General features: G+C 43.5%; 37 protein-coding genes. 17 read left to right on the top strand and 20 right to left on the bottom strand.

The features are described 5' to 3' along the window. Window positions 1-111 precede the first annotated feature (111 nt). Both AZI85_RS05185 and cysK read right to left on the bottom strand, forming a co-directional pair. Window positions 112-903 (bottom strand): endonuclease/exonuclease/phosphatase family protein, encoded by a 792-nt coding sequence (locus AZI85_RS05185; protein WP_063209684.1) that lies wholly within the window; start codon window positions 901-903, stop codon window positions 112-114. 3 nt (window positions 904-906) lie between these two features. Continuing rightward, window positions 907-1896, bottom strand: a complete 990-nt coding sequence (gene cysK, locus AZI85_RS05190) for a cysteine synthase A (RefSeq protein ID WP_063243096.1) — start codon at window positions 1894-1896, stop codon at window positions 907-909. 224 nt (window positions 1897-2120) lie between these two features. Here cysK and nrfH point away from each other — a divergent pair, with 224 nt between their 5' ends. The 8 genes from nrfH to AZI85_RS05230 all read left to right on the top strand — a co-directional run bounded on the left by nrfH (window position 2121) and on the right by AZI85_RS05230 (window position 13606). Continuing rightward, complete coding sequence (gene nrfH, locus AZI85_RS05195) at window positions 2121-2567, top strand: cytochrome c nitrite reductase small subunit (RefSeq protein WP_063243097.1); 447 nt, start codon at window positions 2121-2123, stop codon at window positions 2565-2567. Window positions 2568-2576: 9 nt separating this feature from the next. After that, a complete protein-coding gene (locus AZI85_RS05200; protein ID WP_063243098.1) occupies window positions 2577-3965 on the top strand; it encodes an ammonia-forming cytochrome c nitrite reductase subunit c552 in 1389 nt (462 codons plus the stop codon). Window positions 3966-4003: 38 nt separating this feature from the next. Further along, window positions 4004-5335: a cytochrome c biogenesis protein ResB gene (locus tag AZI85_RS05205; protein WP_253720851.1), complete on the top strand. Its 1332-nt coding sequence runs from the start codon at window positions 4004-4006 to the stop codon at window positions 5333-5335. A gap of 73 nt (window positions 5336-5408) precedes the next feature. After that, on the top strand, window positions 5409-10202 hold the full coding sequence (locus AZI85_RS05210) for a hypothetical protein (protein WP_172795301.1): 4794 nt from the start codon (window positions 5409-5411) through the stop codon (window positions 10200-10202). 149 nt (window positions 10203-10351) lie between these two features. Next, window positions 10352-10816, top strand: a complete 465-nt coding sequence (locus tag AZI85_RS05215) for a hypothetical protein (RefSeq protein ID WP_253720852.1) — start codon at window positions 10352-10354, stop codon at window positions 10814-10816. A 17-nt stretch (window positions 10817-10833) separates the two neighbouring features. After that, complete coding sequence (locus AZI85_RS05220; protein ID WP_216635848.1) at window positions 10834-11886, top strand: glycosyltransferase family 2 protein; 1053 nt, start codon at window positions 10834-10836, stop codon at window positions 11884-11886. Continuing rightward, a complete protein-coding gene (locus AZI85_RS05225; RefSeq protein ID WP_063243101.1) occupies window positions 11879-12781 on the top strand; it encodes a methionyl-tRNA formyltransferase in 903 nt (300 codons plus the stop codon). The genes AZI85_RS05220 and AZI85_RS05225 overlap by 8 nt, the downstream gene beginning before the upstream one ends. Window positions 12782-12796: 15 nt before the next feature. Beyond that, window positions 12797-13606, top strand: coding sequence for a class I SAM-dependent methyltransferase (locus AZI85_RS05230; RefSeq protein ID WP_063243102.1), 810 nt, complete (start codon window positions 12797-12799; stop codon window positions 13604-13606). Here the strand turns inward: AZI85_RS05230 and AZI85_RS05235 are convergent. From AZI85_RS05235 to AZI85_RS05245, 3 genes are read right to left on the bottom strand one after another with little or no spacing between them, the layout of a single operon-like run. Next, entirely contained in the window at window positions 13603-15378 is a 1776-nt protein-coding gene (locus tag AZI85_RS05235; RefSeq protein ID WP_063243103.1) for a hypothetical protein, read from the bottom strand. The two genes, AZI85_RS05230 and AZI85_RS05235, sit on opposite strands and share 4 nt — an antisense overlap. Window positions 15379-15422: 44 nt before the next feature. Then, window positions 15423-17285: a polysaccharide biosynthesis protein gene (locus tag AZI85_RS05240; RefSeq protein ID WP_063243104.1), complete on the bottom strand. Its 1863-nt coding sequence runs from the start codon at window positions 17283-17285 to the stop codon at window positions 15423-15425. Further along, on the bottom strand, window positions 17285-18496 hold the full coding sequence (locus AZI85_RS05245) for a DegT/DnrJ/EryC1/StrS family aminotransferase (protein WP_063243105.1): 1212 nt from the start codon (window positions 18494-18496) through the stop codon (window positions 17285-17287). The genes AZI85_RS05240 and AZI85_RS05245 overlap by 1 nt, the downstream gene beginning before the upstream one ends. Window positions 18497-18652: 156 nt before the next feature. Here AZI85_RS05245 and AZI85_RS05250 point away from each other — a divergent pair, with 156 nt between their 5' ends. The 4 genes from AZI85_RS05250 to AZI85_RS05265 are packed head-to-tail and all read left to right on the top strand — an operon-like array spanning window position 18653 to window position 25283. After that, complete coding sequence (locus tag AZI85_RS05250; protein ID WP_063243106.1) at window positions 18653-19276, top strand: acetyltransferase; 624 nt, start codon at window positions 18653-18655, stop codon at window positions 19274-19276. 49 nt (window positions 19277-19325) lie between these two features. After that, complete coding sequence (locus AZI85_RS05255; protein ID WP_155723934.1) at window positions 19326-20549, top strand: lipopolysaccharide biosynthesis protein; 1224 nt, start codon at window positions 19326-19328, stop codon at window positions 20547-20549. A 59-nt stretch (window positions 20550-20608) separates the two neighbouring features. Next, a complete protein-coding gene (locus tag AZI85_RS05260) occupies window positions 20609-22927 on the top strand; it encodes an ArnT family glycosyltransferase (RefSeq protein WP_155723935.1) in 2319 nt (772 codons plus the stop codon). Then, a complete protein-coding gene (locus AZI85_RS05265) occupies window positions 22920-25283 on the top strand; it encodes an ArnT family glycosyltransferase (protein ID WP_063243109.1) in 2364 nt (787 codons plus the stop codon). Before AZI85_RS05260 ends, AZI85_RS05265 begins: the two co-directional genes overlap by 8 nt. Here AZI85_RS05265 and AZI85_RS05270 read toward each other — a convergent pair. From AZI85_RS05270 to AZI85_RS05280, 3 genes are all read right to left on the bottom strand, one after another. Then, entirely contained in the window at window positions 25258-26511 is a 1254-nt protein-coding gene (locus AZI85_RS05270) for an O-antigen ligase family protein (protein ID WP_063243110.1), read from the bottom strand. The genes AZI85_RS05265 and AZI85_RS05270 overlap by 26 nt on opposite strands. Before the next feature lie 66 nt (window positions 26512-26577). Further along, window positions 26578-28518, bottom strand: coding sequence for an acyltransferase family protein (locus AZI85_RS05275; protein WP_063243111.1), 1941 nt, complete (start codon window positions 28516-28518; stop codon window positions 26578-26580). Then, complete coding sequence (locus AZI85_RS05280) at window positions 28508-30031, bottom strand: hypothetical protein (RefSeq protein ID WP_172795302.1); 1524 nt, start codon at window positions 30029-30031, stop codon at window positions 28508-28510. The genes AZI85_RS05275 and AZI85_RS05280 overlap by 11 nt, the downstream gene beginning before the upstream one ends. Before the next feature lie 229 nt (window positions 30032-30260). On the opposite strand from AZI85_RS05280, the gene AZI85_RS05285 reads away from it, so the two are divergent. Continuing rightward, window positions 30261-31466 carry a hypothetical protein gene (locus AZI85_RS05285; protein ID WP_155723937.1) on the top strand — a complete coding sequence of 402 codons (1206 nt, stop codon included), beginning with the start codon at window positions 30261-30263 and terminating at the stop codon, window positions 31464-31466. A gap of 4 nt (window positions 31467-31470) precedes the next feature. Here AZI85_RS05285 and AZI85_RS05290 read toward each other — a convergent pair whose 3' ends face one another. The 6 genes from AZI85_RS05290 to AZI85_RS05315 form a co-directional block, all read right to left on the bottom strand. Beyond that, window positions 31471-33351 (bottom strand): hypothetical protein, encoded by a 1881-nt coding sequence (locus AZI85_RS05290; protein WP_172795303.1) that lies wholly within the window; start codon window positions 33349-33351, stop codon window positions 31471-31473. Window positions 33352-33420: 69 nt separating this feature from the next. Beyond that, on the bottom strand, window positions 33421-34377 hold the full coding sequence (locus AZI85_RS05295) for a glycosyltransferase family 2 protein (protein ID WP_063243115.1): 957 nt from the start codon (window positions 34375-34377) through the stop codon (window positions 33421-33423). Between the two features lie 18 nt (window positions 34378-34395). Continuing rightward, on the bottom strand, window positions 34396-35697 hold the full coding sequence (locus AZI85_RS05300; protein WP_063243116.1) for a nucleotide sugar dehydrogenase: 1302 nt from the start codon (window positions 35695-35697) through the stop codon (window positions 34396-34398). Window positions 35698-35827: 130 nt separating this feature from the next. Beyond that, complete coding sequence (locus AZI85_RS05305) at window positions 35828-36424, bottom strand: sugar transferase (protein ID WP_063243117.1); 597 nt, start codon at window positions 36422-36424, stop codon at window positions 35828-35830. Further along, window positions 36421-37158: a hypothetical protein gene (locus AZI85_RS05310; protein ID WP_063243118.1), complete on the bottom strand. Its 738-nt coding sequence runs from the start codon at window positions 37156-37158 to the stop codon at window positions 36421-36423. The genes AZI85_RS05305 and AZI85_RS05310 overlap by 4 nt, the downstream gene beginning before the upstream one ends. Before the next feature lie 20 nt (window positions 37159-37178). Beyond that, entirely contained in the window at window positions 37179-37958 is a 780-nt protein-coding gene (locus tag AZI85_RS05315; RefSeq protein WP_063243119.1) for a TauD/TfdA family dioxygenase, read from the bottom strand. Between the two features lie 236 nt (window positions 37959-38194). Between AZI85_RS05315 and AZI85_RS05320 the strand changes: the two genes are divergently transcribed. Continuing rightward, window positions 38195-39400: an O-antigen ligase family protein gene (locus AZI85_RS05320; RefSeq protein WP_063243120.1), complete on the top strand. Its 1206-nt coding sequence runs from the start codon at window positions 38195-38197 to the stop codon at window positions 39398-39400. Here AZI85_RS05320 and AZI85_RS05325 read toward each other — a convergent pair. Continuing rightward, window positions 39397-40914, bottom strand: coding sequence for a hypothetical protein (locus tag AZI85_RS05325; protein ID WP_063243121.1), 1518 nt, complete (start codon window positions 40912-40914; stop codon window positions 39397-39399). The genes AZI85_RS05320 and AZI85_RS05325 overlap by 4 nt on opposite strands. A gap of 122 nt (window positions 40915-41036) precedes the next feature. Between AZI85_RS05325 and AZI85_RS05330 the strand changes: the two genes are divergently transcribed. Genes AZI85_RS05330 through AZI85_RS05340 form a run of 3 tightly spaced genes read left to right on the top strand, consistent with a single transcriptional unit; the run spans window position 41037 to window position 44490 of the window. Next, window positions 41037-42452, top strand: a complete 1416-nt coding sequence (locus AZI85_RS05330; RefSeq protein WP_063243122.1) for a UbiA family prenyltransferase — start codon at window positions 41037-41039, stop codon at window positions 42450-42452. After that, a complete protein-coding gene (locus tag AZI85_RS05335) occupies window positions 42452-43756 on the top strand; it encodes an FAD-binding oxidoreductase (protein WP_063243123.1) in 1305 nt (434 codons plus the stop codon). The genes AZI85_RS05330 and AZI85_RS05335 overlap by 1 nt, the downstream gene beginning before the upstream one ends. Then, complete coding sequence (locus AZI85_RS05340; protein WP_063243124.1) at window positions 43753-44490, top strand: SDR family oxidoreductase; 738 nt, start codon at window positions 43753-43755, stop codon at window positions 44488-44490. The genes AZI85_RS05335 and AZI85_RS05340 overlap by 4 nt, the downstream gene beginning before the upstream one ends. On the opposite strand, the gene AZI85_RS05345 is transcribed toward AZI85_RS05340, so the two are convergent. The 5 genes from AZI85_RS05345 to AZI85_RS05365 all read right to left on the bottom strand — a co-directional run bounded on the left by AZI85_RS05345 (window position 44487) and on the right by AZI85_RS05365 (window position 51487). Then, on the bottom strand, window positions 44487-46028 hold the full coding sequence (locus AZI85_RS05345) for an ArnT family glycosyltransferase (protein WP_063243125.1): 1542 nt from the start codon (window positions 46026-46028) through the stop codon (window positions 44487-44489). The genes AZI85_RS05340 and AZI85_RS05345 overlap by 4 nt on opposite strands. A gap of 2 nt (window positions 46029-46030) precedes the next feature. Beyond that, window positions 46031-47200 (bottom strand): hypothetical protein, encoded by a 1170-nt coding sequence (locus tag AZI85_RS05350; RefSeq protein WP_155723938.1) that lies wholly within the window; start codon window positions 47198-47200, stop codon window positions 46031-46033. Between the two features lie 79 nt (window positions 47201-47279). Continuing rightward, the gene (locus AZI85_RS05355) at window positions 47280-48281 is read right to left on the bottom strand and encodes a hypothetical protein (protein WP_063243127.1); all 1002 of its coding nucleotides are present in this window, start codon (window positions 48279-48281) and stop codon (window positions 47280-47282) included. An 8-nt stretch (window positions 48282-48289) separates the two neighbouring features. After that, the gene (locus AZI85_RS05360) at window positions 48290-49615 is read right to left on the bottom strand and encodes an MBOAT family O-acyltransferase (protein ID WP_253720853.1); all 1326 of its coding nucleotides are present in this window, start codon (window positions 49613-49615) and stop codon (window positions 48290-48292) included. A 204-nt stretch (window positions 49616-49819) separates the two neighbouring features. Continuing rightward, window positions 49820-51487, bottom strand: coding sequence for an LTA synthase family protein (locus AZI85_RS05365; RefSeq protein WP_063243129.1), 1668 nt, complete (start codon window positions 51485-51487; stop codon window positions 49820-49822). Window positions 51488-51667 lie beyond the last annotated feature (180 nt).

Raw genomic sequence — 51667 nt, forward strand, 5'->3', positions numbered from 1 at the left:
ATTTATTAATAGTAAACTTTAGTTATAATTAGTAATTTCAATAATTTACGAGTTTCGTGTTCAAAATATCAAGAATATTTTGAAAAATTGAACACGAAGAAGGCGGTCCATTTAAGGCTGTAAGATAAGATTCGGATCGGTGGGCTTATTGGGATCACCGACCTTCAAACGAATCTCTAATGGAAAATGATCTGAACTAATAATCGTGTGATGCACTTGAGCTTTGATAACATCAAAGCCTCTGACGAAAACGTGATCAAGCTTTAAAAGACGTCCGTCGTTTTCTAGATCCAAATGCTCTAAGTTTAAATCTCTGAAAATACTTTTCATGATGAGATAGCGTTTCACGTTCCATGTGTTGAAGTCGCCGGCAAGCACAATGGGACCTTTGAATTCACTCATCTTCGCAGCAATTTCATACAGTGACGCCGTAAAGGCTTTTAGCGTGACGAAGTTAAGAACGTGCGTGCAGACGAAAAGAGCTTTGGTGCCGCCGAAATCGTATTCATTAAAAAGGGTCAGCTTTGGAGTGAGCCAGAAGAGCTCTCTGGTTTTTGCGCGGATAAAATCGACAGATGCGGGTGGAAGTTTTGCTCCGATAGCAACACCCGTACTTCTTAAGTCTTTTTTGTAGTGAAAGCTTTGAGCCAGGTGCCATTCGTAAGTTGCAAAATCCTGCTGCCAGATTTTGGGCATTTTATCGTCGACCAAAGCTTCTTGAAGAAGGATAAAGTCTTTTCCCTCACCTAGCTTTCGAAAGTCTTTTTCAAAGATATGGGCTTTTTGTCCCTTATACACATTCCATACGAAAATATCGAACTCTGAAGTCGGAGCTGGCAGATTTTGCGCTTCTCCGATTTTCAGAAGGACTTTTTCTTTCGTAGGTATGATGTATGGAACCATTCTTTATTTCACCCGACTTAAATAGCTTTCATCCACCGTCGTAACTTGAAGCGACTGCGCTTCTTGTCTTTCTTGTTCAGCTAGCATCGTTGAAAGATATCTTTCCGTGTAGCTTGGAACAATCACGACGATGTTCTTTCCACGATTTTCTTCTTTCTGCGCCAGACGAAGTCCTGCAGCGATCGCGGCCCCTGATGATATTCCAACCGGAATACCTTCTTTTTTGATCACTTCTCGAGCAACTTTCATGGATTCTTCAGACGACACTTGCTCAACTCCATCAACGACAGAGCGATCCATTACACTAGGAACAAATCCTGCGCCCAACCCTTGGATTTTATGTGGACCCGGCTTCCCACCAGAAAGCACGGCGCTTTCAACGGGTTCTACCGCGATCATTTTTACTGAAGGTTTTTTAGCTTTAAGTACTTGGCCAACACCTGTGATCGTGCCAGACGTTCCGACACCGCTGACTACGATATCAACTCCCCCGTCTGTGTCGTTCCAGATTTCATTCGCTGTTGTTTGCTTATGAATTTCTGGATTTGCCGGGTTATCAAACTGGCGAGGTGTCCAGGTGTTTGGATTTTTTTCCGCAAGCTCCATGGATTTTGCGATTGCCCCTTTCATACCCAGGGGGCCTGGAGTTAATACGATTTTTGCACCAAGCAATAGCAAGAGAGTTCGTCTTTCTTGCGACATTGTTTCAGGCATCACCAGCGTGATGGAATAACCTTTCGCCGCAGCTACAAAGGCCAAGGCGATCCCCGTGTTACCGGAGGTGGGCTCTAAGATCTCCATCCCGGGCTTAAGCTTTCCCGTGCGTTCAGCATCTTCAATCATCGCAAGACCGATACGATCTTTCACCGAACCCAGTGGATTGAAAAATTCAAGTTTAAGAAGAAGTCGCCCCGGAAGCCCCTTCCCGATTCTTTGCATTTCGATCAGTGGGGTTTGTCCGATGGTCTTTGTGATGTCTGAGTATATTTTCATGAGAGCCTCTGCTAAGGATGTTCTAAAGGGCCTTAATAAAGAATACTCCCAAGGTAGAGGATGTTAAAGATTTACTTCTGCCGGTCGAGGAAAATAAACTCAGTGTATAGATTTGAGAATCAACTCCTAACAAACATCTGTCATATTGCAGGCAGTCCACGAGCATTTTCATATTGATAACGTATTAATAATAATGTGAATTTGTTTATAGGAGCTTTTGACCCATGAGTAAACTGAACATCATCTTTCTGATTCTCTTTGGAGTTGTCCTAGGACTGGGCTGCTACTCGTTCATTTACGCCAAGGGCTACTCCTATATGTCGGATGATCCCAAGGCCTGCGTGAATTGCCATATTATGAATGAAAATATGGACTCATGGATTAAGGGCACGCACCATCACGTCGCAAAATGCAATGATTGCCATCTTCCGCACAACATCGTCGGTAAATATGCAGTGAAGGCTTTGAATGGCTTTAATCACTCTGCGGCTTTTACTCTGCAAAACTTCCCCGATCCCATTCGTATTCGTGAGCACAGCCTGAAAGTCGTTAAAAGCTCATGCTTAAGCTGTCATCAGCCCATGGTTCAAGCGATGAATCATGGTGGCAAAAATATCAATGAAGAGACCAATTGCCTGCATTGTCACCGCAACGTTGGACACGTGAAATAGGAGTTCATTATGACAAAATCAAAAGGGATTTTTCTAGCTGTCGGAGGAGCTGCCATAGCCACAGTCTTGTTGACGGCTCTTCTAGTGAATATCTTTGAGCGCAAAACGGAAGCGAAGAATGTTTTCTATCGCGTAGTGGAACTTACGGATGACATGGATGATCCAGCGATTTGGGGGAAGAACTTTCCTCATCAGTATGATTCTTATCTGCGCACGGCAGATATGCGCCGAACGAAGTACGGTGGTTCTGAGGCTTTTCCTCATGTGCCGACAGAAAAAGATCCTCGTGATGTCGTATCTCAACAAAAGCTGGATGAGGACCCTCGCTTGAAAATCATGTGGGCGGGCTATGCGTTTTCTAAAGACTTCCGCGAAGAACGTGGACACGCTTATATGCTTTCGGATCAGATCTTTACGGAAAGACAGAATGTCACGAAACAACCGGGGACTTGTTTGAACTGTCATGCTTCGACTTACGTGCTTTATAAAAAATTAGGTGATGGCGACATCACTAAAGGTTTTGAAGAGATGAACAAGATTCCATATAAAGAAATCGTTCACTCTGTGAATCACCCCGTCTCTTGTATTGACTGTCATGACCCTTCGACGATGTCTTTGCGTGTGACTCGCCCGGCATTTATTGAAGGCATTCGTGCTTTCAAAGCGACTCAAGGAATTAAAGAATACGACGTGAACAAGATGGCGACTCGTCAAGAGATGCGCACCTTCGTGTGCGGTCAGTGTCACGTCGAGTACTACTTCAAAGGTGCTGATAAACGTCTGACTTATCCTTGGGCCGATGGTCTTAAAGCCGATCAAATTTTGGAATACTATAAAAAAGACAGTCATAAAGACTGGGTGCATGCTGAAACTGGGGCGGCTGTTTTAAAAGCACAACATCCCGAGTTTGAAATGTTCAATCAGGGAACACATGCGCGCGCGGGTGTGGCTTGCGTTGATTGTCACATGCCTTATGAACGTATGGGTGCCATGAAAATCACGAACCATCATGTGCAAAGCCCTCTGCTCAATATCAACAAGGCCTGCCAAACTTGCCATAACGTTCCCGAAGCAGAGCTGAAAGCGCGAGCTGAAACCATCCAAGATCGTCATATGGAGCTTCGTAATATCGCGTTTGATGCGCTGGTTGATTATATCAAGGATCTTAAAGAGTTTAAGGACGTTGATTTGACGAAGACTCCGAATAAAAAGTTGGCGGAGGCTCGCGATTTACAAAAGCAGGCTCAATTCTTATTTGATTTTGTCGAAGCTGAAAACTCTTCAGGCTTCCATGCTCCTCAGGAATCTGCTCGCGTATTAGGTCTCTCAATTGAAAAAGTCCGCGAAGGTCAAAAAATAGTCGCTGAACTTCGAAGAGAAATGAAAACCACGAAATAATGCCTTGGTATCGTAAAGTAATTAAGAAATTAGCGTCGATGGAGTTAGCAGTTTTAATAATTGCCTCCATCGCCGTGATAATTGCTATCGGCACTGTCGTTGAAGCTAAGTACGATGCGTGGACTGCGAAGAATTTAGTCTATGCTTCCATTTGGATGTACGTTGCAATGGGAGCGCTAGTGACGAGTCTGATTGCCGTCATTGTGGATCGCTGGCCCTGGAAGCCCCGTCACGCTTCTTTTATTTTCGCGCATGTTGGAATTATCATTCTTATATACGGTTCGCTTTTAACTCAAGTTTTTGGTGTCGATGGAACTGTTCGCCTTTCAAAGACGGAAGGCCCGGTTAAAGAAGTGACTGTGCAAGACACGGACATTGTGATCTACCGCTCCCCGGATGGATCTGATTACGAAAAGATTTATACCGAAGAGGTGAACTATTTAAAATATCCAGTAACGACAGACAAGCCCGTTTTAATCAAAAGCCGTGATCTTAATTTCGAAATATTAGAGTCTATTCCCTATTCTGTGCCGAAGCTTCAGGTCGAAGCTTCTCCGCAACCTCAAAGTGGTGCTGCGGTTCGATTTCAGTTGGCAAATCCCAATGTCAGTCAAGTGGACTGGTTAGTTCAAAGAAATGTTTTTGAAAAAGTAGAAGCCCAAGTGGGACCAGTCTTAATTACTTTAGGAGGACTCTGGGATCGCAATCCTTCCATCAATGAAATTCGCTTCAACATCAATGAAAAAGGCTCCTTGACGTATGCACTTTATGGAAGAGATGAAACAAAACCTTTTAAACAAGGAGTTGCTAAAGAAGGTGATCTAGTTGAAACCGGATGGATGGGTTTACAACTTCGTATTCTTCGCTATTTACCTAAAGCTGTTCAAAAATATGATGTGACTCGATTGGATCATCCGGTCCCTGGAAGCTCCCCTTCACTTCGCGTTCGTTACAACGGACAAGAAAGCTATTTATTCTTAAATGACTACGTCAAAGTGTTCACTGAAAATCGCGTGTATTTGGTTTCCTATCAGAATCGTCGACTGCCATTGGGGTTTGAAATTTCCCTCGATGAATTTAGAAAAACTGATTATCCGGGCACGATGCGCGCGATGGCTTATCAAAGTGCTGTTAATTATGATGGTGGAAATAAGGCGCTTATTTCTATGAATGAGCCTTTGAAGTATAAAAAGTTTTATATCTATCAGGCGAGTTTTGAGGAAGGGCCTAATGGGATTGTGAAGGCTTCTGTTCTCTCAGTGAACCATGATCCGGGTCGCGTCTGGAAGTATTTTGGCTCTGCAATAATGTGTCTAGGAATAGTCCTTTTATTTTACTTCCGTAAACGAAAGAATGCTCAACCATCGTAGTATTTTGATACTCCGAAACAATTTGCTCCTTATGTACTCTTAAAAAATCTCCAGAAACTCCGATAAGTTATTCGTGGAAAAGCTTATTCGGTTCGTTTTTGGTACAAGTTTCTTCTGCGTCCTATTGCTAGGGCTCACGTCGTGTATTGATACGAGCATGTTCAACAATATGTCTTTGATCCCTGCAGAGCTGACAATTATCGATGGCGGTGTCGAGAAAAAAGTTCCTGTAGGAGACTCCTCTCTTCTCACTAAAGATACTGCCATCAAAATCATCGGCGTTACGAAACCGAATTCAAAAGTTAAAATTTATACTTCTGCTGCAGACCCGGCTTGTCAGTTTGAACCTCAAGATAGCGACATTATCGGCACTGGAGACGCTCGTGGAATTGATTTTAGCATTGATCTAAGCACACTGCCTGAAGGTCGCCATGTTATCTGCATGTACGTAGAAAATCCAGCGGGCACCACCTGGTCGAAGCTTACAGAGATCATTATTAAAAGATCCGTTCAAGCGTTTTCGGGTCTTCACGTATTACCTGCAGACCGCAGTACTGCGCGACAGCCCGAATTTGCAGGTGTTGCTGAAAAAGATGTACAACTGGCCCTTTATGCGGGAGGAACTTGTAGTGGCGTCGCACTAGAATATCTGAAAGCAGACTCCTCAGGCAATTTCTCGATTCCTCTTTCCGCTTTAAATTCTTTGCTGGTCGATGGTCACTTCACTTATTCGATTCTTGCGACTGATGTTTTAGGTAACACTCGTTGCTCGCCAGGTGTGGGCTACACTTTAGACACCACTATCTCCGCGACGGTGATCAATGCTGTTCTTCCTGCGAGTCCATCGAACAACGATTCACCGACCATCGATGGAACTACAGAAGAGAATTCTCTGGTTGAGTTATTTAATTCAAGTACTTGCACAGGGAGTGCGATTGGTAGCTATAGCACGAATACGTCAGGAGCTTTTTTACTAAATCTTGCCACACCACTCACTGTGGAAGATACCTATGCTTTAACCGTTAAAGTCACCGATGACCTTGGAAACTTTGAATGCTTTAGTGCTCAAAAGCAGGATTATATCTATGATGTCACACCACCTGCTCTTAGTATTGTGTCTCCCGCAGCGAACTCGTCTTTCCAAAATAATTTTACTCTAGATTTAACTTGTGAAGAAGCGGCCGCGATCGTTGTTGGCGGCGACGTGAGCTCTTCTATTTCGCAGAGCTGCACAGGAGGCACGCTCTCTTTGTCACCGTCGCTATCTGGAGTAGATGGTGCCAAGACAGTTACTGTCACCGCGACAGATGCGGCGGGAAATGTAACAACCCGAAATCTTAATTTAATAAAAGATACGACTCCACCGGCACTTCCTACAGTGACTCGTTACTCTGCAAGTCCTACTTCCGCGGACTTTGTCACAATGACGGTTTCAAGCTGTGCCGATGTAGCACAAGTTCTGGCGAAAGAAGACTCTTCCATCCCTACGGGCGCGGAGGCGAATTGGGTTTCTTGTACAACGGCGGCTGGTGGCATTTCCTTTAATTTAAGTACGGCCGGGACACAAGGAACTCGAAACGTTCGTGTCTTTGTTCGCGATGCCACAGGAAATATTCAACCTTCATTTGCAAGTGTGCTCGTAGATTACGATACACTTCCTCCTTCGATTTCACTTAATGCAATTCCCGGTTTCTTAGGAACGAATAGCTACTACGAATTCAAATGGACTCTGTCTGAAGGAAATGTGCCGGCAGGCGCTCAGTTTACTTTAGAGTACAGTCAGAACTCGGGTTCCTCTTGGACTTCTCTTTCGACTACACCTGTTGGCATCACTGGTGCTGTGAACAGCAAAATTTATAAGTACAAACAATATTTACCGTCTACTCCGGGCGCGACGATTTTTAGAGTTCGCTTAACAGATGCCACGGGTCAGACTGGATATGGAAGTCAGGCATCCATTCTACTTTATGATATTACTCCACCAGAAATTACAGCGCATTCATTCTTGATTGCGGGTTCAGAGGGACCAGTGACAACTTATAATCCGTTTGTGAAGGTGAGTTTTTCTGCAACGGATAACCAGACTCCCGTGACTCAGTTTTGTTTAAAAAATGATTCCGCTGTTCCTGCGTTAAGTAATGCATGTTGGATCGCGATTGATGCTCCGGGTGTCGGTGTTCCCGTTGACCTCAACGTCACACTGACTGACTACGATCATTTGGTGGACTGGCGTCAGGGCACCTATACAGTCTATTTATGGATCCGCGATCAGGCGGGAAATATTTCTAGCAATGTGGGGCCTGTAAATAATGGGACGGACCGAATCGCAGTCACTTATTCACCTATTCCAGATCCTACTTTGACGGAATTGATTGTTGCTAAAGATGCTTCGGCGACCGTTCAGCCTGATCCTTGGGATCTTGTGACGACACCGGGAACTTCTTTGTATTTAAAATGGAAGCAGAAAGTCTATCACGGCACAGCCGCAGTAAGTCTTTGGTATACTTTGAATGGAACTGACTTCACGTTGATTGAAGAAAATGCGGAATCAGGTTCTGTTCTGTCATGCAGTGCCGCTGGTGCCGTGGATGCTTGTACTTATAACTGGAGTTCGCCTGTACCGGTCAATACGACTTATATGATTCAAGTTCGTGTCACTGATGGTATTGGTCAAACTACGACCAAGAATACAGTTTACATTAGCAACCCGAACTTCCGCCCCATTGCGGGAAATACTGATCCCGGTACGAATGGCTCTGCGAAGAAAGCGGCGTTCCGTGGACTAACGCCAGACAGTGGGTCTTTCGTAGTGACTCGAAATGGTTTGTTATTCTTCAGAGACGTCGCTCGTGGACTTCTGATGGTGGATCCCAATAATGGAGTTCAAAAAATTGCATTAAAACTTACAGACACGAGTACGGGCGATGGCGGCTCTTTGGCTTCCGCAACTTCGCAGGGAATTTTAAAGATTGCTTTGGACTTTGAAGATCGCGTTTTAGTCTTTGAACCTGACCGCATTCGCAGAATTGATACACGAGCATCGCCGATGACAATCGAATCTATCATTGGTGCTTTTAACGATGGGCGCGTTGGCACGAATGCGGCTGACTATGTTGCAGATCCTCATGATGTGAAGATCAAACTTCATCCGACGACGAAAATGTATGGTATGGGTTCGCCTTATCTGAACTTCTTCGCACTCCCTAATGGCGACATTTACTTCCAGACGGAAGCGATTTTCGCGACAAGAGCCGCCGGCGCGCGCATTCGCGTTTATCGTGGTAGCGCGGTTGAACCCTACGTCGACACTTTGCGAGTCGGCGGTGCTGGTGATTATCAAGATCCTTCAACGGATATTGGCGCTTGGGATCTTGGGACGCTTAATTTTATTTATGATCCGTTTTCTTATGTCGTTTCTAAAGCTTATGTTTCGGTGAATCATCAGATACCGGGATGTAACTATTTTTACTTTTCGCAAGTAAGCCCAACAACTTTACAGTCTCTGGGAAGCGGCCATCCCGTGTCACCCTTCTCTCCTTGTACAGCCGCATACCGGGTTCAAGGCATGAACGGACAAATGTACTCCATGAACCGCATCAATCCATGGGCATTTCAAATTGTAAAATTCGATGGAAGCTCCGGGTGGAACGTGGTGGTGGGCTCCGGCGAACGCAGCAGCTGTGCAGATGGTACGGCTGCGGGGTCTTGTCCGATTATTCCCAATGATCTTTTCGTTTCCCAGACTGGACAAGTCTATTTTAGGGATGATGGACAAATTCGTATTGTAGGCAGTGATAATCGCGTTTACACACTTTTTGGATACAACCTAAGTAGCGGTGATGGTGGTCATCCTATGGAGGCTCGTCTCAATGAAATTGCTTCTATTGATCATGGCGTGAATGACAAAGTGGTTGTGCTCGACACTCAAGGAGGAAGATTCCGTGAAGTGAATTTCAAAGGAACTCCAGGCATCACAACAATTGCAGGAACGGGCTCAGACGCTCCGGGATCCATCACTCCATTAGGAGTTGCAGCCAATACAAGTCCGATCGGCATGGGATGGTCTGCACCAGGCCGATTTGTAACCAATCCGACGAATGGAGATGTTTATTGGTACTGTGGCGGATCGCATAGTATTTGTCGACTCAATCGCGCCAGCAACGTATGGCAAAATGTTTTCACTCTCGGCGGAACAGTTCCTTATGAGACAGCCGCAGGATATTTTTACTGGGATCTTGATATTCCTACTTACCCTCTTGCACCACTTGCTTTTTACAATAACTCATTACTTGTTGGTCTTGATTCTTGGGGCGGCACTGAACACTTCAGAAGAGTTTGGCGGGAGTTTGATCTGACTAATGGGTATTCACGATTTACCTTAGGAAATGGAAATTACGTGTCTGCCGCAACCTGTAACAACGGATCTTCGGCTTCTTGTATTCCAGAGTACTACTACTTCTCATGGGGTGCCGGAGCTGGAAGCCCGATTCATCAAACCAATATCGCGGGTAACAACTATTGGCTCTTCCTGAACAACGGGCAAAAGGACGTTATTCGTGTAGGCGCAGGCAGCGTGACCAAGATGTTCTCTCTCTCTGTAAGAGCTCAATCGATTTTCTACAAATCGCCGTATCTTTATTACTGCTCGGCTCCTGAAAACGGTCCGGCAAAACTTTATCGCAAAAACTTCAACTCCCCTTTTACGGAAGTGGAACTCATTCTGCCACATGGAAGTGCTTGCACTGGAAACAAAATTATTTTCAAAAATGGTGCAGGAACAGAGCCTGATCGACTGGTATTCCCGATTCGACAAAATGGTATTTTTGGTTTGTCGGAGTTTTTGGATCCGGAAAATTACGTTCCGTAATTTTCATTTGTATCCGCGCAAAAATCTTTACTGAATTTTCCTGTTTATTGTCAAACATCTAAACATTCCTTTAAATTGAAACGTTTTGTACGCATCTTGTGACCTTACCTATCGCCTCTGGCATAATGACCTTTGTGGAGGCGAACATCATGATGAAGTTCTTTATTCTGCTTGTACTACTGACTACGTTTTTAACCTTCAAGGCGTATGCGGATTCCGCTGTGGGTGTTGTCATTGGAGATCCGACGGGTGTGTCTGGAAGACTGGGTTTAGATGGTAAACATTCCCTCGAAGGAGCTCTTGCATATTCATCAGGTCATTATGACGGGCTTCATATCCACGCCACTTACCTTTGGGATCGCGCTCGCACTTTTGCCGTGCAGCGTGGCGGTCCGATTGAGACGTATTACGGTCTTGGGGTGCGGTTGATTAACTTTAATAAGGGTGAACACGATGGCGAGCTTGCCATCGGACCGCGAGCCCCGCTGGGTCTGCTTTATAATATCGACAATCCGGACATTGAGATCTTTGGGGAGGTGTCCCTCGCGGTAGATTTAATGCCGGAAACGAATGTGGACTTGGATTTGGGAATTGGGGTGCGGTTGAGATTTTAAGTCCTTGATATAAGCGAATGTTAACCACTGCTGCCATTATCGTTTCGCATCATGTTGAAGGAAGAAAAAGCGATACAATTTGTAAACTTTTATTTAGCTTAAGTCACCTTAACATGAGACTTAACATGCCGACCAATAGCCCTAAGAAACTCCTAAGTATCGTGAGTCCTGTCTACAGGGCTGAGAAAATCGTACATTTATTAGTCGAAACAATCGAAAGCTCACTAGGCCATTTCCAAGGAAGTTTTGAAATCATTCTTGTCGAGGATGGGAGTCCCGACGGAAGCTGGACTGCCATTGAAGAAGTCTGCCGAAATAATCCAAGAGTGAAGGGTATAAAACTCAGCCGCAACTTCGGGCAGCATGCCGCTATTACTGCCGGCCTACAATCATGTTCGGGAGAGTGGATCGTAGTAATGGACTGCGACCTCCAAGACAGGCCTGAGGAAATTGTGCAATTGTACAAAAAAGCTCAAGAAGGTTTTGATATCGTTCTTGCTCAAAGAATTGAGCGCCAAGATCATCTTTTTAAAAAAAGTTTATCAAAATTATTTTATAAAATCTTATCTGCTCTAACCGGCACGACTTTTGATCCATCTATAGCAAACTTTGGAATATACCGAAGTAAAGTCATCGATGCCGTCCGCAGCATGAACGAGCCAATTCGCTTTTTCCCGGTAATGATAAAGTGGTGCGGCTTCAAGTCTACTTCGCTACCGGTTCAACACGCCTCAAGACAGGACGGCGGCTCTACCTATAGTTTTTCTAAGCTTTGCGCACTTGGGCTCGACATTGTTCTTGCCCACTCAGATAAACCTCTTCGCATGGTTGCTGGTTTGGGGTTGGGTATGTCGGGCATATCACTTCTACTAATGATCGCAGTCATCATCCGGGCTTTGACAAACGGATTCGCTGTATTGGGTTACGCCAGCCTTGTTACCCTGATGCTTTTTTGCACCGGCATGATTGTCTTCATACTGGGAATTATTGGCCTTTACATCGGCAAAATTTTTGAGGCTACTAAGCAGCGTCCGATTTATTTAGTTTCCGAAAGGCATAACTTTGAATAAACCTGATAAAAAGGTCATACTTTTTCTAATGACCGAAAAAGGTCTTCGGGTCTTAAACAGAATAATTGCTGATTTTACATCAGAAAGAATTTCCTTTGTCGTAACATGCAAAGACCCGGCCGTAGATAATGACTTCCACAGTGACATAGTCGAAACATGCAGTAAAAACAATATTGAAGTTTACACTAAATTGCCCCAAAAAATTGCAACAGAAAACGAACTTTATATCGCGATCTCCTGGAGAACTCTCATTCCTATTTCGGACGGAAAAAGGTTGGTAGTTTTTCACGACTCACTACTCCCTCGTTATCGAGGTTTCAACCCGTTGGTTTCGGCCCTAATTAACGGTGAAACAACAATTGGCGCCACCGCATTAATCGCTGATGAAAAGTATGACCGCGGAAAAATTCTTTTACAGAAGAGCGCAAAAATTGAGTATCCAATAAAGATCCAAACCGCAATTCAACGTATTGCTGGCATATACGAAGAACTCGCTACAGATATTGTTAGCAACTTTCTTTCAGGTAAAAAAATGGAAGAAATCGAGCAAAACGAAGAGAATGCAACATATAGTATATGGCGAGATGAGGAAGACTACAAAATTGACTGGCACTTTGATGCAAAACGCATCCTTCGCCAGATAGATGCAGTGGGTTATCCTTACAAAGGGGCATCCACAACTCTCGAACAAAAAACAGTACGTATCATGTCTGCTGAAGCAGTAGATTCTTTGCTCTTTGAAAACAATTCTCCCGGGAAGATTTTCGAGATTGAAGGCGGTTATCCGATTGTCTTATGCGGAAGGGGCCAATTAAAAATAACCGATCTTCGTGATGAATACGGACAAAGTTTACTGCCCTTGAAAAAACTGAAGCTTCGCTTCGGTGCAAAGTAGACCGGAGCTGAATAAATGTCTGAATTTCAAAAAATCGATGGCATATACTTTTCCGAATCAAAAAAGAACGTCTCCTATCCAGAACAGGGAAATGATACTTACTTTGAAATTGAAGACAAAAGTTTCTGGTTTAAACATAGAAATTTGATCATCGAAAAGGTCCTGAAAAAGTATGTTCCGGAAATGATCGACTTTTATGACTTGGGAGGAGGCAACGGTTTTGTTGCACAAAAAATTGCTTCCATGGGCTATAGCGTGACCCTAGTTGAGGCCGGGAGCGGTGTGTTTAATGCGTTAAAAAGAGGAATTGATAATGTATATTGTGCGGATATAGTTGGCTTCAAATCGACGAAGCCAAATGCCGTTGTTGGCTTGTTTGATGTCATCGAACATTTTGACAAACCCGAAAACGTTTACAAAAGCATCCACGAAAACATGCCAGGGGTTTCAAAGCTGATATTAACTGTACCTGCCTACAATTGGCTATGGTCGGACGAGGACATTAGAGCTGGTCACTTTCGAAGATACACAATGACAAGCCTGAGAAAAGAACTGAATGACGCTGGCTACGAAGTCGTTTTTTCCTCCTACTTCTTTAGCTTCCTCATCCTTCCGATCTTCCTTTTCAGAACAGTTCCTTACTTGCTACGAAAGATGAGTCGCGAACAAAAAAATAAGGCAGGTATTCAAGAGCACAGGTCATCACACATTGGGCAAATTCAGAACTTAGTGGAAAAACTATTATCAGTTGAAGGCAGCCTGCTTGGAAAAATTCCATTTGGAGGCTCAATTATTGTAGTGGCTAAAAATAAAAAACAGATTTAATCACCGAGATTGCTTTTATTACATTTTCCGTTTTCCAATAATTTTTCTACGAGATTTTCTTTGGGTTTGTAGACAATTTGCTCAAAGGTTTCGAAGTAATCAGACTTAGGCGACCGAAACGATCCCACTATTTCGTAATCACTGGCAAGGTTGATATCAAATTGCTCCAATACTTCTGCGGATATGGACCTTGGGCCATTGGGCTCAATCAACAACCATGCAACTCCTAGATTCGAACATGAAACACGAGACAAGCCTCTTTTTGCATGCAATACGCTTCCCGGATAGCCACCAATTAACCATGGATACGCTAGCGACCTTGCATTAACGATGAAACTAAACGAAGGGTTTCTTCCAGAAAGATCCAGCACAGGAGTCTTATCCTTAAAGCGGCTATCTCTCATTAGCCCCTGAAGATTTGCAATATAAAGTGCTGACTCAGAATTTAGTTTCCAATCAGTATTCCGAAAATGAGCGGGTACTGAATTATTCCAAAGAGACGTAGGCTGCCGGTATGGCTTTACAGTTGCCACATATAAAACCGCACAAGCGATAATCTGACTCAGAAAAGCAGCTGTAGAGAAACAATGCCACGAAGGAATCTTGCTCTTGGAAGAGCATAGCGAGAGACAGGCGACAATCCAAAACAGACCCGCACTGCACGAAACCAAAAAGTAGTTATTATTCGTACCAAAGGAGTAGATATAAGGCATGAATAAGAACAAACAGAATGGAACGAGGTTTCTTTTCGCAGTAATAAACTTTCTATCTATCGAGTATGATCTAACAAGCATACCAAATGCTAGAGCAACAACCAAAACCGTAGGGCGAGCATCCTCAAGGACTGGAAGTATGTACCGAGCCAAGACAACAAAGACAAGCAGGACTGCGGCTGATTCAGCTAAGTTCACCAAGCCACTGTTCGGTTGCCGCAACTTAACGAACAAACCAGGAAGAGTTGACAAGAGGCCGATGGAAAATATACCTATCAACTCCAATTTACTGAAATCAAATTTATACAATCTAAACATTTCATAAAACGAATGCCCGCCATCCAGCGCCTGAAGATCCGCTATCCCTTCAGCAACACGCACCAATAAGAACTGAGATATTGACCCATCAATAACGATGGCAAGCACCCACAAGAGAGTAATGGAAATACTACCCGCAACGAACGCCCCTAGGATGAAACGCCTAGAAGTGCCTGCGTATACTAGAATCGATAAAGCCAACAAGAACGCCGAAGTAGGCTTAGCCATAAAACAAAGAAAGCCAGCGACTCCAATTAAGCCCCAACCGAACCACGAGAACACCTGTGGTTTTTGTTCGATAAACAAAACTCCAGCACAGGCAAGCAGCAACGACTGAAAGTTCAATGTGTTGTAATTAGGAGTTGGCAACCAGAGATGAAAGATCAACAGCGCTGTTATTGAGAATGCAAAAGACAGTGCATGCTTTGCCATCCTTGACTGCGCGTCTAAAAAGGCCTGCCTATATGCCGGAAGAGAAAAAACTTTTTCGAAAACTAGCCAAGAAACACCCAACGTAAACAAGAAATTAGCTTGGCGCAGCGCTATAATATCTCCATTGAACAATAAGTACAATGGATGATAGACAAACCCGAACTGAGTAGTCCCAGTAGCGAATGTGTATGGGTCGGATATCCAGTTAAGATAGAAGCCTTCGTCGGTAAACTCAATACCATATTTCGATGCATATAAACCAAAGGAAACTATAAGCATTGTGAGCAAAAGAGATGTTCCTATGTACATCCAACCACAACTCTTACTTAAGGCGCTACACTTCAACCGATACACTATTCATCCCTGCCAACATTAGGGACATACTCTGCAACGAGCCTTTTTAAAATCCGTTTCGCGCCGTCTTCTTTTTGCGCCAGACATAATGTACGCAACTCCTCCAAGGACTCACGAAGGAAGTTCACCTCAAGACTATACTCTTTAGCCGTCATAATTCGAGGATGAGCAGTCCACGAAACATTACTTCCGATCAAAAGCTCTTCATACAGCTTTTCGCCAGGCCGCAGCCCAGTAAACTCGATGCTGATGTCGCCCAATCCGGTCTCCGGATTACGCACTTCCAGACCACTGAGCTCAATCATTTTTTTCGCTAAGTCTACAATTTTAACTGCTTCCCCCATATCAAGTACAAAGACATCCCCCCCTTTTCCCATCGCACCAGCCTGCAACACTAGCTGTGCTGCTTCGGGAATTGTCATAAAATAACGAGTGATATTTGGGTGCGTCACCGTCACGGGACCACCAAAACGTATCTGCTCCCGAAATAAGGGGACCACAGAGCCTGAAGATCCCAAAACATTGCCGAAGCGGACCATACAAAAACGTGTAACATGGGATTTATCCTGCGAAAGCCCTTGCAATACCAGCTCTGCAAGACGCTTTGACGCCCCCATAATATTGGTGGGTCTTACGGCCTTGTCTGTGGATATTAGCACAAATGTTTCCACTTTGGATTTAATAGCGGCCTCAGAAGCAGACAATGTTCCAAACACATTATTCATAATTCCGGCGACAACGTTGCACTCAACAAGGGGCACATGTTTGTATGCGGCTGCGTGGTAGATTGTCTGGACCCCATGCTTTTTCATTACTGTTTCCAGATGCTCAGAATTAAGAACATCCCCCAATATAGGCACAACCTCAAAGTGCACCCGATGTTTCAAAATGTCTTGCTCAACTTTATAAAGAGCATACTCTGCCTGTTCATACATGATCAGCTTTTTAGGAGTATTCATGATGATCTGGCGACATAACTCGGAGCCAATAGATCCCCCGGCACCAGTGACCATGACGACTTTATCGCGGATGCACGACTTAATAAGGTCTTCAAATGGAGGAACAGGATCTCGTCCTAAAAGATCCTCAACCCCAACCTCACGAATATCCTCTACGCGAACAACCCCGTTCACCAGAGCGCCAAGGCCCGGCAGGGTCTTCATGACGATACCCTCATTTTCAAAGTGCTTGATAATCGCTCGCCTGCGGGAACGACTGGCGGATGGCATTGCCAGCAACAACTGGCGACAATTTTTCCTGCGCATCACCTCAATTGCATCATTTGGGTCATAGACCCGAATGCCGGCAACGTTGGTTCCTTGAAGTTCTGCATTGTCATCAAAGAACACCGTCGGTCGGAACTCAGTTCCGGACAGTAAAGCCAATGCAGTCTGAAGACCAGCTTGACCGGCTCCGTAGATTGCAACGGCTTGCCTGCGGTCAGAATTACGCCCAAAGCTAAGCATAACACCACGAGCAAAGAAGCGACTGAAGGCAATATAGGAAAATGCAATCACCCAATAAATAAGCACGGAAGAACGGGGTAAAGCGGATGCTCTTCCCATTACAACCACGGCAGTCAACATCAGCACGGACAGGGTAACACCATAAAAGACCGTATAAATAAACTTGTCGTTTAAAAATCGGATAACCGAGCGGTACAATCCCAAACGAACGAAAATTGGAATCGTCACAAAAGGCACAACGAAAAAGAGCCACGAATACTCACCTACATCCGGCTTCAAAGTTCCCATTCTTAATGCAACAGACGACCAAAGAGCCAAAGGCAACAAGATCGCATCACTCAGAAGCATGATTAGGATCTTAATCTTTCGTGGAAGCAGAGTAATGCGAGCGAACATTATTTACATGCCTCTTTCATAACTTTCCGGATGGCACTGACTGCTTCCTCAACATAGGAATTGTCGAGTGTTGGATGAACCAGGAACATCAAGCTAACTTCACCCAAATGTTGAGCGTGAGGCAATCGTTCTTTCGGTCCCAAACCAGCACCTGTAAACGCCTTCTCCAAATAAATTTCGCTGCAGCTGCCGGAGAAACAAGGAACACCTTCTGCATTAATAGCAGCCATGATCTTATCACGACTCCAATCTATCTTGAGCTGTTCAGGTACGACAGAAACATAGAATTTATAATAGGAGTGAAAAATATCTTTGCCAGGCAAAGTCACTTTCAAACAAGGAATATCAGCCAAGCCTTTCTGGAGAGACAACGCCAGATGTCTGCGTTTATCTATCCACCCTGCAAGCTTCGCCAACTGGATACGTCCTACAGCCGCCTGTATTTCCGTCATACGCCAGTTGGTTCCAAAACTTTCATGCAACCACCGGAATCCAGGCGGATGAGGCCTGCGATAGACAGCTTCATAACTTTTGCCATGATCTTTAAAGGCCCAAAGTCTTTCATAGATGTCACTGTCATTCAATAGAAGAAGCCCGCCCTCTCCCGTCGTAGAGATGATCTTGTCCTGACAAAAAGAGAAAGCCGACATATCACCAATAGACCCGACCAAGCGACCTTTGTATTTAGCACCATGCGCCTGCGCACAATCCTCAATCACTTTCAATCCATGTTCTTTTGCCAACGCCATCAGACCGTCCATATCGCAGGGCCAACCCGCCAAGTGGACTGGAATAATAGCTTTCGTTTTTGAAGTAATAGCGTTTTTAACGGCCTCTACTGAAAGATTTTGTGATACAGGATCCACGTCCACGATAATCGGAGTAGCACCCACGCGAACGATACAACTGGCAGAGGCAATGAATGTTCGAGAAGTTGTAATCACTTCGTCTCCAGGTCCGATATTGTACCCGATTAAAGCCAGTTCCAAAGCCAAAGTTCCGTTGCTAAGGGCGATCCCATGCTTCATCCCGTGATATCTGGCAAACTCTTCCTCAAACTGCTTTGTTTCAGTGCCGGTCCAGTAGTTCACTTTTCCAGAGCGTATAATATCGACAGTCTTCTGCACTTCATCCTCCGCATAGAACGGCCAAGGAGCCATCGGAGTTTTTTTTACTGGAGTTCCGCCATCAATCGCCAAAAGATCTGCCATGAGTTCTTTCCCTTTTCTAGAATGCGAAGAAGTCTAATAAAGATTCTTCTTTTCGTCGCCAAAATATCGTACCCTCTCGAAGCATAGGCGCGCCGCACTAACGGAGCTTGTGATTAAGCGCAATATCAAATAGCCTTAACTCATTGAGGTAGGCTTATGGAAAGCATTTTAGTTTTTGGCTGCGGTGGACACTCAAAAGTAGTTTCCGATGTCATTCAAAGAGAAGGTAACTATAGAATTGCGGCCTACTACGACGAAAACCCAAAAAATAAAATGTTTCTGGGCACTCCGGTCTACTCTACGAAGGCCGATCTACAGACTGCCATGATCTCAGGAAATATTAAATCCGCAGCGATTGCCATTGGCAGCAATGAGGTACGTAGAAAATTCTCCCTCATGGCTCAAGATCTGGGACTTAAACTTCCAGTTATCGTCGACCCCTCCGCAATCATCAGTCAAAATGTGCGCTTGGGCAGGGGCACCGTTGTTATGCCGGGGGCCATCGTTAACACAGACACTCAAATTCTGGAGGGTACTATTCTCAATACTGCTTCGGTCGTGGAGCATGACTGTGTGATTGGAGCCTATACACATATTGCCCCGGGGAGCGTCCTGTGCGGCGGGGTCCATGTGGGTGAAATGAGCCTTATAGGGGCTCGCACCGTCGCAATTCCGCTTACGAAGATTGGCGCCTATTGCTCGATTGGAGCTGGGTCAGTAGTGGTTCGAGAGATTCCCAATAACTCCTGTGCCTATGGAAATCCAGCACGTGCTAAGTAAAATAAATAGGGTCCTTCGCACGTCACTGGGCATCATATCGTCCCAGACTTTGAATATTCTGTTCGTTCCGGTACTGGCCCGAATCTATACCCCAGAGCAGTATGCACAGTTTGGCCTGTTGCTCTCACTGGTTGTCGTCCTTGCAGGCGCTGCCTCAGGAAAATATGCAGAAGCAATATCAACTGCAAAACATGACTCGACTGCAAACGCACTAGGAGAAGTCGCTTTGCGACTTTCTTTCTTATCAAACCTCACTTTCGCCCCCCTCTTGATTGCGATCGCGCTGCTAACTCATAATAATATTAGTTTCGCATTACTCTCAATTCTAAGCGTGTATTCAGTTTCATTGACCAATGTTGCCACTCAGGTTTTGATTCGGAGACAACGCTATACTCAGTATACAATCCTTATTTTCTTGATGCTTGGTTTGATTCCGTTACTGCAGTTTATTTTCAAAGGCCTCCCAGGCAATGGGTTGTTACTCGGAGCTTGTGCCGCCCACTCCATTGCCGCGGTTGCCTCATTTACATTCATTCCTTCAGCAATGTGGCCTAAATCCTGGCGGACTTCGCAAAGAGTCAAGGCCGTTGCCACAATCTATCGATCTTTCCCTCAATTTGCTTTGCCAAGCTTCTTTCTTTCCACACTAAGAACTCGGCTGCCGTACTTCGCATTGGCTGGTCTGCCGGCAAAACAATTCCTTGGCCTCTTCGCCCAGACAGATCGCCTGCTTGGCGCGCCGACAACACTCATGACAACCGCCTTACGCCCCTTGGCGACTGAGGCGCTGTCTCGTAAAAACTCCTCCTCAGCATTGCTACGCAAGTATCTGCTCATGCAATGGATTTTGTTGATACCTCCGACGGTCCTTGTATATAAAAATGCGGAACCAATCGTTGCCCTTCTGCTTGGGCCAGGATGGGGTGGTGCCACTGAAGTGCTTAAAATCATGCTTTTCCCATCATTTCTTATGATGACCACTACATGGCTTGACCGATTTTACGATTTTTCCAAGCAGCATCACATTGTCTTCAAAACCGAAATCGCTTTTGGGGTTTTTGCCCTGTTGGCCTTGGTTGTCTGGGGACCGGTTCTTAACAAGCCGCTCGTTGCTCTATCCGTCTTTAGCGCAATCACCAGCATCTACTACCTCACGTGGACCTGCAGCCTGATGAGGGTTTACAATATCCCTTGGAAGAACATTACTATCGTTTTGGCGGCGCTGTGCTCATCAATTCTTCTGTGGATGCTTGTGATTCCCACTTTCGGATAATTTCCTGGAGCTAAAATAAACATTTGCCCTCGGTGGTCATCCATTAATAAGATCGGCCCATGTTGAGTGCCATTTTACTGCTCGGTATTGCTGTCATCCTTTCTCTGGAGAGCATTCGTCTCTGCAAACGTTTTCCATGGAGGACGGAGTTCAGTCACTTGCACTGGGGATTGGGCGCAGTTTTGGCACCTTTTATTTGGGGTCTAACTCTGCTGCTAGCAATGTCACTGACTCCCGGTTCATCCGGAATCCTTCACCTTGCCCTGAGTTTCATCTTCTTTTTCCTGACGACCCGTTCTGTGACCCTGCTCTTGCCAGCATCAGGGGCGTCGAAGGTCTCTCCGCCAGCGACCCATGAGAAGCATCGTTGGGTTTTCATTGCTCTTGCCGCGACTGGTTTCATCCTTTTCATGCTTGCGTTGACGACGACCCCACTTACACAAAATGACGGCCTTGAGTATCTGATTGTCGGGAAGCACCTCTTTCAAACTCACGACATTTTCTTGTACCCCCTGATATCTCCAGAGAAAAATCCTTTAAACTTTTACGGCCCTTGGACTCACCCCCCACTTTATCCAGCCCTGCTTTATGCCGCGAATCTCATCCAGGACAACATCTATGATATCGGTCTGACCCGCTGGATATCTCCGTGGTTTTATCTGTCGTCCATTTTCCTGGTTGCGGCCATCACATGGAGATCCTCCAAGAACCTTGCGCTTCTTTCCTTCACTCTGTGCTTAAGTGTGCCGCTGTGGAGTCTTGGAGCCACTACTGCCCTTATTGATGCCAGCACCCTTTCTGCCTACATTGCGCTTTTCGTCGCAGTATGTGCCCTCAAACCAGATCAGAAATCCTATCCCCTCATTGTCGGGATGATTTCCGGATTTGGAATGTGGGCTCACTCCCAGGCTGTATTGAATCCCTTGGTGTTCGGAATTGGCTTTCTATATCTTTATAGAACCATGCCTGGTCGTTATATCAAAAACAGCCTCATTGCGGGCTGTACAGCCATTTTGATCGGTGGCATTTACTACATCCGTAATACCGTCCTATTTGGAAATCCTATCAAGGACGCCTCACCGGTTGCACAACTTTCCGGGCTCGACATGAATCCATATTTTATGGTTTCACGAGGCTACTATCACTTCATCGATGTACTGCGCTTCGGATATCTGAAGATGTGGTTTAACTATGAAGCCTACAACCTTATTCCGTGGATATTTTTATTCGCCCTGAGTCTATACATTTGCAGTACTCTCAAGCCTGAGAGCTCAAAGAACAGTTCATTTTTGAACTTAAGCTTATTGATCACGCTGGGACTTTTTGCTTCTATCGTGGCTATCTCTCTTTTGGGAACGGCCCACTACATCAAGAATGAACGCTATCAAATGATTCTCCTGCCTCTGATGATTTGCTTTGCGATGCAGACCCTTGCTCTGAATCCAATAAAGTCCCGTAACGTAAAGATCATCCTCCAAGGCCTCCTCGGTCTGACCTTTACTCTTTCGTTGGCGGGTCAAATCCTGTTCTTGAAAAAAAGCTGGGCCGAACCAAAGCAATCAGAGCTTCGCAAGTCCTTCATGGAAACATCAGCATTTCTGCGCTCATGGAAAGACCTGTCCTTAAACGGTAAAATTCTTTCATACAAACCTGCGGATTCATTCCTCAATGACATCCCTACCACTTCACATGTGGATCCGGTTCTTATTCCTCTTTACCAAATTAAAGACGCAGCAGAGGCCTGGGCTTGGCTTAAGGCGAATAAATTCGGCTATGTCTATGTTCCGACCTATATTCAACCGACGGAATACAACACGGCCCTCATTCGAATTATCGGAAATCCTGCTTATACAAAACTACTTGGCGAAGGCCCCGAATCGCAGCTTTATCAAATCAACCAGACCGCCAGTGCTGCCGAATATGTATCGCTGAAATCCATCGGCACACAAACCGAGGCTCTGATTACATTGGGTGGACGAAAAGATCTGCTGACAATCCCTTTGGGACCACTGAAAGGTATTTCGCCGGTTATAAAGTATCTTCGTGAATTGACCCAACAGCAGTCGACGACATTTTCACTGGAAGGTCGCTCTTTGCCAACGTCTGAACCACTGGTTTTGAAAACACAACTCGCAGGTTTTGGCCGAGTCAGCCTGCACGCCGCTTTTCTGGACAAAGACAACCAAGTCATCAAAAAAACAAATCTTCCTGACATTGCACTGATGAATCCAAAAGTCCCTTTTACCATGGAACGACAGTTCTTTGTCCCTTCTGGAACTCATAACATTGTTATCAAAGTTAAGAGCCGAGGTCTTGATTATACTGATGACGCCAAAGTGGATCTCTTTATTCTGACAGGAACGTCATCCCATGACTGAGGTTTCAGCTCTTGATATCGCGTTCTTTATCGGCGTACTTCTTTCATCTTCTATCTTAGGAGTGCTTGTTTCTGCATGCCTGCCTTGGAAAACGTCAATTCCCCAGAAGGGAGTTATTGCCTTTGGCCTGACTCTCGCACCATTTATCTGCGGAATCTTAAGTATCAGCGTTCTGTTGATTCTTCCAGGGGCATCTCAAGCCACTCATGTGGCCACTATTTTCGGCGCAATATTTATTTTGGGAGCAACCCTTGCCATCAGCCGTCGGGCCAAAATAAGACCACCAGCGACACTCAAAAAATCCTTCCAGCTCGACACCCTTTTTATCGCATTTTTCTTCATCAGCATCCTTTTGATCTATGACTCACTGACCTTGCCACTTACGCAGAATGATGCCTTAGAGTACGCCACCGTCGGAAGAGAGATCTTTTTCAAGCGAACACTGCACTTCTATCCTCTATTGGACACGACTCAAAGTGTTTCAGGTTTCTATGCCCCCTGGACACACCCTCCCTTCTACGTCGCTCAAATATATTTCACTCAAGTACTTCAAGGTCATGCGGACTTTCCAGGGCTTATGAGACTCTTGGCGCCATGGATGCTGATTGTGACCTCTGCTTTACTAAGCAGTTTGGTCACTGGAAAATCCGACAAAGGGAGGCTGACTGGCCTTCTCTTTATCACGACTCCACTGATATATCTTGGTGCGAACTCTTCGCTGATCGATATGTTGCCAATCTCGGGGGCCTGCTTGGTTTTTGCCTCGATTTTGTACCTGCGTGATTCTTTGGCAAAATGGATTGTGGTTGGCATCCTCATGGGAATCACCTTGTGGACTCATTCTCAGGCTCTCCTGTTAGTACCGATATTCCTTGGGGTTATCTCTCTGGAAAAAATCCTTCAACGCAAGTGGATTGAGGCAGCCTATGCACCCGCCGTAGTTCTTACAGTATCACTGCTTGTCGGCTTCTATCCTTATCTGAAAAATTTTCGCCTTTTTGGGTCGTTCATCAGTGACAGCCCTCCGGTTGTCAGCCTGAAGTTCTTGCATTGGGACGAATACTTTTTCCTGGCTCGGGGGATCGATACATTCACTTCCCAGATTCAATACGGACTTCTTAAAGGATGGAGCAACCTTGCGTCCTACGGTGTCCTCTTTTGGCTGGCGGCAGCGGGGACTGTTTTTTTCATTCTGAGCTTTAAAAACAAAAAAAATCCTGCCTCTGCCTATAGTGACGAGTCTGCCCCTTCGCTCTTGAGTGGTATCATCCTGATTACTTACCACACGGGGGTCATTCTCTCGATCCTGCTGGGTTTAAATATCATGATTAAAAATGATCGCTATCTGCTGCTGATCAGCCCTTTTGCAGCAGTCCTGGGCGGATATGCGCTATTCCTGGTAAGCAACTCTCTCAAGAACCGCCTCCCACTCCCCCGACTGATCAATCCGATAATTGCAGCTGGCTTTTGCCTTCAGGGATGGCTTTATCACATCTACCGAGAGCGCTCTTTCCCGGCCGGAGAAAAAACCGAATATACAGAACGCCTAAAATCACGCCCCGAATATAATCTTATTTTTACAGCAAAAGATTCAATGCCAAAAAATGCAATTGTATACACGACTAAGCCTGCAGACCTTTACTATTCTGACCGGAGAATGATAACTCATACGGATCCTTCTTTAATAAGCTTTTACAACAGCAAGACTGCAGAAGAAGGCTATAGTGCACTTTTGAATCTTGGCATCACCCATATCCATCAACCGGACTTTCTGCTTCCAACTGTTATCTACAGCCCGCTTTTACAAATCATGGCGAACCCAAAAATGTCGACTCTTCAAGAGTCTTTCTCTGGCCACCAAGTTTACAAACTTGAACCAGCCGCACGTTTGATGGCTTTCGAGTCTGTGTCTTTCATGCCTGCCTCGAGCTCCTGGAAGCAGGATACCGGTATTGATTTTGGAGGAAGCAAATCCTTCGCCTATCTAAAGTTAGACGATGCCATTTTTTCAGGAGAGAATGTCGAAACTCGTTCTCTATTTCAGAAAGAATTGAAAACAACCATCTCAAGTCCGATTTTGCACCTGACGGATCGACAGAGAATGTCCAAGGAAATAAGAATTTCTTTAACTCTTCGAGGCCAAGCGTACGTCAAATTATGGCTCACAAAAATCAGTGGCAACAAGGAGGACAGAATTCTCTTAGGAGATCTAACCCTAGCAGATACAGATCTGCAATTCCAACGCCGTGAAACAATTGCTTCCGACGCCCAAGCCATCATAGTTTCCATTGATCAAATGGGAGCTTCCACTCTCTCAATCGAAAAAATTACTATTGATTTTTACGAAGAAAACTAAGCTCGAGATCCTTCTGATCACACAGACTGCACAGAACCAAAAGCACACCCAGAAATTGAGGGTTCGAAACCAAAATATCACCAGAAATCAAAGCATGGGGTACCGCAGCAGCAGCTATAAAACTCACCCCCGTGACCACACCTAGATTTCCAGCTTTGACGATAAGACGCATAATAAAACAAAAAATTGCCACAGACAAAATCAACCCTAAGATTCCCGATACCAACCACTCTGAAAAAATAGTCAAATGCGGATAATCATAGATCGTGCAATCATTGAAGTGGCAGGCGAAAACTTTATGGTATGCAAACCCCATAGGCTTGAACCAGCTCTGCTTGGAAATCAAGTCCCATCCCATAGCCCAACGATCCACGCGGGACAAAAATCCTAAAAGGTTATCAACACTCATCGACTCCAAAAGATACTTCATGAAAACATTAAAATAAGTGACCTTAAAAACCACGAGCATCACAACAAGAACAGAGGCACCAGTCAGCAGAAGCTTCCAGGTTTTCTTGGTTCTTCCGTTCTTAATGGCACCAATAGCAAAGAAGCTGCCCATCACCAGCGGAGCCATAATCAGAATCCGGCGGGATCCTGAAGCAATCGAACAAACTGCAAACAATGTGAACATCAGCAGATAAAGCAGCCTCTTCGGTTTAGCATTTTTCCCGTAGATCAGCTTACCCAAGGCGAGCAGAGCAGCAAAGAGCATCGTAAATGCAAAAATGTTATAATCGGACTTCAAGCTGGCGGCCTGGGGATATGGCATGTTCATAAAGGGAACTTCACTACCTCTCATTAAGAGAGACATTTTAATTAAAGCCAGAATCGAAAGAATCAATGTGACCGGAATCAAAGCAAATGTGAAGCCATCATACATAGCCGTATTTCGCTCCGGTGATGTTCGCCCCAAAAGATAAACTGATATGAGAACCAGAGCGCCCACGATACCTCTCACTACCTCAAATACAAATGGCGTGCCGGTTGTAAATAAAGAAAAGACATATGTAAGAAGTAAAACCGAAAAAGCACCGATAAGAAAATTGAAGTATCTTAAATCCGCGCAACGAACTTTACTCAGCACGAACAAACAAAATGGAACTAGAGTAAGTAAAGACAAATACAGGACAGCCGAAGGAAGCACGGACGCCAAAAATGGAGTCGCCAAAGCAATCCCCGCATAAAACCCGATGTCCTTTTTAAAAAACAGATTTCTTTCGCTCACTAAAAGTATCCAATGTATAACCTGAAGTCGGCGTGAGGTTCTTTTTGAAAACAGATTGAGTCTACACTATTTGAATATTATATCCAGAAAATCTACATGCTCTTTCACATATTTCGAACGCAAATGATTTCCGTCCATATAGCGAAGATCCCCTCCTGCATCAAAGTAGGAGCATATTCCGGACGTGCACAATCCTTTATTACCATCCACCAAGACAGCTCCTGTTTCGCGAGAAATCTCGGTCAATATATTTCGAACAGATCGAGATCTATTGAGGAAGAATTCCTCAGCCACCGAATAGTCTGACGTTTCTCCCAAGAAAAACACCCTATCATAGATCACACGGGGAATATTCTCTACGGAACTGACGATAGGTAGAATGATGAAAACCTTTTTTCCCTTCCCCTGTAGGTGAGAAACAATCTTGCCAAAAGAAGAGAATATCTCGTTTATCTCAGATGACTGCATGGGGCTACGTCCCCATCTTGCACCCGGGACTTGGGTTAAAGCCATCCGCGGTTTCTTATCGATTGAAGCACCGACGAAATAATCCACCCAGATGCTACCGAAAACCACAGTCTTGGTTGAAGGCTTGTTGGCTTCGGCCAGCGCCTGCTCCCAAAATTTTGGGCAAGCAAAACCAGCTGCCATGCGATCCACTGCTGGCAGTGGTGGACATCCTCCGGTCGTAACAAAGGTCACCGTCATCGAAGCGTCTTTTTCATGATTGGCTTTAACCCTTGGCCACCATTGCTGAACGTGAGAGTCTCCTACAAATAGAATGCGATCTTCAGTTTTCCCTTCTAGTATACAGGGCCTGATCTTTCCAAAGAAATCCAAACCATTACAACTGGACGGGAAACCCCAGTCCTTCATGGCTTCTTCTATCTTGAGCAAGTCTGAAACACTTCCTTTGGAGCGAGAGCGGATACCTTCCTGCTGATAAATATAACCGCATCCGATAATAACCGCGGCAAACAACACCACCCCGAAAGTAATCAACTTCCGGCTAAATCCCTGTCTTGTACCTTCGACAAAACGGTATGACAACAAACTTAAACCGATTATAGACACAATTGAGAGCCCCAGTAGCAACAGATCCAAGTCATATTTTTGCTGCGACAGATACCAAGACGAAAAAGGCCAATGCCAAAGATACAAAGAATAAGACCAGTAACCTGTCTTCTGTAAAAACTTATTTTCAACCCAATAACCGGATGGCTGAGCTAAAAGAACAAATACCGTCCCCAAGACTGGCCAGAAGGCATGCAATCCGGGATAAGAAATTTCGCCCGTATAAAAAACAGCGCAAAGGAGGCACAACAATACTCCAACGACGGCAAGAACATTTGCCGTCAATCGCCTCATCTGGATATGCGATACGAATACGAGACCACCTGCTATCATCTCCCACGCCCGCGTAGGTAAAAGATAGAATGCTGGAGACGGACGAACTTCAGCAAAATAACAGCTTAGTAAAAACGAAACCACAAAAGAGGCCCACAAAAATGCCGTAAGCGCCTTCCTCCTGGGAGCAATACGGTAAACAGCCCAAAGAAGCAGGGGCAGCAGCATATAAAACTGCCACTCCACCGACAAAGACCATGTATGCAGCAAAATATTGGAGTGAGAATCCGAATCAAAGTATCCGCTGGAACGCCAATAATAAATATTGGACAAAAACAGTAAAGATGAAACTGCCGACTTGGAAAAACTGAGATAGTCCAAACTTGAAAGTAGGAACCACCCGCTTACAGTCAGAATGAATACAAACACCAATAAGGCAGGAAAAATCCTTTTAAAGCGCGCGGCAATAAAGGACCCATAGGAAAATGAACCCTTTTCCAACTGGCTCAAAATGATTTTGGTCATTAGAAAACCAGAAATAACAAAGAATACGTCAACCCCAATAAAACCTCCGGAAAAACCAGGAATTTTAAAGTGATACAAAATAACCAAAATGACAGCTAGCGCCCTTAGCGCGTTGATGTCTTTCCTAAACAGCATTACGGTCCCTTTGCTTCAACTTATCTACAAAACTCATCAAGAACAGAATAATCCATCCAGCAATCAACCCATGGGAAAGCAAAACCGTTCCAAAATCAGAAATCAAAAAATTATAGGATGAAACAACCATCAATCCCACGGCAAGTGGCCTTAGTCGTGAAGGGCAAAAAGCCATCAGTAATGAGAACACAACATCAACCACAAGCACAACGGAAACTGCCAACAAAAGGCCCAAGAGTCCCCAATAAGCCGGATAAGCCATCATGAACCCGGTAGGCGCAGTTCCCGTGCTAGTTTTGTCTCCTCCCAGATATACCGAGGCATAATGCTGGAAAACCTGTTCCGGCATGTTGATATGCTTGTCCAAGAACCGATTGGCCAATGGCAACGCGCCCATTCCTGGGCTGCCGTGATCAAGCACGTACATATTATGCCAAATGGACACTTGGAAAGGAGTCACAAAGGCACGATAGAAAAGAGCCTCGGCATAAATTACGCCGCGACTTCTTTCTGCACCCTTGTTTTGTTCTGCACCCTTTTTCTCAACCGCACCGAGCTTGACGTCATTGGGAAAAGTTTTTAGGGGATAAAGGCTCAGGTCCTTTCCGGAACAACCAATATCAAGACGCTCTTTCAAATAATCTAAAACATTGTGAGATATTCCCAAAGAAATGACTTTCCTGGCGCCAACGGATTCCAACAACTGGGCGCTCTTCTCACACACTCCCATCTGTAAACTGCAAGATGCAAAGTCGTAGTTCCGACCAACGGAATTACCCCGCTCTTTGCTCAGCTCGAAGGCGACCAAAATGCATCCCAAAAACACTAGAGAAGACAAAACGCCTACAAAGCGCATGAACCAGGAATTATTCCAAAGGGCAACAGTCACAGTAAGCATAAGAATCGAGGGGATCAGCATTCCCTTGGCACCAATCAACAAGGCCGAAAGAACTGCCCCCACAAAGACCGCCACCATCGCTACTGCATAAATGTATTGGCCTTTTCTGATCGCAATAACCCCGACCATGAAAGACATGGATACCAGAAAAGGAGCCGCCACGTTAGCCACCGCTCCATAAGAGTATGCTGCGGCAGCCATGCCGACGAACTTCAAACTAAATTCTCTGGCCAACAAAGTGAGTTGAGGATCAAAGAGCAAGGCATAGAGCGCAGTACAGGAAAAAGGAACTTTACTAAGATAAACAACAACAAGAGGGATAATTACTATCAACCCCGCCAATACATCCTGTATTTTAAAACCTTCCGCTTGCGCGAAGGCTCCGGGCGGATCCATACGCCGTGTAAGGAACAACCAAAGAAGATTAGCTAAAACGAATACGTGGACAAAAATCCCCAAACTCCACGCCGTCTGGATTCTTTCGACCACAACTGTGGAGAAAAGCACCAAAGGCCATTGGTAACAAAGGTGAACGAAACCAATCAGGACAAATGCGAAGCGCGCGGGTGCTTTTCCACGGACCCTGCAAAGAAAGAAAATTCCAACAGAGGTCAAAGCCGCAACTACCAAATTAAAAACGAAGTAAACCGAAAGCTCGGGCGTTAGCAATTCAAGGGGTTGTAACAATGGGGACATAGTGACAGCGCCTCCAGACGATCTTCAGACAATCCAAATAAGCAACCATGAAGACCATGACATTTCAAGGACTTCTCGGGTATATATTCTTCGTGGAAATAAAAATATATTTGCCTGCAAGGTCTGCACGGAACGATAGTAATATAGAATGAAAAAGAGGCATTTTATCTCCAACTATCTCAATTTAGGCATCCTGGCAATTTCCGGTTTTGCTGCAAACTTAATTTGCGACCACTACTTTGGAAGTGAGATTGTCGGAGTCCTGAATACGTCGACATCCTTGTATATTATCCTAACTCAATGCGCCGCTTGGGGGCAACAAGCCTACCTGCAATCCCAACTACCACTGTGCCAAACCGACTCTGAGATAAAGGAAAAGCTCACCCTTTCACTCTTTTCAAGCCTTTCAATGTCGATTCTTTTCGCTGCTGTCGCGGTACTTTTAACTCTTGCCTTCAACAAAACCGAATACACCCTTCTAGCACTCAGCACTTTGGCAATGGGTCCGGCAAAAACGCTGACATTTTCACAATTGGGCTTAGGCAGATATCACCGATTCGCGATGTGCAGTTCCGCCCGACCGGCTTTCTTTCTGATCTCCATAGCAATCCTAGGTGTTCTGGGACAGGCGAGCTTCTTGGGAGCTGCATTTCTCGCAGCGGAGCTGCTGACTTTGCTTGTAGCAACCCTTATGACCTCCCAACACATCAGCCGGTCAATTCCTTCAAAACAGAACCTGCTTGACAACCTTCGTCATAACTCTGCCAATTTCATCAGCATCATGACAATGGAACTGAACACGCGTCTGGATATTATCGTGATTTCATTTTTGGGCTCCAAAGAGCAAGTCGCAATCTATTCAGTTGCCCTGATCTTCTTTGAGGGCTTCTACCAGGCTCTGGTGGTCATCAGAAATATCATCTCCAAAACTCTAACCAAATTACACTTTTCATCTTCAAACGAACTTAAGCTCTTCGCAAAACAGACCGCCAAAAAGGTATATCTTTTTGCGATGGCTATGGGAATCAGTGCATTCGTCACCATTCCTTGGCTGATTAAAATATATAAGAATCAGGATCTGTATTTAGAAAGTATCGCTCTGGCCTACACCGTAATTGCGGTACAAACCGCATTAGCTGGCCTGCTTGTCTTTGATAATTTTCTGGGCGTTATCAACAAGCCACAACTGTATCTAAAACAAAAGTCTTTTATCCTGCTGTTTAACTTGATAGCTCAACCGGTGTTTTTCTTATCGATGGGCTTGATGGGGTCGGCAATTGCGACTTCTTTAAGTTACTTGTGTTCGGCAGCTCTGAACTATTTAGCCATTAGCACATCCCGAGCGGCCGCCTGATATTTTAATATAATTTAGGAACTCTGGTGATGGCTTTGGCAACTTCAATTGCATCAAGTCCAAGAACGTCACAATACCATGCAAAGGACTCCGGACGAGGGTGATTGTCTCTCTCGATCAACGCCTTGGCCTGGTCAATCGTCAAATGACCTTCACGAATCTGATTTGCACGAAGAGTGTCGTTCTCAGAGAAGCCAACAACAGAGTGATAAATGAAATTATAGAATGGGGCTGTCCCATCACCAATACGCCAGCTGGTTTCACAGTCTGGTGAGTACTCCCAGTCATACCGCTTCAAAGTGGCATCCACGACATTTTCATTCCACTCTACATAATCAAAAAGATTAAGATAAGTGCGTGGATAAACGTAATAGCTGAGGTAGCCAGTGAACGTATCCCACAGAGAGGCATTCCAATAGCCCGGATTTACTGCAAACTCGGTTCCATAAAAACTCAGCATTTTAAGTTTATTCGACGTTGACATGCTATAGGCCATTGAAGAGTTTTCACCACTTTGCTCAGCGCCCGCAAATCTGGTTTTAAAGCCAGTCTTTTCAAGCTTGTTTTCGCCCATAACATTCAAATGCAAACCGTTTTCTTTTTTTACTTTTTCTGCATAGTAGAAGTAATGCTTATCCCCTGCCATGAACAAAGGAATCGTCCCCAACGAAGGACGTCGAAGCCATGCGGAAACGTTGTCTTTGATATACTTTCTTTTCTTTTCAATATCCGCAGACACAATAAGGTGTTCAACTTTCAAATCTCCACACATGCGAGACTGATTGCGGCGAGCCAGATCCGTTACCATACCCCAGTCGTAGGTAAAGGCAGAGGCCTTCAACCCCAATTCCTTCACAACGGTATGCAGAGTGAAACAGCTGTCGCGGCCACCACTCAGACTGACCAAGACCTTATCTTGAGTACCGCCCTTAGAAAGGCGATTATACAGGTCATTCTTGGACAACTTGGGCTTCGCGCTTTGGTATCCAGCACAAATTGAACACGCACCAGCAGAATCGAATGCAATGCCTGGAAACGTTGAAGGTAACAGACACTTCGTACAACGTTTTACGTTCTTGGTGGCATCGCTAACGAACCTGAATTCACTTTCAAGAATACGCCCCAGCTCAACCACATTAACATGGCTTGTATATTCTGTAGTTTGAACCTTGGTCACTTCTTTCAAAGGTGCGGATGACTCCGGCATACCGAAAGAAATCTCTTCTTTGGTAACATCGTAAATTCCGCCCTTTGTGTTACGGTGATCGTAAACAAAGACATTAGGAAACAACAGCTGAGTTGCTTCGTACTGCTCCTGCAGTGGAAGGGCTCTTTTTTCAGAAGAGAAATACCAGCGCTCATCACGATTCTGCAAATACAGTGAACCGTTAGATGAGAATAAAATACTCAGTCCCCACTTGGCAGAATAAATTGCGAAGTTGTTCGCGCCTTTGATCTCCTCATTGAAGGCACGCATGACTTTCGAGAAATCGAACGTGTCCGCAGAATCAGAAAGCTTACTTAGAAAACCAACTGATGCGTAGGTATCCAAAGGTAAAGCGCAGATATCAGAAGATATCCCTTCTTTAACCTCTTTTTCATTTGTGATGATACCATTATGAACAACAATCCAGTCCTTGTAGACTACCGGCTGATTGTTCGCAGAATCCCCTGTGCCACCATGAGTCGCCAGACGAGTATGGCCAAAGACAAGCTCAGGCTTGCCGGATGCAGATACGAAACTGCGGAAGCTTTTGTATTCGTCCGACCGGATGGCCTTATGAAACGGAAGAGAGAGCTTTCCAAAACGCAAATCCCGTCCGGCATAATCAAGGGCAGCAAAACCGAAGGCATCATGACCCCGGCGTTCCAGGACCTTCGCCATTGCCTCAAACTCTTCTATAGAATTTGAGCCTCCAAGATTTCCAATGACCCCAGCAATACCACACATACCTTATTCTCCGTAAAATACCTTCTGCTTCAGCAATGCCAAGCTACGCTCTTGATTGACACGAATTCGATCCAACATCTCAACGACCAGCCCAAGAATAAACAGGAACAATGCCGTGCCCAATAAGAACCCACCGCTGAATCCAGCCCACAAATAGCCGGTAAACTTTCCAGTTTGCATAAAATGAGCAATGAACACCGCAAAAAGAGATCCGCCAATTGCAAACAACACAGAAGCCATACTCCAAAACAGTTTCAGAGGGTAATAGCTCAGATACGCTCGCCCAATGATCTTGGAGGTGTTCAAAGCGTACTTCGCAATGCTGTGAGCCATACGACTTTTACGTCCCTCGAAGTACTTCACGCGCGAGGGTACTTCCTGAATGCGGAAACGTTTATAGGACAAGTCCAAAAACACTTCTTGAGTATAAGTGAACTGACCAAAAAGATTGAGATTCAAAAGACACTGCTTTGAGTAGGCACGGAAGCCGCAGGCCACGTCGTAATACGAAGAACCCGTCAATGAACTGATCAGCTTTGACATTTGACGATTTCCCCAAAGCTTCACTGGAGGTATGCCCTGAGGCAGATACTCGTCAGAGATAAAACGTGAAGCCGTAACAAAATCGGCTCGACCATCAACAATCGGCGCGATCAGTTTTGGAATATCATTGGGGTCAAACTGGCCGTCACCATCCGTAGTAACCATGAGATCCATCTTATTTCTAAGACTCCACTCAACTGCACTTTGAAAAGCAATACCAAGCCCCTTATTTACCCCATGGGAGACAACCTCCGCCCCCGCTTCACGAGCAAGCTGAGCGGTATTATCTTTAGAGCCGTCATCGATCACAAGGACGACAACCTTGGACACCCTATCAAGATTTCTAGGGATAGAGCGGACGACGGTAGCGATCGTTTCGCTCTCGTTCAAACATGGGATAGCCACTACCAGATTCATACAACCTCAAATATAAAATTATGCGTGTACCACATTGTCATGATGTCCACGGTACTTTCCGCGTGTATCAACAATCAGCTTGGCATTTTTCTGAATCATGTCGTAGTCAAACACATCATGATCAGTCGCAACAACCACACAATCATATTCTTTTAGTGTGGCCGCCGTGACATCAACAGAGCTCAACTCAAATTTGTGCTCACGCATTTTTGGGAATACTGGGACATGAGGATCTGCATAACTGATGTTAGCGCCATTATCACGCAGTCTTTCCATCAAAAATACAGACGGAGACTCACGCATATCATCAATGTTTTTCTTATAAGAAATTCCCAGCACCAGAACTTTTGCTGCTTTAACTGACTTCAAGCGATCATTAAGCGCCAGTGCAATCTTCTTCATAACGTAGGCTGGCATTGAGTTATTAATCTCCCCTGCCAATTCGATGAAGCGAGTGTGAACCCCAAATTCACGAGCTTTCCAAGTCAAATAGAATGGATCGATAGGAATACAGTGACCACCGATCCCCGGCCCTGGACGATATGCAACGAAACCAAATGGTTTGGTTGCTGCTGCATCAATAACTTCATGAATGTCGATGCCCATTTTGTCAGCGACAATTTTCATCTCGTTCACCAGACCGATATTTACCGCACGGTGAATGTTCTCAAGAAGTTTAGTCATCTCAGCAGCCTTCGTTGAACTTACCGGAACTACTTTATCGATCACGCCACCATATAGTTCCACACCAACTTCAAGACATGCCGGCGTTGAGCCGCCAACCACTTTAGGAATTGTTTTGGTGTTGAAGTGGGGATTGCCCGGATCTTCACGTTCTGGAGAGAATACCAAAAAGACATCCTTACCAACGGTGAATCCACGCGCTTCAATACGGGGTCTTAGTTCTTCTTCAGTTGTTCCCGGATAAGTTGTGCTTTCCAAAGATACAACCTGCCCTTTTCTCAGGTAAGGAACAAGGCTGTCCATTGTATTCAAAACAAAACTCAAATCCGGCTCGCGGTATTTATTCAGAGGCGTTGGCACGCAAAGAATAATGGCATCAACTTTTGCTATTTCTGCAAAATTTGTCGTCGCCGTAAAGTTCTTACTGGAAGCCTGTTTTACCGATGCGCTGGAAATGTGCTCAATATAGCTTTCGCCCGCTTTGATCTTTGTTACTTTAGTTTCATCAATATCGAAACCAACAACAGAAAAATTTTCTTCAGAAAAACGAAGTGCCAAAGGAAGGCCTACATACCCCAGACCGACAATCCCAATGACAGCTTTTTTAACCTTCAAGTCATTCGCCAAAGAACTCATACACCCTCTTCAATAATATAGAGAAAGGATAATAAACCCGAGTATTTATATAAGTAAACGAATTCCCCTTAGAGAGACTGTTATGATGCAACACCACATCAGTGACGCTAGAACTCAGATAACCGAAATCTTAATTCTGGGATGAACCGCGAAATTTTTCCGTCGTAGCAGAGCCCGCTGAACTGATGCCTTCGCGTATTAAAACTTTTTTAACAGTCTTAAAGAGAATCTTCATATCCAAAACAAATGATCTGTTATCGACATACCAAACGTCCAACTTGAACTTATCTTCCCAACTTAGGCTGTTTCGACCATTTACCTGCGCCCAACCAGTAATACCGGGGCGAACCTCATGTCGGCGAGCCTGGAACTCATTATACAACGGAAGATATTCTGCATGAAAAGGTCGCGGACCAACGAAGCTGATATCACCCACGAGAAGATTATAAAAACTGGGCAGCTCGTCCAGACTACTAGCACGCAGAAACTTTCCAAAGGAAGTGAGTCGCTGTTCATCAGGCAACAATTGCCCGTGAGCATCGACCTGATTTGTCATAGAACGAAACTTCCATAGATAAAAGACTTTCCCACCCAGCCCTCCTCGAGCCTGCTTAAATAACACGGGCGGTCCTAGTTTGATACGAACTAAAAGTGCAGTTACGAAGAGTACAGGCAGCCATAACGGGGAGAACACAAACAGCAGGATCAAATCAAAACATCGCTTCATGAATTGCTCGCAAAATCACGAATATGCTCTAACTTTGAAATACTAATAATAGCACCCTCAATACCCTGATGACTAAGAGCCCATTCAAATAGCTCTCGGGCCGTTTTGTTCGTATTCTTGAGAGCTTCTCCAGCAGCCAATGGCCGTAAAATATAAGATTTCTTACCAAGCTTTGCAGCCAGCTCGATAGATTTATCGTATTCTGTTTCAATCACGTTACGATAAACTACCAGCCCGTCAATACATTCTATCCGAATAGCGCTATTTGCGAATGGAACAGAATAAGGAAAACACATAAATTGCTTTATCTTATTTTGAAGTTTGAGATCTTCAACTTCCTTCGCTAAACAAGGACAAGCAGCTATAAAGTCTCTAATTCTAATCTGATCCTCATTCAGATTCAGCCTCCACATCCACTGAACTACAGACAAATGAGCAGTCTGCAAATCCGAAAGATAGTCGTTCACCTTTTTAGTCAGACGGCCTACTTCAAAACCAACATCCCCGAAACTAGGCTCTGCAAGCTTCACAATATGCTCAAATTCTACATGAGGATGCTTTTTCTTTAAAAAACTAAGAGCCTCTTTTAATAAAGGATAACTCTCGTATTCCGAAGAGCTATGGAGTTTACGAACTCCCAACGAGTGTGCCTCGCAAAAAAATTGTACCCAAAATGAAACGTCCAGAGTCACTTCATGCAGGCGCATTGTCCCCAGAACTAGCTTATTGACCATTTGGCTTTCTTCCGTACTTATTAGAAAACACCGACATTCATCGCACACTTCCAAATAAAGCGTTCAGATTCTTTGGTGGCAGCAAAAGAGTTTCTTCCATGAAGAAGCTCGTCATCTTTCCACATAACGGAATCTCCGGGTTGCAATTTTACAGCCAATGTTTTTGCTTTAATTGCCGAAGAGGATAAAAGATAACTATGAAACTCTTCAACCATGTTACGAGTTTCCGCGCCGATTTCAGAAGAAACACAATAATAGTTCCAATTAACATGTAACTTAGCGCCTTTCTGGCAAATGATACACTCGGAACGAGAGTCGCCAGATCTCGAATGAGACACAGGACGAGACATCAACTTTTCCAAAAGAACAGGATTCTCAGACTTCATACACTCAACCAGATCAACTGAGTCCAAGAAAGTAGTTTCACCGCCCGAGCCCGCATTGGTAACACAGGCTAACAACGTCGAGTTTGGGAAGGTTGGAATATAAGAGCCATCTGTATGAAGAGGCTGAGCATTTGCAGAGTGCCGATATGCATCTGGAAAACGTGGATCAAATCGAACTTCCATCCAAACCTTGCCAGTTCTTTGCTTACTTCGGTCTCCAACATTGACATCCTCAGCTAACGCCGCAGGAGTTCCAATAAAAGGAAATAGCGTTTCATAAAATTCCCTGACGGACTCAATCTTTTCCGCTGCCCTCAGCACGAAAACTTTAAGGTTATCGTTTTTCCAATCCTCAACCAAGGCCTTACAGGTCTCAGCTGCAGAATCTTTGGTAAACTTCTTCTCCCACAACATATTAGAACCCTCGCTCAACAATTGATAACTTGCCTGCTAATACATGGCAACAATCAACTTAACCACTCCAGCCAAGGCTCCACCTAAATATTTTAAAAATCGGCCCTAGGATGCCAAGATACTAAACACATTTGAGTTCTTCGACATTGCCTACACACCGAATTCAACGCGCGCGGCGTCGAAACTTAGAAAAGACTACGGACGTCACCTATTGTACACTGCGAGCCTGAGGCCACATGTCTAAAATCGCCAACATACTACTACACGTTCTAATATTCGTCACCATCATCCACTGGAGAGCTTTTGACGCAATGATTGTACTATCGTTGTTAATTTTGATCGCAGGTCGGCCATTTTCGATAGACCAAATTGCTGGCGCACTTAAGCAAACTAAACTTTTCCATTTCTTGATAGTAGCGTGGTTACTCGTAGTTTTTATTGGGAATTATTTGTATGGAACGCCCGCAGAAGTATTAAACTTCAGATGGATTTTTGGCAGCTATATTATCTACGCCGTGAGTAGACTGAACCGAGTCAAAGATGACTCATTTTTATCCACCACATCATTGGTCGTAACTGCAGGTGCTATTTTAGCATTCGTATATGCTTATCAATCAACCACCTCGTGGCCGTCGCAAGACAATAGGTTCTCTGGCTTTTACCACAACCCTAACGTGTATGGCATGACTTTATCTCTTCCCTGCGTATATCTTATCGGTTGGGTGCTAACGGCCATCTTCTTTAAAAAGAAGATCTCCACCTGGAACATACTGGCGCTTGGAACTTTAACAGCCACAGTGTTTTTCACATATTCCCGCAGCTCGTGGATGGGGCTAGTATCTGCAACTTTAATGGCCGTATTTGTAATGCGCAAAAATAGAACGGTTATTCTGGGGTTCATATTTTCAATTTTAGTTGGCATAATAATGTTTCTTACAAACTTCATGAGTCTGAAGGAACGCTTACTCTACACAGGAGACTTCACGGGAGCAACTTCCACGACCGTTCGCATAGAGATCTGGAAAGCTAACATTGCCATGTTTCTCGACCAGCCCTGGTTTGGAGTTGGGTATTGGCATAACACCGAACTTCTTTCAAAATACACTACTCCAGACAAGGTTCCAGGTGACGATATATTCGCCCATGCCCATAACCAGTACCTTCAGGTACTTTCTGGAACTGGAATTATCGGGTTTACTATATACTTGCTTTTAATAGCGGTGATCGGATTTTACTTTTGGGGCAAGTATCAATCTTCAAAAGATGTCCTAGTGAAGCGAATTGCACTTTGCGCCTTTCTCTCGTTTGTCTCTTATCTTTTTACTTCATTGTCAGACTCGCCACTTGATAGCAGAGAGACGCGAGACTTTTTTATGATTATTCTTGCAGGGAGCTTGGGAATTATTCACAACCGCACTCAGCCAGCAACTATTAACAGTTAATAAATTTTTACTTCGACTGGTAAGTTGCCCAGCTCACCTTTGAAAGAAATCAAATCATTTTTCAGTTTGGATATTTTTTCCTCTCTTGTAAATACGGAAACAACATCACCACCTAAAACGACATTCTTCTCCAGCAAAATAAACTCTCCTACTTTTTTCCACTCGGCAGACGGCTGAAGCCAGCTTTCATATATAAAAAGAATATCAACGCCTTTTTCATTAGCAATATCTGAAATCCAATCAAAATCGCGAGAGCTCAATCGCTTTCGCAAAGCATCTTGCGAGGCGAGGCCCCAAAGATCCAACACTTCATACTTGTATCTTAAACCTGGAAGTCCAATGTCATTGAGTCCGACAGGTTCTTTCAAATACTTATCCATGAATTCAGCTGTAACTCCTTGCTGAAAACGTATGTTCCGAGACGCTTGATGTAATTTACTCAAGCTAAAAATATATGGCTCGCATAACCAACATAGGAATGCAAACGACAAGATGTATCGCCATCTGCTCAAGTTTGAGACAGATAGCAGACTAATGAAAAATAGAATTACGTATACCAATATGTAAACTTCATACCGAAAGAACCAACCAAATTTACCTACGAGCAAATGCAGTACGGATGGTATAACCAAAACAGTTACACTTGCCCAAGACAATCGGTGTGTCTTACGTGCCAACAAAACATTGATAATAGTAAGAAGCAAAATGCCTAAGCCTTGTCGCGAGGTAGCGTTTGCATGAAAAGTTGACAGAACTGTTAACAAAAAACTTGTATCACTCGCCGTCTTTGCCATGACGGATGACGGAAGAAATCCAAGCCCAATCCACTTAAGAAAAAAGGAGAATGCAACGGCAGGGAATAAAGGAAAAAGAGTCACAATACAGATCTTTTTTGGATCCCTTTTGGTGAGATAAAAAGCAACTGCAGCTGCCCAAAATACAAGCATTTCATAACGTATCATGATCGCGAAGGTTAACAAACCAACCAACTGTCCAAAGCTTTCCTGTCTTCTCTCCACTATCTCCGCAAACTGTTTAAAAATTAATGCTACGAGTAGAAGTTGAAGAACGTGTTCTAATCCGTTAAGTGCCAAGCCAAAACCATTTATAAAAAATAGTAATAAAATAGATATTGTATAAGAAACTGCAGGCCTGATTTGAAAATTTACTAGTAGATCAAAAACCACAGCAACAAAGCAGAGAATCAAAACTGAGTTGAAAACAAAAGGAACATATTCAAAAAAATAAGTGTGCGCGAACGGGGCAAGTAGGAACGGCCAAACGATACTTGAACTTGGAGCTGAATTTTCTGACAAGTTAAACCCGTAGTGTCCCGATGCAATATTTTTAGCCAACTTCAAATGGATATAAGGATCATCAAGCGTATATGTAAAAGCTTGGAATCCTTCCGTAACCCAAGCCAAGAAAATAACTTGATACATAACTGCCGTTAGTAAGACGAAAGCTAGCCATTGCATTCTTGTTTTGCGGGACAATTCCTGAGTTTTAAACATAGTTCCTTCTTGGCGTTTGAACAAAAGACGAACTTAGACAAGCCACTAGAAAAACTCAAGATTCGCAACTGACGCGCTGCCATTTCTTTGCTACTTTTTTTACATCCGATTAAATTGCCTTCATGAGACATTATGTAGTCTGCGATTTGGATGATTGCCTTATAAAAACAGATTTGCTTTATGAACAATGGCTTGTTCTTCTAAAATCCAAGCCGTTAGTTTTCTTACAAAGTCCTTTTTGGCTTGTAAAAGGTCGCTCTTATTTTAAATTCAAATTGTCTCAGCATGCACCCATTTCCCCTAACCTTCTACCTTACAGGGAAGAAGTAGTTCAGTTTTTAAAAACGTCGAAAACTGATAAAAACAATCAATTAGTTCTTGCTTCAGCAAGTCCAGAGACTTGGGTGAAAGATATATCTCTCCACACTGGACTGTTTGAATCTGCGCTAGGAAGCTCTCAAGAATCAAATCTAAAGGGAGCTGCCAAGTATAAAGCCATCAGATCATCCATTGGAGAAAATACATTCACCTATATTGGCGACCACACCGCTGACTTGGAAATCTGGAAGCACTCATCGAAGGTAGTGGCAGTAAATCCTTCTGTGAGTTTACGCTCCAAAATTGCTTTACTTGCAAAACCTACCGACATTATTACTGACAAAAAAAGATCGACTTGGAATCTGACGGTCAAACAAATTCGCCCTCATCAATGGATTAAGAACGTCCTTGTCTTTTTGCCCGCATTTGCAGGTCATAAACTGGTTAGTGCGGATAATATTCAGAACGGCTTACTTGCCTTTGCAGGATTTAGCTTTGCTGCTTCGTTCGTTTACGTACTTAATGACCTCTTAGATCTTAAAGCGGATCGAAATCATCATACCAAAAAACGTCGTCCTTTCGCTTCTGGAGACCTGCCAATAAAATGGGGACTTCTGTTACTTCCATCACTTTTGGCCGGTTGTGGAACAATGGCAGCGTTACTACCAACTGATTTTGCCATATGGATATCGGTGTATTTGATTTTGAACTTAGCTTATTCTCTCTATCTTAAGCAGAGTGTCGTTGTTGATATTATTATCTTATCCATGATGTATACTCTTCGCATATTCGCTGGATCAGCAGCGACGTCTGTGCCAATTTCGGAATGGTTATTAAGCTTCTCTACTTTATTCTTTTTTAGCTTGGCTTGCGTGAAAAGATACACTGAGATCATTAGAAGTAAAAACAAGATAACTCTCGACGGACGAGGCTATCGACAAGTTGACTATTCAATGGTCCAATCCCTTGGGGTTGGTTCAGGATTGATATCAATCCTAATCATTCTTTTATATCTTCAGAGCAACGACGTGAGGGCCTTATATAACAACCCCCAGAACTTATGGTTTGCAACACCTGTACTGCTATTCTGGATCTCTCGAGTTTGGATTCTCACCAATCGCGATGAAATTCATGATGATCCGGTCGTATTTGCCGTAAAAGATAAAATTAGCTGGATCTGTCTTGGACTTCTAGGCTTAATCTTTGGGATAGCGACATAATGGAATACCCAAGTTGGGGATTTTATCCCGTCGTAAAAAATCAAGATACTTACATATTACCAAACAGAATAACTTCAATCCCGAGTTTGACCACCTCTCTCCTACCTCGTGGACTGGGTCGTTCCTATGGAGACTCCTGTCTCAATGAAAACGGTACACTGATAATAACCAGTCAGCTGAATCATTTTATATCATTTGATGAGAGTTCCGGTGTTCTTTGTTGTGAAAGTGGAATTACTTTCGATGAGATTCTTAAATTTGCTATTCCTCGTGGTTGGTTTCTTCCAGTTACGCCCGGGACTAAATTTGTGACCGTGGGCGGTGCTATTGCTAATGATGTTCATGGTAAAAATCATCATTGTGCAGGGAACTTTGGACACCACGTCCTTTCGTTTGAACTATTACGCTCGAATGGCGAAAGACTCCGCTGCTCTCGAATTGACAATAGTGACTTCTTTTTTGCCACGATCGGTGGCCTTGGACTAACAGGATTAATTACTTGGGCGGAATTTAAACTGACGAAAATCCAATCGTCATTTATTTCTCAAGAGCAGATACAGTTTGATTCATTAGCTGATTTTTTGACCTTGTCTGAACAATCCGAAAAGGATTTTGAGTTCACGGTCTCATGGGTTGACTGTGTTAACACCGCTAAAGACGTACGGGGAATTTTCATTCGCGGCAACTATTGTAAGCCTTCGGAATCTGCAGTACTAAAGGTCCACAATACTGACACATTTAAAACTGTTCCGCTGTTTTTTCCAGAATGGATTTTAAATAGCTTTTCCATACGCGCATTTAACGAACTTTATTATAGGAAAAACCTGTCGCATCATAAAAGCAACATCGTTCACTATGAACCTTTCTTTTATCCACTAGATTCTATCTACCATTGGAATAAAATTTATGGCAAAAGAGGCTTTCTGCAGTACCAGTTCGTCATTCCGTATAAAAACGATCAAGGCGCAGCATTGTCAGAAATATTTTCCCTGCTTCAACGCAGCCAAATGGGCTCTTTTTTGGCAGTTTTAAAAACCTTCGGTTCAATCCCTTCAGAGGGAATGCTGTCCTTCCCGAAAGAAGGTATAACTTTAGCCTTAGATTTTCCAAACCATGGAGAGTCTTTGTATGAAGTTTTGGAACAATGCGATCAGATTGTTCGGTCTGTTAACGGTGCTGTTTACCCTGCTAAAGATGCCCGAATGCGCAAAGAAAGTTTTGCAGAGTTCTATCCCCGCCTCAATGAATTTGAAAAGTATATCGATCCGAATTTTTCTTCTAGTCTCTGGAGACGTGTAAAATGAAAAAAATCTTAGTCATTGGTGCAACTTCAGCGATAGCCCAAGAAGTAGCTAAATTGTATGCAGCGAATAGCGAAGAGCTCATTCTCTGGGGACGCAACAGCGAGATGCTACATATCATTTCCCAAGATCTTCTCGTTCGAGGTGGTAAAAAGATATCTTCTATAAGTCATGACTTAAACGATCTTGCTATACACGAATCAAAAATTAATGAGATTTGGAACACTCACTCCAAAATCGATATAGTGTTATTAGCACATGGAGTCCTTGGAAATCCTAGAAAAGCTGAGGTTAATCAAGCTGAGATGCTTCACCTTTTAAATAGCAACTTTGTTTCTCATGTTTCTCTACTTACATTCATCTCCCAAAAAATGGTTCAACAAGGTTTTGGAACAATCGCGGTGATCTCATCTGTAGCAGGTGATAGAGGTAAACAGTCAAACTATGTGTATGGATCCGCAAAGGCCGGAATGACGGCATACACGGATGGTCTAAGAAATCGACTATTCCCTACTGGTGTCCATGTCCTGAATCTAAAGTTAGGCCCCGTGGATACACCGATGACCAAAGATCACAAAAAAACTGCGTTATTTGGAAAAGCGCCTTCGGTTGCAAAAGGTATTGTTTCCGCCATCGAAAAAAAGAAAAACACTGTCTATCTACCTATGATTTGGCGCTACATTATGATCATCATCAACAGTATTCCAGAAGCTGTATTCAAGCGTCTCAAGATTTAGCGTACTTTACATCTGTAGATTGTGAAATATTCCATAGCAGAAACCCGCTCGTAATGTACTCTAAATGTCGTTTTAAAGTCTTCCGAGAACAAAGGAGTATCTTGGTAAAAACTCAAGAGACTCCACGGTTCTCCTTTTTTGGGGAAAATTAGATAAGGAACTTTACACGACTTCATGGCAGTCATTGTCGAATCAGGAAAATCTAAATGAGAGGCCTTCATGTCCATTAACGATGCGCCATCAAAAAATAGTCCTCTGCCTCTCTCCACTAAGTAAGCTTTGTAAAAAGTAGACTCGTAATTATTATTGTCGGAAAATCCTAATTCCGCGCGGCCAGGTGGCAAAACATTCAAGATAGATTTCAAGTCTCTAAACTCTTTAATTCGAACAGGGGTCTCTGAAAGCAGTTCAACCACTCTCTTCTGGCGATTCACAGCATTCAGTGCGACAGTTAACAAAAAAGCCGCAAAAATATAATTTACGCGAAGACGCTCCTCAGAACTCTTACGATAATACTCCTCATTTGAGAGCCATAATAACACTGGGACCAGTGGCAAAAAATGATGAGGACCGGCGCCCGGTTTACTTGCCGCGATAGCTATTAGCAATGAAACGCCACAGAAGACGAAGAAAGTAATTCTATAGCGTTTTGAAAAGCCTATAAGTACTAATAGCAAAAGGAAACTGGTAATGAAGGAAACATTTTTTACTGTGTCTGAAAATGCAAGACCATGTTTAGACGCCATTTTTAGCCAGGTTAGGTACAAATCTTCTCTGACTTGCGGAAAAAAGAATGGTGCCACCGCAACACAAACAAAGGCTACGATGCCCGTAGCTATCTTGAATAACGATCGCTCCCGATTTCTTTCGCAATACAAAGATACAATAGGTACAAAATACAACAAGGCGTGAAGCTTACTATTGACGGATAGCCCAGCAAGAACCCCTAGCCCAACATACATTTTCCAGGTTTCAACCACACTTCTTTTAGTAACTAACAACAGTGACCAGAATACATATGTCATCAGAAACGAGTCAGGCCTATTCCAATAGCTGAAATTGTAAAATCCCAATATCACTATGGAAATCAAAGCGACCGAATAAAACTGATCTTTTTTTGTTAGCAGAGAATCTTTCGCCAGAAGGACTATACCTAAAAACAAAAGCACTAAGTTTACAAAACCCGAAAGTTTTGAAGCAAAAATAATTGGCAATCCGCTGGATTGAAAAAAAGCCGTAACTAAATAAGGCCAAGGGCCATACAGTAGTGAGTATCTGCTCTCTGAGTCGAGCTCCGTATAAATTGGATATCCCTGCCTCCATAATGCAGCAACGGAAGCGATATTTGCCTCTGCATGATCGAAGAACAAAGGAGTCGCGAGATACGCCAGTGCACTTCCAGCTAGCCAAACAAAAGCCGCAATGAGTATTGTCTTGGAGGCAGCAGACATGAACTTCTGAACTTTTGTATTATTACGAATCCAATAGGAAAGAACCAATAACAGAAGAAAATTTATAAGAAGTGATGAAATCGGCACTGCTACCGCTCCTTACCAGCAACTTGTTCAGTGCGATGTCGTAAAATTACAGCAAGATAAATTAATATTCCTATATAGGCATAAATAGCGGAGTTATTCATAATGAAATCTATCCACGGATCTGATTTATCTCCGTTCAGACTTCTATGAAATATTGTAACAAGCAGTAACCACGTTGCGGTCCGACGTCCAACCTTTTGTAACAAAGGAATCATGACAATGCATACAATAAGCAAGGAATAAGGTTTTAAACGTGGAAGCCAAAGCATTAACAACAAATAACTCCAGCATAACCGAAGCATTCGATTGCTCTCATCTTTAATCACATTTTTCCATACTAAATAAGAAAGGTATGCAAGCAACAACACGAAGAAAGTCGCACCCGCCATCCAAAAATCATTTAACAACTTTTCACTAAGATTCTTAAAGAAAAGAAGAATCGTGATATTAGAGGCGTTCGATTCTATTTCATTGATTGGGCTATGTTGATTTGAGTATTTACCAAGAATCTGACGGAAAAAACTATTAAATAGGTCGGGAGAGTAAAGAAAATTTATTAGAATTAAACTCAATACACCTGCAGAGAAAAGAAAAAACACTTTTGCTTTTTGCTTAACCGTATCCCCTGCCAGTAATATCGCAGGGATTGCCATTACTGAAGGCACGACCTTAACAAAGGCCGAGGGCGCAAGCCACAATACCCCTTCGAATTTTCTGACCGCAAAAGACCAAAGAAATAACGCAAAGAAAAGGGCTTCAAAAACCCCGATATTACCAGTGTTGTAGTTGGAAAAGGCAGCATTATAGCCTAAAAACAGCCATGTAACGGTGATATACGGGTCCCATTTTAACTTTTGAATCAGTACAAAACTAATAAATAAAAGAATAGCAAAATGAAAAATTAAATATGTCTTGGGCCCACCAACGCAGAATGGCCTATAAGACTCTAAGAAAATGGCAGGATAAGTGAAAGATAACTCGAAGCCGAGGTTCGCTGTGATGTAAGGGTCCAATCCCTTATCGGATGCCTTAACGGCTTCACAGTAAATATGATGATCCCATCCTCCTTTGTTAGAGAAATAAACCTTCAAAGGCGTCTGAAGAACCGCAAAAGCGATCGCTCCAAATAAAAGATATTTTAAAAGATTACGAATCCTTGAATTGATCATCAATAGTTACTCTGATTTATAACCAACACGTATTTACTTTGGTATGCAAGGAACAACGATGCTGCTCTGCAACCAAATCTTATTAAAGCGATTCACTAAGCATCTTTATAGAGTAGTGGCACGTAAAATGAACTCCGTCGTTCCAGTACTTCGGCGAACCATCATCCTCATCCATACCTTGAAAAGAATCCACTACTTTGATTCCATCGGTTTCAAGGCTCTTTAGTGCCTTAATCCACTTTTGATGCTTTTCGAAAATGTCCGGGTATTCATTCTTCAGTCGAGTTAAAAATTCGGGATGATATGGTGTAATCAGTATTATAACGTCAACGTCGTGAAGCCTCAGACGTTTCATCTCATCGGAAAAAATTTTTAACGAATCCGGATTTTGTAATGGTTTCAAGACTCCATGAGCATAGTTTTGATACAACAAATCCACTTCTTTACGAAGACTCTCAGCTGATTCTTTTCCTTTAAAGTCTTCGGACTCACAATCAGTAATTCTGAGCTCGCTACCAGCTCCTTTACTAATCGTTGTTGCTTCCCTATTACCAATAAAATGCAGCGAAGCTTCTAAAGTATTGTGGTCAATGAGACTTTGAAGATACTTGATTTTTTGCTGAACACCTTCTTCGGTCGTTTTACTCAAAAAATACTTTCTGAGCGCCGGTGTGTTCTTAATTTTAGAATCCGTACTTTCTCCAATTAAATCAAAATAGTCCGCGAGCCAAATGACCTTCTTTAATTTTGCATTCTCTTCAGCAATTTTTAATAAAGTTAATTTGGTTATTAATTCAGCTCCAGAAACGGACAGGTTCAACGTCTTTAATCCGGTCTCTTTTTCTATCCATAAAGGAGGCGTAGTTTCTCCCCGAGATGACCCTAAAATAATTAGTTCAGTTTCCGGAAATGCTAGCACCCTTTGAGCAGCTTGATAGTAAGTATTTAAGGTCTTCTTTGAGGGCTCGACAGTTTCACATCGATAATAACATTGTGGATCTAGCGAGTAATTAATTGCTCCAACCAACACGAGGAGCAAAACTGAAAATAACCCAAACAAAATGATGGAATTCTTCGAAGTCATGTTTGCTCCTAAAACTGGAAGTATAGAAATGGTGATTCCTCACCCATATATGAAAGGCAGATCACGAATAGAAGAGCTAAAAGCAGGGCGTTTCGAAAGCTAGGCTTGAACTGAATCTCCCAAGTATTGCGCATAAAAAAAGCGGCACCGGACGCTACAACTAAGGCAGCAATAAACCGGTCCTTATGTCTTGCAGGAATAAGAATAATATCCCAAGAAATATCTGCGTTTAAAAAAAACACCTTCTGCAACCACAGATTCGCTTCGTGAAAGTTTGGCGCTCGGAAAAATACCCACGCTACGCAAACGAAAAGAAAAGTTAGAGCCCATTTTAAGGACTTGAACTTCAAAAAGTCCCAACCTCTATCTTTAAAGAAACGTTCAACGGCAAGAACACCGCCATGTAAGACACCCCAAACCACGTATGTCCAATTTGCTCCATGCCAAAGACCGCCAATCGCCATGGTTAAGAGAAGATTTCTATATGTTTTAAGTTTGCCCTCTCGATTTCCCCCTAAGGAGATGTAAAGATAATCACGCAACCACGACGATAGAGAAATATGCCATCGCTGCCAGAACTCAGTAATAGATTTTGACTTATACGGAGACTGGAAGTTTGCGGGAAACTGGATATTCATCATGAGACCCAAGCCTACCGCCATATCGGAATACCCGCTAAAATCGAAATAGAGCTGCATCGTATATCCTACCATCGCAAGCCATGCTTCAGCATTTGAAGCCGAGGCCATATTGCCTACCAATGGATCGACAACAGCCGCTATTCTGTCGGCGATAAGCATCTTTTTTGATAGACCGAAAATAAAGAAGTAACAGCCTTTCCAAAAATTATCGGCATGGAATACATATGTAGAGGAACTCTCGAGTTGGGGCACGATCTGGTTGTGGCGCACCAGCGGTCCCGAAATTTGATGAGGAAATAGGGTCACGTACCCTGCAAACTCGAGGAGATGCGCATGGGCATCTGATGTTCTTCGATAAACATCAATGACGTAAGACATTGATTGGAAAGTATAGAACGAAATTCCAATTGGCAAAACGAGCTGTAAAGCCGGCAGGACGGAAGCTCCACCGAATGCTGTTACAGAGCTATTCAATGTATCTGCAAAGAAATTGTAGTACTTAAAAAAACCTAAAATCGCCAAATTGGCTGACATGGATGTTATTAAAAGTATTTTTCTATGCCGCTGGGTTTGTGCGTAATAAATAGCTTTAGCGATATAAAAATCAAGAACGACCGTGAATAGCAGAAGAAATACGTACGTTGCACTCCAGTAGCAATAGAAAAACACACTGGATAAAAACAGGAACCACAACTGAATCTTCTTTTTCTTGATTATGTAATAACCCAAGAGCGTTAACGGCAAAAACAAGAATAAGAAAATATACGAATTAAAAAGCATTAAGCATGAATAATAGAAAAGCGGCATCCTTGCAAAGCAACAAACGAGTTTGACATTTGCCGCGAGGCTCCAATAACAAATTGCCTGAAATAGCGGCAACTTTTGAGATCATAGGTCTCAATCGAATAGTAAATTCCCGTAAATCTCTTCTGGAAACACAGTGTCTATGACACGCTTATCAACGAGTTCTTCTGAGTTACGTTTACAGACATCTTTAAGATAGCCGTAAAATTCATGGTAGACAGGAATTGATTCAGAAAGAACGCCCGGAAGACAATAGATAGGCTTGTCATGAATTTCTCTTGCAATAGATTCCGCGAGATCTAAATTTTTAGTATTAAATGCGCTTACGAAAAGAGGAACTCTTCCGTAAGTTAAACGCTGAGAATCGTTCAAAGATGAAAAACGGAAACCATCGCTCTTTTCACCCTTTGAAGTGAAGAAATCGTCACTAAAAACATGTTTTTTATAAAATGAAATTGTCATCGCCGGCTTATGATCGCCAAAAATCAAAAATAGAACGGGCCGGTTATTCTTTTGGGCCAATCCATGAACTCGCGCTTGAAAACTCAAGAATTCGCTTAAAGATTCCTGCAATTTGGCTTTGTAATCCGCTTCTCCCCCATCATTATTCACTTCTCTATAAGGCCCATGGGTATGAATAGTGATTAGAAAAGAAAAAGTCTTTTTGTTTTCTATTAAATTGGCTTTGTATTGGTCTAGGGCATTTTTAAAAAGGATATCATCCTTTGGAACAATGGACATATCTGGCCAATTCATCTGTTCCAGGAAGATAGATTTCTCAAAACCAAATTTAGGATGCACAACGTCTCTTCGCCAAAAAAAGGCGCGATTGTTATGCGAAGAAAAAGTAGCATAACCGTTTTCAGCGAAAACTCTTGGAAGCGCCATTGCGTGCGGTGAATAACTTTCTGCGAAATATTGAAAATCGATCCCTTTGTATCTTTGGCTCGGTAGTCCAGTTAAAACTTCAAATTCTGCCTCTGCAGTCATACCACCATAGACCGGCGAAATCATGGTTGATCGCGCGAATCCCACTTTCTCAAGATCAGCCATGGGGGTTACGAATTTTGCAGAAGTGCTTGTGTAACAAGACTCACAAAGAACGAGAAAAACATCTGGCATATCTTTGGAATTATGAACTGTTGCAACCTTTCGCTCACCTAAACGCACCTTACCTTTTGCCGGAATTTGTCCCATAGGTAGAGTTAAAAATAGATGATTTAAAACGCCATTCTCTTTGATATTCGTGGCAAAGTTCCAGTCGACATAATGAACCTTCGCAATGCGAAACAAATAATTGACCAAATTAACTGACGACTCAGTCGGTCTTCGCTCTTGCATACAAGAGGTAGTAACTAACAGCAAAATCGGAAGAAAAATAAACTGACGTTTCCTAATCGTGAAGCCTTTGAAAAAACACAAAAGCATTCCAATCGCCAAAAGAGGAATCAAAAAATCCGTATAGCTCTTTAAGAAAAGCGCTTGTTTCCATCCAAAAATATCAGAAGCTTCCAGGGCAGTATTCGTGTACGAAAGTTTCATTAAGTGAATTCGCAACAGCAAAGCTTCCAGCAAAAAAACAAACACGGCCGCAAAATATGGTCGAAGTACGAGCAAAAACGATGCGTAAATTAACCATGGTAAAAGTAATTTAGTGGGCAAGATATAATCAAAAACAAACCACTGAATAAAAAGACTCGACAAACTCAATAAGAGGAGTCCCCAAAGCATTTGCCCTTTATCAAATAGTTTAATGCGCATTTTTCACCTAGAAGAAAATCTTACAGAACTTTGATGCAAAATCAAAGAAGTCAAAAAAATCACATCAAAATATCTATTTAAATTTCGTGAACCTTCTTACGACGCTAGTCTGGATTAGTAAGTATTTCGCACCGAGTCCAGACAGTCTGCGAGAAAAATCACGACGAAGGAAGTAAAAAA

It is taken from the genome of Bdellovibrio bacteriovorus, from assembly GCF_001592755.1.
Classification (GTDB): Bacteria; Bdellovibrionota; Bdellovibrionia; order Bdellovibrionales; family Bdellovibrionaceae; genus Bdellovibrio; species Bdellovibrio bacteriovorus_E.

Excerpts from the sequence above, each read along its gene's own strand:
- AZI85_RS05185 (WP_063209684.1), bottom strand. The coding sequence starts at position 903 with ATGGTTCCATACATCATACCTACGAAAGAAAAAGTCCTTCTGAAAATC.
- cysK (WP_063243096.1), bottom strand. The coding sequence starts at position 1,896 with ATGAAAATATACTCAGACATCACAAAGACCATCGGACAAACCCCACTG.
- nrfH (WP_063243097.1), top strand. The coding sequence starts at position 2,121 with ATGAGTAAACTGAACATCATCTTTCTGATTCTCTTTGGAGTTGTCCTA.
- AZI85_RS05200 (WP_063243098.1), top strand. The coding sequence starts at position 2,577 with ATGACAAAATCAAAAGGGATTTTTCTAGCTGTCGGAGGAGCTGCCATA.
- AZI85_RS05205 (WP_253720851.1), top strand. The coding sequence starts at position 4,004 with ATGGAGTTAGCAGTTTTAATAATTGCCTCCATCGCCGTGATAATTGCT.
- AZI85_RS05215 (WP_253720852.1), top strand. The coding sequence starts at position 10,352 with ATGATGAAGTTCTTTATTCTGCTTGTACTACTGACTACGTTTTTAACC.
- AZI85_RS05220 (WP_216635848.1), top strand. The coding sequence starts at position 10,834 with ATGTTAACCACTGCTGCCATTATCGTTTCGCATCATGTTGAAGGAAGA.
- AZI85_RS05230 (WP_063243102.1), top strand. The coding sequence starts at position 12,797 with ATGTCTGAATTTCAAAAAATCGATGGCATATACTTTTCCGAATCAAAA.
- AZI85_RS05235 (WP_063243103.1), bottom strand. The coding sequence starts at position 15,378 with ATGTACATAGGAACATCTCTTTTGCTCACAATGCTTATAGTTTCCTTT.
- AZI85_RS05240 (WP_063243104.1), bottom strand. The coding sequence starts at position 17,285 with ATGTTCGCTCGCATTACTCTGCTTCCACGAAAGATTAAGATCCTAATC.
- AZI85_RS05245 (WP_063243105.1), bottom strand. The coding sequence starts at position 18,496 with ATGGCAGATCTTTTGGCGATTGATGGCGGAACTCCAGTAAAAAAAACT.
- AZI85_RS05250 (WP_063243106.1), top strand. The coding sequence starts at position 18,653 with ATGGAAAGCATTTTAGTTTTTGGCTGCGGTGGACACTCAAAAGTAGTT.
- AZI85_RS05260 (WP_155723935.1), top strand. The coding sequence starts at position 20,609 with ATGTTGAGTGCCATTTTACTGCTCGGTATTGCTGTCATCCTTTCTCTG.
- AZI85_RS05265 (WP_063243109.1), top strand. The coding sequence starts at position 22,920 with ATGACTGAGGTTTCAGCTCTTGATATCGCGTTCTTTATCGGCGTACTT.
- AZI85_RS05275 (WP_063243111.1), bottom strand. The coding sequence starts at position 28,518 with ATGCTGTTTAGGAAAGACATCAACGCGCTAAGGGCGCTAGCTGTCATT.
- AZI85_RS05285 (WP_155723937.1), top strand. The coding sequence starts at position 30,261 with ATGAAAAAGAGGCATTTTATCTCCAACTATCTCAATTTAGGCATCCTG.
- AZI85_RS05290 (WP_172795303.1), bottom strand. The coding sequence starts at position 33,351 with ATGGCGAAGGTCCTGGAACGCCGGGGTCATGATGCCTTCGGTTTTGCT.
- AZI85_RS05295 (WP_063243115.1), bottom strand. The coding sequence starts at position 34,377 with ATGAATCTGGTAGTGGCTATCCCATGTTTGAACGAGAGCGAAACGATC.
- AZI85_RS05300 (WP_063243116.1), bottom strand. The coding sequence starts at position 35,697 with ATGAGTTCTTTGGCGAATGACTTGAAGGTTAAAAAAGCTGTCATTGGG.
- AZI85_RS05305 (WP_063243117.1), bottom strand. The coding sequence starts at position 36,424 with ATGAAGCGATGTTTTGATTTGATCCTGCTGTTTGTGTTCTCCCCGTTA.
- AZI85_RS05310 (WP_063243118.1), bottom strand. The coding sequence starts at position 37,158 with ATGGTCAATAAGCTAGTTCTGGGGACAATGCGCCTGCATGAAGTGACT.
- AZI85_RS05315 (WP_063243119.1), bottom strand. The coding sequence starts at position 37,958 with ATGTTGTGGGAGAAGAAGTTTACCAAAGATTCTGCAGCTGAGACCTGT.
- AZI85_RS05320 (WP_063243120.1), top strand. The coding sequence starts at position 38,195 with ATGTCTAAAATCGCCAACATACTACTACACGTTCTAATATTCGTCACC.
- AZI85_RS05325 (WP_063243121.1), bottom strand. The coding sequence starts at position 40,914 with ATGTTTAAAACTCAGGAATTGTCCCGCAAAACAAGAATGCAATGGCTA.
- AZI85_RS05330 (WP_063243122.1), top strand. The coding sequence starts at position 41,037 with ATGAGACATTATGTAGTCTGCGATTTGGATGATTGCCTTATAAAAACA.
- AZI85_RS05335 (WP_063243123.1), top strand. The coding sequence starts at position 42,452 with ATGGAATACCCAAGTTGGGGATTTTATCCCGTCGTAAAAAATCAAGAT.
- AZI85_RS05340 (WP_063243124.1), top strand. The coding sequence starts at position 43,753 with ATGAAAAAAATCTTAGTCATTGGTGCAACTTCAGCGATAGCCCAAGAA.
- AZI85_RS05355 (WP_063243127.1), bottom strand. The coding sequence starts at position 48,281 with ATGACTTCGAAGAATTCCATCATTTTGTTTGGGTTATTTTCAGTTTTG.
- AZI85_RS05365 (WP_063243129.1), bottom strand. The coding sequence starts at position 51,487 with ATGCGCATTAAACTATTTGATAAAGGGCAAATGCTTTGGGGACTCCTC.